Consider the following 57,671-nt stretch of genomic DNA (forward strand, 5'->3'; position numbering starts at 1 on the left):
TCCTAGCCTATCTTTTTTTCTCTCTTTCGTCTACTCTCCTCACAGGCTATGCTTTTCAGCCTCCTTGTCGCCCCCTCAGCGCTTGGGACTCAAACCCGTGATGCGGCGCATTTATGTACCAGAAGGTTGTACACCCGTTGCTCGTGTGAATTGGAAATTTGAATGGTTATGGGTATATGGTTTTGTCGAACCTCAGAGAGGGGAAACTGATTGGCTGCTATGGTTCATCACTTCTCCCACTTGCAAACGGGAGCCATTCATAAAATCGCTTCCCAATTGCGCCCGTTTTCCAGCTAATTGTACTTGATGCAAAACTAAGAACCCTTGTCCAGTTTTCACCACTGGGCCGAATCCTTTGGCAAGAAAAACAACTTCTCCCACTTGGGCATCACCCAAGTTCATATGTTGTAAATTTTGCTCCAATGCTATCAACTCTTCAGGCAATTCTAATCCTTGATCCATCATCAAGGGAGAGGTTTCCATCACCTTCAACAGGCGATCGCGAAATTGAGTAATGCAAGACGGAAAAAATGCCCGTACTTGGTTATGTAACTCTAGGGCACTGCGTTGCCAATCTAACTCATAATCCGGTTTACTAATCAAAGGTGCATAGGTGGCTAAATCATTATCCTGGGCAATGGGGGTAACCTGCTGTTGATCAAGTTTTAACAAAGTGTCAATTAATAAATCTGCACCCATCTGAGCTAACCGCTCGGCTAAAGTATGGGCATTGTCTCCTAAATGAATGGGGGTCACTGACTTAAGCAACATATCTCCGGTGTCCATTCCCTTATCCATAAGCATGGTGGTAATACCGGTTTCCCTTTCCCCATGGTAGAGACACCATTGGATGGGGGCGGCTCCCCGATATTGAGGTAAAATTGAGCCATGGACGTTCACGCATCCGAGTCTAGGCATTTTCAGAATCTTGAGGGAAAGAATTTGACCGTAGGCAACCACCACAAACACATCAGCCTGCATTTGCTCTAATTCCTGTAATGTCAAAGAGTCTTTCTTAATTCGTTCAGGTTGCCACACGGGTAAATTCTCCCTTAGAGCAATGGTTTTCACAGCAGAGGGGATGGCTTTGCTCCCTCGACCTCGACGTTTATCTGGTTGGGTGACAATGCCCAGAACTTTGAATTGTGGATCGGATAATAATCGCTCTAGGGTGGGGACAGCAAAGGCAGGTGTGCCAAAAAAAATAACTCTCATGGGTTACGGTTCTGTATGATGTTGGAGAAACGGTTAAGGATTGGACAATGGTTACGTTATTGTTTTAAGTTACCGGAGGATATCGTTCACAACCCATGTTCTAGACTTTAAATTCTATATCCATCCTCGATCGCTCAAGTCTGACTCACGCTTTCAGTTTAAACTCTATGGCTTATTGTCGTCGGTATTTCCGGTTCTATTCCCATATTCTGCAACGGGAAATGGAGGTCTTGCATTTTGGGGACTCTGGCTATCCCATGTTATTGTTTCCTTCAAGCAATGGACGCTTTTTCGATCCAGAAGACCGGGGTTTAATAGCGGCTCTGGGGCGGCATTTGGATATGGGCTGGACTCAGGTGTTTTGTTTGGATACCTTGGACTGGGAAACGCTGTTAGCTCCAGGATTAACAATTCAGGAACGTCGTCAGCGCTGGTTATTGTTGGAGAAGCATTGGTGTAAGGAGTTTATACCCTATGCTTGTGATGAAGCCCAGAATGATTTTTTAGTGGCTGCTGGCTGTTCTTTAGGCGCAACCCATGCGTTAAATTTGGCTTTGCGCTATCCAAATATTGTCCGCCGCTGTATTTCTATGTCGGGAACCTATGATTTAACCAAGCTACCTGGGATTGCACAGTTAAATTCCGAGGAAACCACTAAGGAGTTGCATTTTATTAATCCAGTCGCCTACATGGCTCATATGAATCGCGATCGCTGGTTAGAGTTAGGAGGAGCCAATACTGACCTGAAACTGCTCACGGCTCAACATGACCACTGTCTCTCCGATTATCTGCGCTTGTGTGATACTTTTAATCGCAATGGCATTCCCCATCATTTAGAAATTTGGGATGGGGGCCATGATTGGTCCATTTGGCAAGCACAACTAGCCGCGTTTGCCTAACCCAATTCCACAGAAGTTCTTCTAGACTAAACATCGAGCACATAAGGAGTTGCTGATTCGCACTTTTAGCCTACTCCCTTTGCTCCTCCGGATCTATCGCTAATCATCGCCTCCTTAACCTAAACTGAAGAATAGATAGGGGCAAACAGTCGTTCGCCCCTATCTATTCGTCGATCCTTGAGGATGGCTATCGGTGAAATTAGGCGATCGCCGCCATTTTTACCTCACTATTGGCCAACAATTCTTGCAGTTCATCAGAATCAACCGTTTCTCGTTCCACTAGCATTTGTGCCAATTGGTCGAGGACAGCGCGATTATTGACTAACACTGCCTTAGCGCGGCGATAGGCTTGGTCTACCAGATTCCGCACCTCATCATCAATAGCGGCTGCCGTTTCTTCCGAGAAATCCCGCTCGGCTGCAATATCGCGACCCAGGAACATATTGCCTTGCTGACGACCTAATGCGACCGGTCCGAGGCGATCGCTCATCCCGAAACGAGTCACCATTTGCCGAGCCACCCGTGCCACCTGTTGCAAGTCATTCGATGCACCAGTAGTCACTTCTTCATCACCAAAGACGATCTCTTCAGCCAAACGACCGCCCAGAGCAACCGCCATCTGGTTTTGCAGATAAGAACGGCTGTATAATCCGGAATCCATGCGCTCTTCACTCGGTGTGAACCAAGTCAAACCCCCAGCACGGCCGCGAGGAATAATGCTAATTTTCTGTACGGGATCGTAATCTGGCATCAGAGCGCCCACCAAAGCATGGCCGGCTTCATGATAAGCAACCAATTCCTTGCGTTTCTCGCTCATCACCCGGTCTTTCTTCTCGGGGCCAGCCAGAACGCGGTCAATGGCATCATTGACTTCATCCATGGAAATCTCAGTTAAATTGCGACGAGCCGCTAAAATGGCTCCCTCATTCAAGAGATTGGAGAGGTCTGCACCCGTAAATCCAGGAGTCCGACGGGCAATTTTTTCCAGATCCACATCAGGAGATAGGGTTTTGCCCCGGGAGTGAACATTAAGAATTTCTAAGCGTCCAGCATAGTCGGGACGGTCTACGACCACCTGACGGTCAAAGCGACCGGGACGCATCAAGGCAGCATCGAGAACATCGGGACGGTTAGTTGCCGCAATAATGATAATTCCCGTATTGCCTTCAAACCCGTCCATTTCGGTCAACAATTGGTTCAGGGTTTGTTCGCGCTCGTCATTACCGCCACCGAGACCTGCACCCCGTTGACGACCAACGGCATCAATTTCATCGATAAAGACGATACAGGGAGCATTGGCTTTCGCTTGTTCAAACAAGTCGCGGACGCGAGAAGCACCCACCCCGACAAACATTTCGACAAACTCAGAACCCGAGATGGAGAAAAAGGGAACTCCTGCTTCACCGGCAACTGCTTTCGCCAGTAGGGTTTTACCCGTTCCAGGAGGGCCAACTAAGAGGACACCTTTGGGGATTTTAGCGCCCACTGCCGTGAAGCGATCGGCGTTTTTCAAGAAGTCTACAACTTCCGTTAACTCTAATTTGGCTTGTTCAATCCCGGCCACATCTCCGAAGGTGACTTGGGTTTGGGGCTCCATTTGCACCCTAGCCTTCGATTTGCCAAAGTTCATCGCCTGAGAGCCAGGGCCATTTTGGGCCCGTCTGAGGAGGAAAAAGACCCCTACCACCAGCAAAATCGGGATAAACAGACTACTTAAGGCCCGCACCCAAGCCCCATCATCACTGGGAGGTAAAACTGAGATATCAACATTATTGTTCGTGAGAATGTTGAGTAGATCTGGATCGTTGGGAAGGTTAACCAGAATCTTATCGCCATTTTCTGCGGTCACTAGCGCTCTAGTACGGTCAGCACTGAGGTTGACCCGCTCTACCCGTTGGCTCTCAACTTCATCAATCAGTTGACTGTAGGGCCAGGTTTGGGTGGGTTGAGGTTGTTGGTCAAACAACGCTGTTCCCAAGGCAATGACGACGATCGCCAATAAAGCATATAGTCCTGCATTTCTCCACCGTTTGTTCACGCCTATTCGATCCTCCTGTTGTGTTTTAGGGTATTTAGGACGGTTCTTGTTTATGATTATTAATCTTATATTAACGAATATTACGAAACTGTGAGCGATCTGCTCAACAATCAGGAGCGGCGATCGGTCTGTATCTCTTGTTCCATCAAGGATGGCAGATATGAGAAGTTTTAGTTTAGGGGCGATCGAGCCTAGGGAGCGATCAGTTAACAGTGTGGAAAACCCTACCTGAGATCTGAAGGCGAAGAGGTATCAAGCCATACTTTTAAACCCATAGAACTCTAGTGATAAAATATCCTAAAGTTTCTGATAACTTAAAAACTATGCTCTCCTTATCCGGTTATAAAACCCTAAACTTCATTTACGAAAGCAGTAACTCGGAAGTCTATCGGGCAATCAAAGAAACTAATCAGGAATCGGTTATTCTCAAACTCCTCAAAGAAGACTATCCCACTCGCTCAGAACTGACCCGCTACAAACAAGAATATCAGCTTACCCATTCCTTAGACCGAAAAGGAATCATTAAAGCCTATGACCTTAAGTTGATGTCCAAAAACGCCGAAGATAGATATCAGAGTGCTTGGGGATTAAAAACCGACCTAGAAACGTGTTTAACCCAACTGGAAACCCAGGGAGAAATTGACTCGTTTCCTCTGGGAGCCGAAGACCTATCTGATAAATTTCAAATTCCCCAAAAACTCTACGGAAGGCAAAAAGAAATTGAGCAGCTCTTAAACATCTTTGAACAAGTCGATAGAAACAATCAAATGATGCTAGTGGCTGGCTACTCAGGTATTGGAAAATCAGCCCTAGTCCAAGAAATAGATAAACCTATCACCCAAAGAAAAGGCTACTTCATTTCTGGAAAATTTGACCAATTTCAGCGTAATGTTCCCTATTCAGCGATCGTATCAGCCTTCAAAGAATTTGTGCAACAACTACTAACTGAAAGTCCAGAAAACTTAGAAAAATGGAAAACTAAATTATTGCAAGCTCTCGGTGTTAATGGACAAATCATTATTGAAGTCATACCAGAAATTGAATTAATTATTGGCCCCCAACCCCCCATAGATAAATTAGAACCAACGGAATCTCAAAATCGGTTTAACTTAGTTTTTCAACACTTTATTCACTGCTGTTGTAGTCCGGAGCATCCCCTAGTTATCTTTCTGGACGATCTCCAATGGACAGATAGAGCAACTTTAAAGTTAATCAAACTGATCGTGATGGATAAAAACCTAAAAAACTTATTATTGATTGGAGCTTATCGAGACAATGAAGTAAATGTGAAGCATCCTTTTATTACCTTGATTGATAAGCTCAAAAATAATCAAATTTGTATTCATGAGTTGACCTTGAAAAATCTAGTTATAAATGACGTTAGACATCTGATCGAAGACACCGTGATACAAGACAATAAGAAGGTTCAAGAATTGTCCAAAATGATCTTTAATAAAACACGAGGTAACCCATTCTTTGTTAATCAGTTTTTAAGCAATTTATATTCTGAAAATCTGATTGAGTTTAATTATAAAAACCAAGTATGGGAATGGGATTTATACAAAATAAAGTCTCAAAATATCACAGATAATGTGGTTGAGTTGATGATTGGTAAGTTAAGAAAATTGCCCTTGAATACCCAGGAAGTTTTAAAGCTGGCAGCATGTATTGGTGCTAATTTTGATTTAACTACCTTATCTCTTGTCTCAGGAAATAATTCACCTGAAGTATTCAATTGCATAATTCCTGCAATTCAATCAGGGTTAGTTTTGTCTTTATCGGAGTTAGATCCAGAACTTTTGATTCAAGACTACCGGTTTGTACATGACCGAGTACAACAAGCTGCTTATGCTTTAATTCCTGAAGAAGACAAGCCATCAATTCATCTGAAGATTGGACAACTCTTGCTCAAGAGTAGCTCTGAAGAAGAGCAATCAGAAAACATATTTGATATTGTCGGTCATTTGAATATTGGTTTTGATAGACTCACTAATGATGAAGAAAAAAATAAAATTACTCAGTTAAATCTTGAGGCAGGTAAAAAGGCCAAATCATCAGCCGCATATATGGGTTCATTAGAATACCTGAAAGCTGGAATGGATCAATTGAGTAATGACAGTTAGGAAAAGTATTATAAGTTAACCTTTGAATTACATAAAGAGCGTTGTGAAGTTGAACACTTGAATTACAATTTTTATGAATCTGAAAGATGGACTGAAATTACATTACAAAAAGCTCAATCAACGTTAGATAAATGTGAAATTTATCGGCTTCTATACTTGCAAAACACTCTATCCAATAAGTATGAAGAAGCCATTACTAATTCAACGGCTGGTTTGGAATTATTGGGAATTGATTTTCCTAGTACAACAGAAGATATAACTGAACTACAAGCTTATCTTGAGGGTGAAATAAAAAAACTTAAAACTCATTTAGGATATCGCAAAATTTCTGAACTAGAACAGGCTGAAGAATGTACGGATTCAGAAAAAGAAATGGCAATGAAATTGCTGCGCTCTACCACATCGGCGATGTTTTTAACTAACCCAACTATGTGGTGAATTGTTAGTATAAAGTTGACTCAAATGTCCTTGAAGTATGGATTGGTCATTGACTCAATTTTTGGTTTTTCTGCCTATGCCATGTTTTTGGCAAATATACAAGAAGAGTATGCCCTTGCTTATGAATTTGGAACCTTAGCGATTAATCTGACTGAGCGATTTAATCATGGGGGAGTAAAATGTCAAGTTCTTCATGTATTTGCTACTTATGTTAATGGATGGAATAAACACTTGAAATATGCCGATCTCCTCAATGAGGAAGGGTTTGAATTAGCCTTAGAATATGGCGATATCAACTATGTTGGATATACGATAATGGTGGGTTGCTATAACTTGTTTCATCAAGGTAAACCGCTTGAAGAGATGGCAGAGAAAATCGAAAAATATCTCTTGTATACAGAGCAGAGTAGTAATCAATTGGCAACTGATTTGTTATGGGCAGCTCATTTGGTGATTCTGAACTTAAGAGGTTTAACTTCAGATATTGATTCATTTGATGACGGAGAAAAAAACGACGAAATTCATCTAAATAATTGGATGGAATGTCAGAGTTTTATGGTGCTTTGTTATTATTACATTATCAAATCTCAAGCCTGTTATCTCTATCATAAACTGGATGAAGCCCTCGATTGTTTGTCAGAAGCGGAAAAATTACTCCCTTTCATCTCGATTAGTATTCCAGTTGCCCAACACAATTTCTATTCGTCTTTAACTCTCTTGCGTTTGTACCCTGATTCCGATCTGGAAAACCAAAAACAATCCATGGAAAAAGTACGAAAAAACCAAGTGAGGATGAAAAAGTGGGCAGATAATTGCCCCGAAAACTTTTTCCATAAATATTTATTGGTAGAAGCTGAGGTAGCTAAGGTGCTAGGAAATACCCTAGAAGCGATAGATTTATATGATCGTGCGATTGAAGCAGCCCATGAAAATAATTATGTTCAGGAAGAAAGTTTAGCCCATGAACTGGCGGCTGAGTTTTACTTCCAATTCAAGAAGCCGAAATTTGCACAGATTTATATACAACAGGCTTATTATGGATATCGTGTTTGGGGAGCAACAGCTAAAACCAAGCAATTGGAGCAACTCTATCCTGATTTCTTAAGTCTATTGTCTGATACACAAAAGAGTGGTGTTTCTATTACTAGAAGTGCTACTACTACCCCCTCTGGTGTGGCTTTAGATCTCTCGACTGTGATCAAAGCTAATCAAGCGATTTCTGGTGAAATTGTCTTAGAAAAGCTATTGATGGCTCTCATGAATATCATTATGCAAAATGCAGGAGCGCAGAGTGGCTATTTGTTGATTGCAGATCAAGAAGAATTGATCATTGAAGCATCCCAAACTCTAGATTCTGATCAAATTCAGGTCTTACAAGCACTTCCCGTACAAGAAAATGCTCAAATAGCTCAGAGTCTAATTAATTATGTCCGTCGTACTCAAGAGAGTGTAGTACTTAATGATGCGGCAAATCAGGGTAACTTTATCAATGATCCTTACATTCAAGACTATCAACCTAAATCTATACTTTGTGTTCCTCTGATTCATCAAGGAACGTTAGTCAGTATTGTCTATCTGGAAAATAATTTGACGATAGGTGCGTTTACAGCGAATCGAGTGGAGATGATTAAACTGTTGTCGGGACAAGCGGCGATCGCCTTAGAAAATGCGTATCTCTACCAAAACTTGGAAAAAAAAGTACAACAACGCACCGCAGAACTCGCCTTAGCCAATCAGGAAATCGGCATCTTAAACGAGAAACTCAAGGCAGAGAATATACGGTTAAGTTCAGAGTTAGATGTAGCCAAAAAACTCCAGCAGATGGTACTACCGAAAGCAGAAGAGTTAGACGATATTGCTGATTTGGAAATTGCCGGATATATGGAACCCGCAGATGAAGTAGGAGGAGATTATTATGATGTTCTCAAGCAAGGAGATCGCCTAAAAATTGGTATTGGCGATGTGACGGGACATGGGTTAGAAAGTGGGGTATTGATGCTGATGGCTCAAACAGCAATTCGCACGTTGCAGAAGATGGATGAAACCGATCCGGTGCGGTTTTTAGATATCCTCAATCAGACCCTGTATGACAATTTGCAACGAATGAAGTCTGATAAAAATATGACCCTATCGATTTTGGATTATCACCAGGGATGGGTGCAACTGAGTGGTCAACATGAGGAGGCGATCGTGGTTCGCTGTGATGGAAAAATTGAGTTAATTGATACAATAAATTTGGGATTCCCCATTGGTTTAGATGACCAGATTGCAGATTTTATTAGCCAACAGGATATTCATTTAAATGCTGAAGATGTGATGGTATTGTATACGGATGGGATTACAGAAGCGGAGAATATGGAGAAGTATCAATATGGATTAGAGCGTTTATGTAATCTACTGATACAACATCGGCAAAAATCAGCCCATGAGATTCGGGAACGGGTGGTTGAGGATGTACGCGGGTTTATTGGCGAGCATAAGGTGTTTGATGATATTACTGTGGTGGTTTTGAAGCAACGATGAAGAAATCCGAACATCTGGCTCTCCAGTTAGTCTCCTGATCTACTAAACAAGTTATAATTTTTAGCGGTTGTAGGGTAGGTAGAAGAATACGCCCTATTATTTCAAATGTGGTGCGCTATCCTGTCGCCCCTGCCTAGCTTAGATACATGGATAACCCAATATCTCCGATCAAAATCATGGAAACAACCATTTCTCCCCAAGATGCTCGCAAGTTAGCCATTTCTTTTTTAGCTCAAGAAGGACTCAATCGAGAGTTTGTGGAAAATGCTTCCTTGAAACCGGATGATGCCGAGATATTAGTGCAGTTCTTGCCTGAGCAGTATCGGGGAAAAATCTTAGAGGTGGGCACATTTGTCGGTGTATCTTCTGTTGTATTAGGTCTATGTTTTCCTGACTCTGAGATTATCTGCGTCGATCCAGGTTTACCGACGGGTTTAATGAATGGGTTATGTGTGCGAAAGTTTGAGATCCCAGATTACCCAGAAACGATGTTATCGTTTGTCAAAGCAGCCCTTGTCCATGTGGGTGTTCGCGATCGCTTTAAGATTTATCAAGGATTTTTCTCGTGCTGTTTCCCCGACCCTGGCGATCGCCAAAAGGTTATTGATTATGGTGTTAATCTAGACGATTATGCCACAATTGGCCCAGAAGTTTGTGAAACCCATGGCCCCTTTAATGCGGTTTTCCTAGATGCCGATCACCACACTGAAGCGGTACTGAGCGATCTACTGCTCTTATCTTCGTATGTAGCAACCGATGGGGTAATTATTCTTCATGATATGGGGGAGGATTTTTGGGGACAACAAGTTAGGGAAGGGGTTGCTAGATTCTTAAACGTACATCCGGAGTTTAGCTTAGAGCAACGAGGCGATTTAGGTAAACTTCAGTGCTCTTGAATAATATGAAAACAACACACTACTGTATTGATGGGGTGGTTTTGAAGCAACGATGAAGAAATTTGAACATCCGATCGCGCTGGAAAGTTTTGCCTTGATCGATCGCGAGATTGGCCCCCATACTTTAAATGTTCAGGAATATGCGATCGCCCGTCGTGTCATTCACACCACTGCCGATTTTGAATTCAAAGACTTACTTAACTTTAGTCCCACAGCCATTCAATCCGGTATCGATGCCCTTCGCCAACAGTATCCCATTATTACCGATGTCTCGATGGTGAGTAGAGGAATTCACGGTTTAGTCACTCAAACGTTTAATAATCCTCTCTGGGTTGCAGTCGAAGCAGCACCTGAAGCGGAACCGGGAAAAACCCGCACAGAAACGGGAATGCTTCATTTTGCGCGTCAGTTTCCAAATGGCATTTTTGTAATTGGAAACGCACCTACGGCTCTATTAGCCCTATGTGAGGAGATCGAACAGGGTAGGGTGCAACCGGCTCTAGTCATCGGCGCTCCTGTGGGATTTGTGTCTGTGGTAGAAGCGAAATCTCGTTTAGCACAATTGGCAGTTCCCCAAATTGTGGTAAATGGGCGTAAGGGCGGATCGCCAGTGGCGGCAGCTATTGTTAATGCTTTGATCCATCTGGCGTAGGGAAACAGATGAATCAGATTAATGTTGTGGGTATTGGCTTAGAGGGCGCATCTGGACTGTCGGTAGTGGTGCAAGAAATCATCGATCGCGCAACGGTATTGGTGGGTAGCGATCGCCACTTGGCTTATTTTCCCCAACACCTAGCCCAGCGCCTCACCTTAAACGACATCTCCCAAACCCTACACCACGTTAAAGAGCGCCTCAGCTCAGAAACTATCGTCATCCTGGTTTCCGGTGACCCTCTGTTTTTTGGTCTTGGACGACTGCTGCTCACCTATTTTCCACCAGAGCAATTATGCTTTCATCCCCATCTCAGTTCCGTTCAACTTGCCTTTAGTCGGGTGAAAGTCCCTTGGCAAGGAGCGACAATCATTAGTATCCATGGTCGAGAGTTCGATCAATTGGTGAGGGCGCTGCAAAAAGGCGCTTCTCCCATCGCCGTATTGACCGATCCGCTCCATAGTCCAGGAGCGATCGCCCATCTATTGTTAAATGTAGATAACCCCACCTCTTATGACTTCTGGGTATGTGAAAACCTGGGAGGAACCGATGAGCGCATCCAACACTTATCCCCTCAAGAAGCCCTGATGCGGACGTTTGCGCCCCTGAATATTACGATCTTGGTGGAGAAACCCCAAGATAGCTCTATTGATTTAAATACCTTACCCGCCCTTGGCATACCCGATCGCCAATTCTACAGTTTCGGAGATCGACCTGGCTTAATCACCAAGCGGGAAATTCGTCTTCTGATCCTGGGAGAACTCGGTCTACACCCCAAGCAAGTCATCTGGGATATTGGCGCTGGAACCGGTTCCGTCTCTGTGGAAATCGGACGTTTAGTCCCCACAGCCCAAATTTATGCCATTGAAAAAACGGCAGCCGGAATTCAACTGATTCAAAATAATGCTCGGCGCTTTGCCCTCTCGAATGTCGTCTCTATTCAAGGCAAAGCACCCGACATTTTACGCCAAATTCCTGCCCCTCACCGGGTGTTTATTGGCGGTACTGGAGATTCTTTAGAAGGAATTTTAGCCTGTTGTTTAGCCACCTTGTTACCTGGGGGTAAAATAGTCATGGCCCTAGCAACATTAGAGCATCTACAAGAGGCGATCGCCTGGATCGATCGCCACCAATTGACCTATCGGGTGCTACAAGTCCAGGTCTCCCGCTCACTTCCCGTAGGCCGATTTACCCGTTTTGCTCCTCTCAATCCTGCCATCCTCCTGACGATTGAACCTTTTGATTCAACCGCCAAAATGGCCCATTAATCCCAGAATTAAGCCCGTTATCCCCAAAATCAAAATCCCCACCAGGCCACTTAAGGGTTCTCCGTTTATACCCGTTACCCATTCGGGCCAGGGGCGATCGGATTTTGGCTTTAAAATTTGGGTTGTATCTAGACTGATTAATCCCCAGATCCAACCCCCATGAAGTCCCCAAGCTAACCCCAAACTTCCTCCATCGACCCAACGGGCCAGCACTAAAACTAGGCCCATCAAGGCCAGTCCAGGGACTTGGATTAAACTGCCCTTAAAATCCCAAATTAGATGGGAAAGGGCAAAGATTAAACTCGAAAGGATAGCCGCCCACACCAGCCCCATATCCCTTTGCAGTTCGGTCAGCAAAAATCCCCGAAATACGGTTTCTTCTATGACACCGATCCATAAACTTAGGGCTAAAATTGAGCCGAGTGTGGGCAGGAAAGAGGCAGCGATCGCTTCGGGTTGCCATGCCAAGCTTCCCCAAGCTACCTGCAAGCCATAGGCGATAAATAATGTCAGGATGCTCAGAGCCAGACCTGCCATTAGCGAAACGAAAACTGACCGATCTAGCCCTAAACCATAGTCAGAAATCGGCTGCTTCTCTATCCAAACTATTGCCCCTAACAACAAGGGAACCAAAAGGTATAGGGGCATCAGTAAGGACAGTTTTTGTTGGGGATCTAAGGGATGGGGAGGATGCCATTTCAGATGACGAGCAATAGGAATGGCGATCGGTAACCACAATATTACCCACAGAGCAAAAAAAGCAAAACTCTTAAGAATTCCTGAACTGGGGTGAAGATGGGATGACCACCTAGAAACAAATAGAGAAAACATAACTCCCGATCCAGACGTAGATGCTCGCACACTTACAGAGGTTTGGACTGTCGCGGACATGAAACGCCCTGTACTGAGGTCCGTTATCAAAGGCTCAAACCCTGAGTAAAAGAAGCTTTTGCCTTTTGCCTATTTCCTTTTACCTAGCGCAAAGCCCTATACTCTTTCGTCTGGATTTTGGCTAGGGTTAATCCGGCTCAGAGCCATTTTTATCATCATTATCATCCACTTGAATTAAGTGAATGTGTTTGTAGCCCAATTTAATCTCAAATTCATCTCCTTTCTTCAGCCCCATGGCTTCCGTATAAGTAGAACCAATCACAATTTGGCCATTTTTATGAACACTGACGCGGTAAGTTGGCTCGCGTCCCCGGCCATCTTTAGATTTCCCCGGATCGAGATCGATGCCTCTGGCGGCTAATACGGCATCATAGAATGCCCCTAAATTAACCCGGATATCATCCCCTTTTTTTGCAGAGTTATAGTACCCACAATATTTGGCCCTTTCTCTACGGGATAGGTGGGAGAGTTCACTGACTTTTTGAAGCAACGCTTTCCCGGTATAGGGTGCTTCTGGAAGTGGTAAATCCTTTTCGCTCATTTGGATACCTTAATTTTCGGTGGACTTGAACAAAACAGACCCAATTTCAGAGCTATAACTGTACCCCCCTGAAGAAACTTGCTTCAGAGTTGGTTTGCCTGACTCTTGGGTTGGTCTGGGTCAGGTTTTTTCTGACAGACTTAACAAGTATATTACACAATTATAGTGAATTTTTGAAGTTTTTTTTATTTTTTTTCATCGTTTTGGGAAAGAAGCCGTTTACTCTTTCTTGAACCTTTTAGGATCATCCCCCCTATCCCCATTGGGCAAGGAGGAAAAAAGCTCGGTTCAATTATGAGAAGATCGAGGAAAACCTGAGTAGGATTAAACGGGTTCAAGCCATATCTAGACCAGTCGATCGCCAAGGTATCCCAATCAAGACCAGGAAGAACGGTAGAATGATAAGGTCATCCCTTGACCTGCTCAAGCAAACCTCTAAAGTCATGGAAGTTGTTTTTCAGATTATTCGCCAAGAGCAAAAGAGCGCCCCAACAGTTCAGCGCTATACCTTAGATGTCGATCCGAGTGAAACTATCTTAAGTTGTCTCAACCGCATTAAATGGGAATTTGATGGCACTCTCGCCTTCCGCAAAAATTGCCGAAATACAATTTGTGGCAGTTGTGGAATGCGAATTAATGGCCGTTCGGCACTCGCGTGTAAAGAAAATGTGGCGGGTGAACTCAGCGCCACCGATCAAGGTGATTCTCTCCCCACCATTACCATTGCTCCCTTGGGGAATTTCCCCGTCATTAAGGATTTAGTGGTCGATATGCAATCATTCTGGGACAACTTAGAAAAGGTCGATCCCTATGTGAGTACTGCCTCAAGATTGGTTCCAGAACGGGAGTTTCTGCAAGCACCTGAAGAGCGATCGCAATTGGATAAAACGGGTAACTGTATTCTCTGTGGCGCTTGCTATTCTGAATGTAATGCGGTGGAAGTCAATCCGGATTTTGTTGGTCCCCATGCTCTAGCTAAAGCCTATCGTATGGTTGCCGATACCCGTGATAGTCAAACCTCAGAGCGATTAGATCAGTATAATGATGCAACCGGTGGCGTTTGGGCCTGCACTCGCTGCCTCTATTGTGATACGGTTTGTCCCATGGAGGTCAATCCTCTAGAGCAAATTAGTAAAATTAAAGGGGAAATTCTCGATCGCCAGACAGCCGAATCTAGTCGCCCGATCCGCCATCGTAAGGTTCTTGTGGATATGGTTAAAGAAGGCGGTTGGGTCGATGAGCGGCAATTTGCACTTAAAGTAGTGGGTAATGCCTTCCGAGATCTTAAAGGCCTGTTGAGTCTTACACCTGTTGGCTTACGATTGTTGGCACGGGGCAAGTTCCCCTTTACGTTTGAACCTTCAGAAGGCACGTCCGAAGTGCGATCGCTCATTGAAGCCGTTCAAAACCTAGAATCCTCAACAGATTAACCCCTTTTGGAGACCCCTTATGACTTCTGACGAAATGCCTGAATCACCCCCAGAATTAACTCCTGAAACCCCAGAATCACCTCCTGAAACCCCTCCAGAACCTGCCACCCCAGAGCCTAACCCCTCCGAACCCTCTTTTGGCTGGACAACCTACGCCGAACAACTCAACGGCCGATTTGCCATGATCGGCATTATTCTCCTGCTCATTTTAGAATTTTTCAGTCAGCAAACATTCTTTGAATGGATTGGCTGGCAGTAAGGTAGAGGGATAGGGTGACTAGAAACCGGGTTTCTTCGAGAATCTCGGATAGGATTGCCAAACTTGCTAGAAACCCGGTTTCTCCCCATTCCCCATTCCCTACTCAATCCTCTCTCCCAAACGGTTATAGACAAAAATATCCCATTGCCCCTTAGCATTGGCTTCAAAGACGATTCGAGAACCATCAGCATTTAACATTGGATGTTGTACTTGAGTATTTAAACCACGGGTAATATTCCGTAATTGCCGCAGAGATCGGTCATACAGATAAATATCAGTTTCCCCCTGACGGTTACCCGCAAAGGCGATATAGCGACCATCTACGGAGACATCGGGATGGGAGGCAATCATATCTAACGCATTGAGACCGGGCAAATCGATTAAACGGCGTTCAACTAAATCATACAGATAAATATCTTGACTGAAGCCGCGATCGGAAGCAAAAACCAGATAACGACCGGCTACATGGGGGTCAGATTCACTATAGGCACTATTGAGACTTTTCCCATTGGGATCGTAGGGTTCTGCCAGTACTTGAGGATAGCTACACCCCATCAAGTTAACCAAAACCACCAGCATAGAGAGCCAAAGAATAGTAGCTCTTTTCTGACACTTGGATCGATTATCCATTCCCCATTACCTATTACCGATTACCAGGGCGTAGCACTATACTGGGCCATCCGGAATATCTAATTCAATATTCGGGCCGCGATCGATTACTTCAATATCCCATTGCCCTCGACGATCAGTTTCAAAAACTACATAACGGCCATCGGGGCTAATGCTGGGATTGCGGACCCAACCCGGATATGCCAAGGTGAGCGCTTCTTGTCTTTTCGTCACTCGATCGTAAAGAATAATTTCCGGTTTGCCGCGAATACTACTTAGGTAGACAATGTAGCGGGCATTGTAGCTAATACTGGGAGATTCAATGATGGCGTTGGGTTGATTCAGACGAGGGAGTTGGATAAATTGACGTTGGCTCAGATGATACAGATAAATTTGCTGACGGCGATCGCGATTGGAGACAAACGCCACATATTGACCACTGCCACTCACTGCTGGTTGTTCTTCCCGATAGCGACTATTAATCGCCTGGGGGCCGAGGGGAACCTCTACCGGGTTGCATCCCCCCAGAACAACGGCCCAGACTCCCATACTGATCAGAATGACCTGGCTTAACCGAGAGCCACCAGCCATGGTTGGTTCACTCCCTAATAATCAAAATTCCCCGGTTCATCATTGGGGCGATCGCTTTTCAAGTCATCCAGCGGCTCAAAATCCACATAATCTTCCCTTGGTGGTTCTGGTGGCCGGCGATCGCGATAGGTGGCATTATCACTCTCTGGAGGACGAGGGCGACGGGTTTCAGACGGGGGACGGGAATCTCGCGACTCTGGAGGACGACCATAGGAGCGCTCATCATCCATATCCATGGGGCCATAGGGGTCTTCATACCCAACGGACCGATAACTTGACGTTTCCCAATCCTCAGAACCTCTGCTCGTTGTTCCCGAAGGACGGCGAGAGGGTCTACGTCCTGAGCTAGAAGATGCCGCTGAAGGGCGGGAACTGCTCCGCCGACGACTTGAAGAAGAGCGTCGAGGATAGTCCTCCTCATAGCGATCTCCTTGACTATAGCGGTCTTCCTTCGTACCAATCATCCGCTGAGGACGCGGATCTTCATCCGGTTCCAACCGATCTAACCGAGGATCGTAACCCTCATATCCATCATAAGTATAAGCCCGGCTCACCGGTCGATCCTCATCCACAATCGGCGTATTTTGCTTGGCCCGCGAAGTTGCCAAGCCCCTTAAGCGAATACTTTCCACCGCAAAAAAAATCGCCGATCCGGTCAACAGAAACTGACCAAACGTTAAAATGGGATCGAGTCGCCATCCTTGAAAAAACAGAATCCCACCACTGAGAACTGCCACCGCCATGAAAAAAATATCATGATCCCGTGCCAGTTCTGGGCGAACAGACCGAAGAAAATACAACCCAGCGCCGGCCCCAAACAGGACAACGCCCAACATTGCCCCTGGGTTGAGTCCAATATTGACCATGACTTGCCTACTCCACGAAACTGACCGTAATCCTGTATTTTTAAAAATTTTACCGCAAACCCTTGAGACTCAGTTATGTCACCAAATTCAAGGATCTGCGGTTTAAAATCAGCTCTAATCCCTTAAGAGCGCTGGATTTTGTCCCGTTGACTAATAAAGATTAAAGCAACGGTTGCCGGAATGACTACAATTGTGCCACCCCAGACTAGGCTCCACAAAAAATTGGCTAAAGAAGGAGTCATAGATCCTCACGCAAGATTACTAAAAGATTTACTTTTGGTTTAATTCTAACAGAGTCTAGCGTTGTATAGCGCTTCGCGCTAGGGAGTTGGCAGCAAGCTGTCCTTGTGTCTCCCGATCCGCGCGTCTGCCCTGCTCTCCTGGCGGTTGCTGTACAATGAGTGAGACGTAGCATGATAAGGGATATAAGGAAATCCGATGACCACCCTGAGCCTGATCAGTTTAATTTTAGGAATCACTCTGGCAATCATGACCTTTTTGTTCATTTTCCGGATTGTCCTCACTTGGTATCCTCAAATCAATCTCAACAGTTTTCCCTTTAATATCGTTGCTTGGCCCACCGAACCCTTTTTAAGTCCCTTACGCAAAGTTGTCCCTCCCCTAGGGGGTGTCGATATTACGCCCATTATCTGGGTAGGCATCTGCTCTCTGATCCGAGAATTGCTTATCGGTCAACAGGGACTGTTAAAAATGATGCTTTAATCGCTGCTTGTATTAGGCTTGAGCTTATTGTCTCGTGACCCTGCTAAAATCGGGCATTATATCTCCTTCGTTGTGGCACTGTAGCGCTCTGGGTATTTTACTCCTAACGCACTACCGTGAAATTTATTATATGGCATAGTTAGAATATTCCCTTATTCTCTATGCCCTAAATATATGAGTGCACAAACAACCCTTTGGGAACAATACCTCAAACCCATTATCATGCTCTTTTTGGATAAAGATGCCCTGATAAAGCTCCGTAATCAAATCAACTGGGAAGAAGAAAGCGATCGCCTCTCGAACCCCAACCTGACCTATCCCACCTACTACAGTAGCCAGAATTTCCACGGAATCCAAAATGGCTATTTAAGTATCGATGCCGCCATTACCTACGATCCCATTACCCAATATGCAGTCTTTCCCCAAGAACAGTGGGTGAGAGAACAGTTAATCGATGCGATTGGTGGTTATCCTCGTCGCATCCTGGATCTTGGCTGTGGGACGGGATCGTCTACTCTGCTACTCAAACAAGAATATCCCCAAGCCGAGGTTATTGGGTTAGACCTTTCTCCCTATATGCTAGTCATGGCAGAACACAAAGCCAAGGAAGCCAATCTAGATATTCACTGGCACCATGGACTGGCAGAACAAACTCCCTGGGAAGGTGAACATTTTGACTTGGTAACTGCCACACTCCTCTTCCACGAAACGCCTCCCGCCATTACCAAAGCCATTTTACAAGAAGCCTTTCGCCTGCTCACTCCAGGGGGACAATGTATCATCCTAGATGGCAGTCAAACCAGTCTCAGACAAGCTGAATGGATTACTAATATCTTTGAAGAGCCGTATATGAAAGCCTTTGCTGCTGGCGATCTCGAACAGTGGATACAACAAGCACGCTTTGAAAAGGTAAGTGCAGAGCCGATTTTCTGGCTCAATCAAGTCACTAAGGCGATGAAGCCCTTACCACAGAAACTGGAGAATTCTGTCCAAGTGGAGCATAATTTAAGCAGTGTATTGTCACCGGCATTTTAAGACAAAATGAGTCTTCAGGCTGTCCTCTTTGATTTTAATGGGGTCATCATTAACGATGAACCCATCCACCAGGAACTGATTAATGAGATTCTCCTCTCACAAAATCTGCCTCCGAATCCCAGTGATTACAATGAATGCTGTTTAGGACGAACCGATCTCGCGGGTTTGTTGGAGTTACTCCAACGCAGGGGACGAGCCGTCAATGAGCGATCGCTGGCTCCCCTGATTGCTCAGAAAGCCCAAAGATACCAGCAAAAACTTGAAGCGCTCCACAAACTCCCGATTTATCCGGGAGTTGAAGACCTGATATATAAGGTACGGGTAGCTCGGTTACGCTTAGGATTGGTCACAGGAGCATTACGTTCAGAAGTTGAATGGATTCTCAAACAAGCTAACCTATTCTCCTATTTTGAGGTTATTGTTGCTGGGGATGAAGTGCAACAGAGTAAACCCCATCCCGAAGGCTATTTACGTGCGGTAGAGCGCTTTAATGAACTCGATCCAACCCTGCACCTCTCTCCCCAATGCTGCCTGGTGATTGAAGATACTCCGGCAGGGATTTTAGCAGCTAAAAATGCCGGAATGCAAGTCGTTGGAGTCGCGAATACCTATCCCTTTCACATGATTCAACGGCAAGCTAATTGGACAGTAGACTACCTTCATGAGCTAGAGCTAGACCGTGTACAAGCGTGTTTTGAGCCGTCAGCTCTTCCCTTCCCCAATGCACAATGATAGACTAGAGACTATCTGGGGAATTAGCTCAGTTGGTAGAGCGCTGCGATCGCACCGCAGAGGTCAGGGATTCGAGTTCCCTATTCTCCATTAGGCAATAGGCAATAGGCAAGTTGCTCTCAGCCCCTTGTCCAGCCAATCATCGTAGTGGATTGTTTCATCTAATTTGAGGCATTAGATTTCATTTGTAGTGAGGGATTGATCCCTCTCCAGCTAGGCTTTTAACCACTCTTCGTGCTTACTACAAACAAAGCCCTATTTTAGGTGAAACAGTAGCGCAGAGTGTAGGTTGGGTTTCACGATAGTGAAACCCAACCTACACTCTACTTAACCTCATTACCGCGCGAAGCGCTATCATGCCAAAAAATCGTAGGGAGGAATCGGATCGCTCAGGTTCAAATCCCAATCTGGGCAAAGTTCTTGCCAGGTGAAGAGGTGTTCTTCTAAGAGCGATCGCCCATCTTTCTGTGCTAACCAAAACAGTTGCCATTTATCCTCTTGGGGTTCGGGAATAACAGCCTCTGGATATAATGCTAGCACTTGTTCTGTCAGCGTTTCCCATTGTAAATTTTGCTGGTTCTGATACTCTTGCTGCTGCTGATATCGTTGTTTCTTCGCTAGAAAATAGGCTTTTCCCTTTTGTCCCTTGTCTAAAAGCGGAAGCTCTAGAGGCTTGGGAAATGCCTTTAAAATATATTCCCCTTTTCCGTCTAAGGTATTGAGGGTTTTTAGATACTGGTCTTGATGGGTGGTAAGATGCTCTTCCAGGGCGGCGCGATCGCGAAAACAATGGTAAAACTTCAGAGGTAAAATCGTGGTTTTGGCAAATAAATCACAGACCACAACCCCATAATGAAGATAAGCTTGTTCTAGAAGGCGATCGTCTTGCACCAGCGCTTCCATTTTAGTTGGCGATAGTTGTGGCTCAGTAATCGCAGCTAACGTCCCAGTCGCAACCACCTCCAAATCTCCAACCAATCCTGGAGGCAGTTCTAGAGGTGTTTCTGGCGTTTTAATTAAAGCGTAAGTATACATGATTGTCCATAACCCATCCCCGCGATCATACCCTTGCCAGGAACCTCACTAACGATACACCGTCTAATTGCACCAACCTGTAACAGGGTTTAATTTTTAATTCCCTCCACACTTGGCCCGGAAAAAGAGACAGGTTACCGTAGAACAGAGCAAAGTCCTTACCAAGACCTTCGCCAATTGTTAAGCTCAGTGAAACCCAACCTACGGGACAAGGGCGAAGGGATTGCTTAACCCACAACGATATTATTATGTCTAAATTAGTTGAACGGATTAATCTCACTGCCCATGCTCAGTTAGAAAAATCTCTCGGTTATACAGGCGATCGCCGTTGGGTTGCCTGGCACTGGGATAGCGATATTGGGCAACTGATGTATAGTGATGGGGATGATGTCGGAGCGGGTCAGGCGATCGCCTGGCAAGTCTTTCTCCAACATGCCGAAGTCGATCCCATCGTTGAACCCTACCATCTCGAACAAGAAGAAAATTGGCTGCTGCTTGACCGCACCTCCCGCCAGTTTTATGTCGGTGAAGGTCAAGCGATTCAAAGCTTACTCGATAACCCAGAAAGCTTACGCCTACTCGCCCAGCTTGATGGTAATACTAACTCCATTCAAGATACCGCAGATACGGTCAAACAAACGTTCAATCAGTGGAGTCAATCAGACGCAGGACGTTTATTAAAAACAGTTCTGCCTGTAGGTGTGGGAATGGTACTGATCGCTGGACTTGGATTGGCCGCTTGGACGTGGCTTAAACCGAGACTGCAAGAACAACTGAGCCAAACGGTTACCCGCACCACCTTTGCTCCAGGTTATAGCTGTGGTATTGGAGGAACCGGTGATTTTTCGGGCTATGTAGCTCATGAAGTTGGCGATAATGCTCCGCATCGCTGGCGCGATCACGAATTACACTTAATTAGTATCTATGAAGCTCATTGGGATCATAGTGGAGCTTATCATCCTACCGGACAAGTGGATATCCAGGTTGAAAGACGCGATCGGCCCATCACCCTAGCCCTCTCTGCTTATGAACCCGTACAATGGCATCTCAGCACTGCTCCTGGGGTGAAAATCGAGAAAATTATCATTAATGGCTATTACGATCAAACCATTGTTGGTGCAGAAGGCATTCCCATCGAAGAATACAGTTATCACCAAACTGGAAATATGTTGGGCATGATTCACTACAATTGGGGTGAAGCTTCCGCCACTGCCAATAGTCAATCCTTAGTCGCTCAATTACAAAACCGGACTCAAATTCCCCTCACTTCTTTCCAAGGCTGTTACCGCGGAACCAGCTTTGAACTGAAATAAATATCCCTCTTTGGTCATCCCCTTCTTCGCTTTGGGAGAAGGGAAATCACCCTACATACTTGGTGGTAGAACATGTACTAAAAGCTAACATAGTATTACTATCAACAACTAAATAGACTTTAAGGGGTGGGATTAGGACAAATAGAATGAACTGCATTAATTTCTGCAATAATTTCTTGAGATATTTGAATTTCGATGGTATTAATATTTTCTTGCAATTGCTCCAGGCTAGAACATCCAATAATGGTACTGGTTACAAACCAACGCGAACGAACAAAGGCTAGAGCCATTTGCAAGGGAGTTAAGGCAAACTTTTGAGCGATCTTAACGTAAGCAGATACAGCTTTTTCAAAATTTGGCTTCTGATATCTTTGATCAAATCCAGGAAATAATTTTAATCTTGATTTTGGGGGAATTGTCTGCATATATTTTCCAGTCAGATGACCAAAAGCCAACGGGCTATACGCGAATAATCCCAGTTTATGAAAGCGACAACTTTCCGATAAATGTATTTCAAAAATACGATTAGTTAAATTATAGGCATTTTGAATAGCAACAACTTTCGGCAACTTCAATTCTTTGGCAACACGACAAAATTCACAAACTCCCCAAGGGGTTTCATTGGATAATCCCACATAACGAATTTTACCAGCTTTTACTAAATCGCTGAATACTTCTAGCTGTTCCGCAATCGGAACCGTTTCTCGTTCATGGGAAGGGTTATAATGGATTTCCCCAAATACTGGGACATAGCGATCGGGCCAATGAATATAGCATAAATCAATATAATCTGTTTGTAAGCGGCGGAGACTTTCATTAATAGCTTGTTCAATATTAGTACGATCGACCCGGCGATTTTTGCCACGAATCCAGGGAAATCGCGGCCCAGCTCCTGCGACTTTAGAAGCAATAATTAATTGATCTCTAGGTTGGTTAACTAACCACTGACCAATCGCACTCTCACTGTTCCCCTGAGTTTCAGCATTACCCGGCAGTGGATAGAGTTCAGCCGTATCAATAAAATTAATTCCTTGAGAAACAGCATAATTTAATTGCTGATGAGCTTCCTGTATGGTGGTTTGACTCGCAAAGGTCATCGTTCCCAAGCACAATTCAGATACAGATAAATTGCTATGACCTAATGGATGATACTTCATTAATTTAATCCCGATTGACTAATAAAGTTTACCACCAGACAAGTACAGGTAATAGGACTCAAGGGGTGATAAGAAGGCTAAAGAGGAAATATGTTAGGCATGATTCTGTAGGGGCGAAAAATTTTTCGTCCTTACAATCATCTCAATCCCCATCTCTCCCCATCCCCATTTCTTTATGCCGATCGCCGCAATTGACTTTCTTGCAGGTGATGCATATGGTTAAATAAATCCCAACAATACTGTTCCGGCAATCCACAAGTAACTGCACCGCGCATTACTACATTAAAATACCAATCATTTGGCGCTAATTCTTTTGGCAATTTATCTACCACCACATAGGTACGCACATCTTTATAAAGCTTATCTTGACAATAAACTTCTACTGTTTCATGGCGATATCCATTGCGGGGAATTTCTTCGCGAATATCGAGTAACTCACTAAAGCGCAAAGGCAATCGATAAAGTACCCCTTCCACTGATTTGTCCGTATCCGGAACCACATCGAGAGCGCCACAATTACGTTTTAAGGAACGACGATAAAACCCAAGTCGATATCCGCGCAACGTAGCTTGACCAATAACATAGGGATAGGTTGGTTCTCCCAGGGTGCGCTGAAGATCTACAGGACACATGCATGACCCATAGGCAAAGTAGTCAAAATACTCGACTTCTGAGTTCTCGGATGGGATTGAATGGACTAAATGGAGTTTATCACTTGCTGAAAATCTAAAATGTTTGCCTTGAACAGTCATTGTTGTTTACAGTTTATATAACCTAAATATTGCTAGGGAGTATAGCAAAGGAGATTATATAGAGCAATACCATAAAGTATCTTGAGGTACGCATTCACATTAGGAAATCATTAATTTCTCTAAGGCAACTTGCAGCTCCTGTGTTAAGCCGGAAACGGCTTGGCGGCGGCTATTTCTGTACTCTGTCCATCGGTCATCAACCCATAGGGGTTCCCCCACAGTTAAAGTTGTTTCTAACCTCCCTAAATTGGGGTGACCATCAACTTTTCCTGTTTTAATCCAGGTAATCACTTTCCACAAAATTAATAACGTTTCGGCAAATCGTTCAGCAGTCGGTTTTTCTCGCACATATTTGCCGGTCACCGCACAAACGCGCTCCACCATTCGCATATGGCCCATGCGTAAACTGGCTTCTTCGGCGACCCAATTACCTAACCCACATTCAACCGCTGACAAACTGTCAATGTCTGAGCGATAAATACGCTCCCAACCCGCTTGTTCTAAGCGCCGACACCGATCGATAAATGATCCTTTTGGTTGGGTTTTGAAGTAACGTTCAGAGACCTGAAGGGCATTTTCGAGGAGTCGGTTTAGGCGTTGTGAAAGGTTTTGATTGGGATCTTCTAAGTCTGGTAATTCTTCAAATTTGACATCATAAAATTGGCGGTAAAAGGATTCCATTAAGGAGAGTAAACTTTGACCAACTCTCAGCAGTCTAGGGTAACGGGATTCGGTTACATCATCTGGGAAATTGCTGGTAAAGGGGGGTAAGCCTAAATCTTGTTCGAGTTCATTTAAAAGCCGATCCAATTGTTCCCATGGCGGTTGGGTGAAAGAGTAACGAATGCCAATGGGAAGAATGGCTACTTTTTCGGGACGATTGGCTTTTTGTAAATCTTCTACACACCAAAATCCGAGTTGGGCAACTCCCGGTTCTAAGGGGCTGATGAGTTCACTGTGGTCGTTAACGCCTCCTTCTGGAGCTAAGGTGAGGGGAAAACGACCATCGAAGAGTAAGGAGCGGGCACATTTTAAGCCTTCGCGGTCGAGTTTTCCACGCTGGATGGATGTCCCTCCAAGTTGGGAAAAGAGGGTACTGACGAATTTGCCGGCCCAAATGGGAATGCCGCGATCGTACATGAAGTGAGTATGAACGGGGTATGTTAGGGGTATTTTATGCTGTTTGGCGGCTTGGGGTACGGCTCTCCAGAGTAAATGGGCCATGGAATAGGGGTCGTAGGTACTGGGATGGCGAAAGGCTAGGATGAGACGGATCTGCTGTTGCTGAAATTGATGATAGAGCTGGGCTAAGGTAACGGTTTTCTGGGTGTTAATTTGACTGATTTTACATTGGGTGCGTAACCACAAGGGCAGAATGAGTTGTACTCCTTTGAGGATGAGAGGGTTGAATTGCGGGGGGATATGTTCTAGAGGAGGTTGGATGCGATCGGTGATGGATTCAGACATGGTGCTGGAATAGGGTAAGCTTAAGGTTTCTGAAGTGCAAAGAGCAGGAGTTGGCAATTGTAGTAGCGATCGCATAATCCTAAATTGGTCATTCCTAACCGTTGGGTAACGGCAACAGAACGATGGTTTTCGGGATGGATCGTGGCATAGAGAGTAGCCAGATTGAGGATATTAAAGCTATAGTTAACGATGATTTTAGCTGCTTCTGTGGCATAGACCTTGCCCCAACAGGTTCGGCGTAATTGCCAAATCATGGCCGGATCACTATAGCTCTCAAAGGCTTCTAGGGCATCCCGATCCGGATTCCAGTTGTCCATAAAGAGGCGATCGGACTCTAAACATTGGTTAATCATATTGTCCTTATGAAACGAAACCTTACTACTGACCCCAATAGGTTATCCAGAAAATCAGGAATAACGCCTAACTCTAATGTAGACTAACCTTGAGTGCCCGTAAATTTGTATCATGCTGCTATTGGTTTGCGAATCACTTGATACCCGGTTGATAGTATCTCTTATGATAAACTAACTTAAACTTAAAACTCACTCCCACTCCAGTTCCTCTAACCTAACTCACCTGATTTTATGTCCTATTCAGAACGCCTTCTAGAAAAAGGAAATACCCTCACTCGTGTTGCTCATAAATCCCGCTTTCAAGCTGTTCTTAATGCGCTGGAAAATCAAAAGTATCCCTGTGCCCTAGATTACGGATGTGGCGATGGATGGTTGCTGCGATCGGCCTATGAGCAAGGATTCATTCAATCAGGTTTTGGCATTGATATTTCTGCCGATATGCTCACCGCTTCTCAAGAAACTTTAAGGGATATTCCTGGATTCAAATTAGGGCTACCCTCAGAAACCAATAGCCTCATTCTTCCTCAAAGTCTAGATCTGGTGTTCTGCACTGAAACCTTAGAGCATGTCCCCGATCCTTCGGCTATTCTCAACACGATTTTACCCCTGTGTAAACCCAACGCCAAAATCGTAATTTCAGTTCCTATTGAAGTTGGACCTTCCTTATTTGTTAAACAAACGGGACGCTATCTGGCGAACCTAAAAGGTGGGTATGGGTATGAGCGATACACGCCCCAGGAACTCTTTTCGGCTGCTATTCTTTGGGATTGCAAAAGCTTCCCCTCATCCCATGCCCAAAAATCCTCCTATCGCGCCCACAAAGGGTTTGATTATCGGGACTTAGAATCCTTGCTTAAAAATAGACTTACCCTTGAAAAGAAAATGTTTTCCCCCTTTCCTATTTTCGGTAACTTATTTAACAGTACTGTGATTTGGATCTGCCAAAAATAAGCGATAAAATCGATTGATGTAGAAGACTGAATCAATCTGATCATAAATTTTGCTTTTTATGAAAAATTTCCACCTCTTAAACTCCAAAAAATCCTATCGAATTCCTCTAGCCATTTTAGCTATTTTCCTCATAACTGAAACGATTCTTAGGCTGGGTTTAGGCTTAGGAAAACCAGCTCTCGTGCAAGCTGATAGTCAAACAGGATACCGTTTTCAACCCAATCAGCACTTATGGCGGTTTGGTAAAACTATTATTTATAATCAATATTCTCAACGATCCGATCCGATCAATCTGGAAACACCCCCAGAAACCCTAAGAATTTTGATGGTTGGTGATTCTGTTTTAAATGGTGGTAATCCTATCGATCAATCAGAAATTATTTCTGAACAGCTTAAAGAGAAACTAGAGACATCTGGATATTCCCTGGAAGTTCTTAATGCTTCCTCTGGGTCTTGGGGATTGGGGAATCAATGGGGATATTTGCAAAAATTTGGTCTTTTTGACAGTGATTTGGTGATTTTACAAATTGGAGTCCATGATTTAGTTCAACCCACGAGTACCAGTGATACGGTCGGTTCAATTTACTTTCCGGATCACCCTCCTCCGTTGGCGATTTCAGAGGCTTGGAGTCGGTATGCTTGGCCCAGAATCACCGGTTATATCCCCTTAAATACACCCAGTTCAGAAATTCCTAAATTACAACTTCAACCCCAAGAACAGTTTGCTGAAAATATGAAGTTTTTTCAGGAAATGGTTCGGTTTATTCGCGCACAAAATATTCCTGTTATGGTGCTATTTACTCCCAACCGCTTTGATCTACTCCCCACACCTAAAACTCCACCTTACCAGCAAGAATTTTTTTCTCTTTTAAACTCACAAAGTATTCCTGTCATTGATGTCTATGAAGCTTGGTCTACCTTAACGCCATCAGCCATTAATAGCCTGTTTCGGGATAGCGTACATCTCAATGAACAAGGTAACCAAGCTGTTGCAACTCTCATTTGCCAACATCTACAACTTGGCAATCAGTTGCCATCCTGTATTAAATAAATTATCCTAAATCGAGCGCTTTTAACTGGAATTGGGAAAAGACAGTGTGAAGTCTACCATAGCCCACACAAAGCAACCCAAGCAAAGAGATTTAAACCTTATCCTTGTTGAGGAGGATTCTAAATTGTATCGCTCTTTTACTCAGAATCTAAGCGTAATCAATACGAGCCAAAATGGTAAAAAGGCATCCTATTCAACAAGGTTGTCCATATTAACTCAGTATTATCCCCCGGATTATGCAGCTACGGGTCAACTGATTGAAGAACTAGCTCATCAACTGGGTCGCCAGGGAATGAAAGTTCATATTTTTACTGGACAGCCAGGATATGCCTTTGGTCAAGAGGACGCACCGACGTTAGAAGAAGATGAGCATTTATCCGTTCGGCGATCACGTACTACGCGAATTTTATCACAACGCATCCGAGGAAAAGCGATCAATGGGATTATTTTCTGTCTACGGGCTGGACTCCACTTACTAAAAACAGCCAGTCGCGGAGATATCTTATTAGTAACGACTGCCCCACCCTTCTTACCTCTATTAGGATATTTAGCTAACCTCTGTTTTGGTGTTCCCTATGTTTGCCTCATTTATGATCTCTATCCAGATGTAGCTGTAGAACTCAAAGTAGTTTCCAGAACCCATAAATTAGTCCGTCTTTGGAATCAGGTCAATCGTTTAGTTTGGCGCAGAGCTAAATCAGTGATTGTTCTCAGTCCAAGCATGAAAAACCGAGTGCTTGCACAATGTCCAGATATTGCCGAGCGTGTAGCTGTGATTCACAGTTGGGCAGACCCCCATCATATTGCCCCTATCCCTAAAGAAGAAAATTGGTTTGCCCATCAACATAATCTAGTCAAAAAGTTCTGTGTTCTCTACTCAGGAAATATGGGACGCTGCCATGATATAGATACCATTATTTCTACAGCGCAACACCTCAAAGATGAACCCATCCAATTTGTATTTATTGGCAATGGTGCTAAATATCAAGCCTGTCAGGAGCAAGCCAGGATTTTGGGCTTAAATCAGATTACTTTCTTACCCTATCAAGATAAAGAATGCTTACCCTACTCTCTGACTGCCTGTGACCTATCTTTAGTTAGCATTAGTCCAGGTATGGAAGGCTTAGTGGCTCCCAGTAAACTCTATGGAATTCTAGCTGCTGGCCGCCCAGTAGCTGCGATTTGTGAACCCCATTCCTATCTGCGTCAAATGTTATCAGAAGTCAATTTTGGACAAGCATTTGACAATGGAGATTCTCAAGGATTGGCCCAGTTCATTCGAGAACTAGCGGCTAATCGGGAAAGAGCTGAGTTTATGGGTTGTCAAGGTCGTCGTTATCTCGAAACTCACTTTACCCCAGAACGCATTGCCCAACAATATGGAGAGGTTTTAACGGTTAATCCAGAATGGCAACTGAAACTCAATAGGGGAAAGCTCGTGAAATTCAAAGAGTTTTAGGTTTCTCTCTAAAACCCAACCTTCCCAAACATCAACCTACAAGTTTATTGAGGGTTGATGTCTTGTTGATCTCAATTAATCTTAAATTACTTGGTCTTCGTTGGGCATATAGTTGCGATAATAGTAATCTACACCCGAACCAAACCCTTTAACCCCATTAGCGATAATGCCAAGCACCGATACATAGGACATTTTCAGGTTATCTAAGACTTGGTTGAGTTCAGAACGTCCTGTTTTTCCTAGGGCAACGACTAACAGAATGCCATCTGAACGCTTGGCGAGAAGACTACCATCCGCTAACCCGAAGCTAGGAGGAGTATCATAAATAACTAAATCATATTCCGTTTGGAATTGTTCGATCAGATGCTGCATTTTGCGAGAAGACAATAGCTTGATCGGATCGGGGGGGACTTGACCTGATGTGAGTATATAAAAATGATCTTCAACGGCATGAATAACATCACGGGGGTCAATTTCACTGGTAATAATATTGCTTAAGCCCCTCAAATTGGGTAGCCCTAAGCGGGTATGGAGAATAGGATGACGTAAGTCTGCATCAACGAGCAGTACCCGTTGACCCATGGCAGCGGCTGACCGAGCTAAATTGACCGATACGGTGGATTTCCCTTCCATGGGTAAACAGGAGCTAATGACTAGGGAACGAATAGGAGTATCCGAACTGAGAAAGCGAATATTGGTGTATAAGGAACGGAAGGACTCTAAGAAGGGAGACGAGTTATAGTAAGTGCCCTTAGAGCCTAAACTGAGATTAAGAGGACGTTTTGGCGCTTGCTCTGGAGTAGGTTCATGGTCGGAACCGGCCGCAACTTTAGCTCTCATGCTTTCTGGGGCACTAATGGGTTTCAAGCCCCGTTTAAAGGGAATAATCCCCAATAGGGGTAAACCAGTCAAATCTTTGAGGTCATTGGTGGAGTGGAAGGCATTATCGAGTTGTTCAGCCAGTAAGGCCGCACCTAATCCCATTAAGGTTCCAGCGAACAGGCCTAAGACTAAATTGCGGGGAACATTGGGGGAGATGGGCGCTCCAGGTTGGAAGGGTTCAGAAAGAACTTCCCAAGATACAGATTTTTGGGCTGCCTCTAATTGTAGGGTTTGTCGAGTTTCGAGTAGTCGGGCTAGGCTTTGGGTCGCGACTTCTAGTTTCAGTTGAATATCAGTATATTCTCTGGCCAAACCGGGAATAATTGAAAATTCTTCTTTGAGTCGATTTTCAACTTGTACTAAGGCAGACAAGCGAACTTGTAGCACCTGAATTTGATTGGTTGTGTCTACCAATTGTGTACTCAAGCCGACGGAAATAGGAGTCAATTGCCCGCCATTGCTGGGGATCGGTTGATCGCCCACGACCTGTTGAGCTTCTCGATCAATTAGGGGTAACAGATTTTGTCGTTGCTCTAAGAGGGCTTTAATATTGGGACTATCCGGTTGAAAACGAACAGATTCTTCGGCAATTTCGGTTTCTATTTCTAGCAGTTGATTGAGCAGTTGTTGGTATCGAGAGGATTCACTAAGGGCTGCTCCTGCTAAGGCTTGTTCTGGAGACGCTCCTAATTGTCTTTGCAAGACGACATAGAGAGATTGGAGTTCTGCGAGTTGGGCTTGTGCTTCTTTTTGCTGCTTGTTAATGTCGGTGAGTAAGCGAGAGATGTCATTCCCTCTAAATTCTGGGTCAATAACGCTATGTTGTTCTCGGAAGGCTTCTAATTCTGCTTGGTATGAGTTAACTTGTTCTCGGATGACTGGCAGTTGTTCTTCTACAAATTGCACGACTCGTTGGATACTCAATTGGCGCAGTTGGATACCATACAGGGAATATCCTTGGAGTAAGGTATCTAAAACATCTTTTATTTTTTGGGGATCAGAGCCTTGGAAGGAGATATTTAAAATCTTGGTGTATCGATCCTGGTCACCGATCGCCTGTTGAATCGTCAAATTACTGACCAATTCCCCATAGGTCATATCAGGATAGGTTTGTTGCATATCTCGCACCAGGGGTTCGAGAAGAGTTGGAGATCGCAACACTTCAATTTGAGTTGCATAATCAAAGCTCGGCCCCAACCCTAACCGTAATAATTCCTTAGAGTTATCATCTTCTGAAATTGGTTCAACCAACATACGGAAATTCGATTGATAAACCGGGGTACGGGTAAGTGTCCAGCCCCAGATGCCTCCGGTGACGGCGATCGCCACTCCAACCAGCGCCAGCCAACGTCTACGAGCAATGACCAACAACTGTTTCGGATCAAATTCCTCCGTCTCCGATGCCTGGGGAAGAGCAGGAATGGCAACTGGATAAGGCTTATATCCGTTGTGACCATTGCCATTATGGCCATTACCATTGTGGCCATTGCCGTTTTGATTAGATTTAGGGGGAGTACCAGCTTGCATGGATTCAAAACCTCTCAATTGACAGCAGTGTAACAGTAAAACTGATGGCTGAGGAGCATGATTTTATCAATTAAAACAAATCATTAAATAAACGATTCACCGTTCTGGGAATCGAAAAGATGTTACCTACGGTTCCTAAGATACTAAAGACTGGACTTACGGCATTGCCCAATTCAGCTACACGGGATGGGGATACAATAATTGTATCGTTATTACGCAAAGCTGGATTATTCCCTTCGTCTAGCGCTCGGCTAAAGTCAATGGAGACTTCTCGCTTGGTGACCGTCCCATTGGGATTCAGGCGGATTAATTCCACTGAACGTTCTCTGGCATTGTTATTAAATCCTCCTGCCGCTAATAAAGCCTGGGCTAAGGGGGTATTCGGGAGTACTTCTACTCTACCCGGTCTGATGACTTCTCCAACAATATTAATGTTAATCACTTCTGGGGAAAAGCTGGTTGAAGCTAGTTCCGTAGCTTCATCTGGACTCAGTTCAGTGGCCGTGCCAATGACAATGGTATCCCCTTCTTGGAGGGGCATATCCTGGCGCAAATCGCCTTCTTGAAGGAGTTTCCACAAATCCACATCAACAATTTGCTCTTTTCCTGATTTGGTTAACCGGCGCACTTGAATATTGCGAATATCAGCTTGTTCTGTGATGCCGCCGGCTGATTGAATAGCCGCAGTCACAGTAACATCGTTCTCTTCTGAGTTATTGTTGATGGTATAGGGGCCCGGTCGATTTACTTCACCGACGACTGCAATTTTTAAGGGGCCTGAGTCTGCACCTGCAAAGCTGGCATTCGCTAAAATACTACTTTCTTGTAAATCTACATCTGTGGCAGTCGGAATAAAGAGACTATCGCCATCTCTTAATAAGAGGTCTTGACTTAGATCGGCAGTTTGTAATAACCTCCATAAGTCTACTGTAATGATCTGATCGCTGTCTTGTTGACTGGAACGAGAGCGACGGATTTGAATCCTGCGGATATCCGCTGCTTGGGTAATTCCTCCAGCTAAATCAATTACACGAGTGACGGTTGGTAAAGCAACTTCTTCATTTCCATTTAAGGACATGGAGTATACGCCAGGACTATAGACTTCTCCAGCTATGCCCACTTTCACAGGACGTACACTGATTAAGCTGAGGGTAACAATGGGGTTCCGCAGATAGCGAGACATAACGGTCGCTATTTTATCCGATGCTTGAGGAAAGGTTAGCCCCTGAACTTGCACTGCACCTACAACGGGTAAATTGAGGGAGCCATCGGATAAAATCAAAAATTCGCCGCTATATTCAGGAACGTTAAAGATATCAACTTTTAGCCGATCGCCTGCTCCGAGGGTATAGCCTTCATCTACGGGTAAGGAAGTGGGGACGGGGGCAACTGGACTTTGAGCTAAAACAAGGGTGGGGAAGCTACCCCAGGTCAGACAACCGGCCAAGGCGATCGCCCCAGAAGATCGTATCCATGTTACCCATATGTTTTTTCTCTGCTTTGTTTTTAACGGACTTAATCGTTTTGGTTCTTGAGCGATCGCCTTTGCCATTATCAATTTAGCCATATATGCTTTTTTTAAAATTCAACTCTATACTATTGGAGATATAGTTTAACACTCAACACCTTCTGGTGGTTGACGATTACTACATCACCTTTAGCAACTGAAATTCCGGAGGTTTCTTACCTCGCCTTGATTATACTAATGATCTGAATCGTTCCTGATTATCGTGATTTCATTCTGGAAGAAATTAACTCAAAAGTCCCCAGGGCAATCTTCAAACCGTAAAGATCGATTTTGTTGCCATTGGGTTTTACCTCGGAAATTGGCGATCGGCCCCCTGCCAATCCATAAAAACCATTATGCCCGTCTACAGGAAGAACAGATTGAAACCATTCTCTCCCTCTGTCCAGAGGCAGAAGGGGCAATCCAACCTGAATTTAAGAGCCAATTTCAGTGTCTGTGCTATCCTCTGCCCGATAGTCACTATCAAGAACCATTGAAACCTGAAGACTTAGCCGAAGCGGTTAAGCTGGTTCACCAAACCCTAGAGGAAGGAAAATCTCTTTATATCCATTGCTTTGCAGGTATAGAGCGATCGCCTACGGTCTGTCTTGCTTATCTGTGTCGCCACCAAGGTCTTGAACTCTGGGAAAGCCTACGATTCCTCAAGGAAGTCCATCGCCGTAGCGCGCCCACCGAGACTGAACTTCAGGCAATCCAAGCCTATCTCAAGTCTCCATTATCGCCTGAATTAAAGTAGGTTAAACCACACAGTCTTCCGGGTTTTCAACGTAATCAAACAGCACCTTATTCATATAATTATCTGCCCATTCGCGGCCAAATGCCTTTTCTAAGACTCGGCGAGTCTTATCATTTTGTTGTTGTTGGGTACAGTAATAGCGTTGACCGGCCAAAATTGTCTTCTGTTCTCCGGCTGAAACTGGTTGCGCGGCTGCGGCTTGGGCACAATGAATTTTCATAAACGCCTCTACCCGTTCGACAAAATGAACTTCTTCCGCTTCATTTTCTGGGCGAATAAACAAACAAAACTCGGAAAAAATATCCGCCCAAGGGGGGAGTTGGCGATATTGGGCAAATTCTGGTTTAGGTAAAGATTGCAGCGCTCGATAATAGGACTCTGGCAAGGTGCGGTTAGGATTCACTGGAGACAAATCGGCGATCGCTGCACTAATCTGTCCCTTACCCGCCACTAGATCGCAACCAAACATGGGCAAATTATAATTCGGTCGCGGAAACATCACACAATGGAGAATATCCAAACCCTTGCCGAGCTTTGCCAACTCCAGATGAATCTTCCGAAACTGAGGCGTTTGATAACATTTATTTTCAATTGTTAGCTTCTCCCCCTCTAGTCGTCCCTCCACATAACCTAACTCTCCAGGCAAATCATAGGGTTCCAGGTCTAGATAAGTTTTCCAAACCTGCTCTAGAGTATCGGCTAACTGCCGAATTAGGGGATGTTGTTGCTCTCTCAATACCACTCGTGACATAACCAGACCTTCACCCATTCAAGACATCAGCAAGGGACTTCCAAAGGATGCTAACCTTTAAACATATCAGTATACCAGGTTGCTTGATCTCGCCAAAACCCTCTCCCTAGGGTAGGCAGCAGCAACCCTTCACTCTATAGCTCAGGAAACCCCTATGTTTGGTCTCGGATTACCAGAAATTGGCATTATTGCTGTGGTTGCTCTGCTCATTTTTGGGCCTAAAAAAATCCCCGAAATGGGTAGAGCTATGGGCAAAACCATTCGTGGATTTAAAGCAGAAATGAACAGTGAGTCAGAATCAGAGGTTGACTTCACTTCAGAAGCAAACCCTTCGGACTCACCCAAATCCTAATTTCTAGACGGAAGGCGGCTCTCAATTAAGCGAATTGCCCGTGAAACCGTTTCGGGCAAAATGACAACTAAGCTCTCCTTGGGAGCCGAGTCTAAAGCTGTATTAATGGCATCAGTTTCATTGAGAATCACCTCATACTGACACTGGCGATCGCACTTTTCAATCCCCTTAGTAATTAACTCAGCCGCATCTCCGCGAGGCCGACCGCGAGTATCATCATCCTCTTTGACAATAATGCGGTCAAAAATATCCACCGACAGCTCCCCAAGGGTAATAAAATCCTCATCCCTGCGGTCTCCAGGGCCGCCAACCACGCCTATGCGCTCTCCCGGCCAGTTTTTCACAAATTGCCCTAACGCTTTATAACTGTGGGGATTATGGGCATAATCGATCAAAGCACTATAATCACCAAGCTCGAATAAATTCATCCGTCCTGGGGTTTGGCTTGATGAAGCCTCAAACGTCTCTAACGCTGCTCGAATATTCTCAAGACTCACTCCGTGGACAAATGCTGCTAAACTTGCTGCTAAAGCATTCGCAATCATGAATGGAGCCATCCCCTTCATCGTCATCGGAATGTCTACCGCTTTACTAATCCTCATTTTCCATTCCCCTTTGAGGATCAGTAAATCACCCTTGTCATAAATTGCCGCCATACCCCCTTGAGCCGTATGCCGTTTAACTACCTGGTTATCCGATTCCATGGAAAAATAGGCAATATTGCATTTTAAGCGTTCTACCATGGCACAAACCCGGGGATCGTCGGCATTGAGAACAGCGTAGCCGTCGGGTTTAACTGTTTCAGCTACCACTGCTTTCACTTGAGCCATTTGTTCAATGGTGTTAATATCTCCCAGTCCTAAATGGTCAGCCGCCACATTTAAGACTACGCCCACATCCGAGCGCTCAAAGGCCAGTCCACTACGCAAAATACCACCACGAGCTGTTTCTAGCACCGCAATTTCTACCGTCGGGTCTTTTAGAATTAGTTCGGCACTTTGCGGCCCCGTATTATCCCCTGGTTCTGCTAAATAATCTCCAATGTACGTGCCATCTGTAGTCGTATATCCGACCACTTTGCCCGTTTGTTTCATGATATGGGCTGTGAGGCGAGTGGTTGTTGTTTTGCCATTAGTCCCCGTTAGCGCAAAAATAGGCACGCGCGATGGCGTGCCCGAAGGAAACAGCATATCCATCACTGGTGCAGCAATATTCCGGGGAAGCCCATAACTCGGAGCTGCGTGCATCCTAAAGCCAGGAGCTGCATTAACTTCTACAATCACACCATCCGTTTCTCGCAAAGGGCGGCTAATATCAGAAGTCACGATATCAATTCCGGCAATATCCAAGCCAATAGTTTTCACCACCCGTTCAGCTAACCAAATATTTTCGGGATGCATTTCATCGGTGCGGTCAATAGCAATCCCCCCCGTACTCAGGTTAGCCGTTGCCCGAAGCATACACCTTTCATCTTTTTTGGGCACACTATCGAGGGTATAGCCTTGCCGATCTAGCAAGTTCATACTATTTCGGTCTATTTCAATTCGAGTCAGAACATTGTCATGCCCTTGTCCTCGCCTAGGGTCACGGTTCGTTTCTTCAATTAACTCAGCAATGGTAGATTTTCCATCCCCAACCACATGGGCTGGCACTCGTTCAGCAACCGCGATCACTTTACCATTGATCACAAGAACTCGATGATCATTGCCTTCATAATAGCGTTCTACAATGACCCGACGGGTTTTAGATGCAGCACTGGCATCATCGTAGGCTAATTCTGCTTCCTCAAACGATTTGACATTGATGGTAATTCCGCGACCATGATTACCATCGAGGGGTTTAATAACGAGGGGATAGCCACCGACTTCATCAATAGCATCTTCGAGTTCATCAAGGTATTCAATTACAGTCCCTCTAGGAACAGGAATGCCGGAATCCCGGAGAATTTTTTTAGTTCCTTCTTTGTCACAGGCCAGTTCTACACCCAGGATGCCAGTTCTATTGCTGAGGGTGGCTTGAATTCGCTTTTGGTATACCCCATAGCCCAATTGGATCATGAATCGGGCACTCAGTTGCATCCAAGGGATATCACGGGCTGTGGCTTCTTTGACTAAAACATCAGTAGAGGGACCCAGAGCTGCATCTGCCCAAAGTTCTCGTAAGTCTTGTAAATCTTGTTCTAATTCCGAGAGGGGATAACTGCCCGTCTCGACAATGCTTTGGCACAGTCGGACAGCCGCTCTTCCTGCATATCGACCCGCTTTTTCATCCAAGTATGCAAAGACGACTTGATACACACCTGAATCAGCAGTTTCACGAGTTCGACCAAAGCCAACGCTCATTCCGGCCAGGGTTTGCAGTTCTAGGGCAACATGCTCAACAATATGGCCCATGTATGTGCCTTCTTGAACTCTTTGTAGGAATCCTCCCCGATATCCTGGGGCACAATAGTGTTCAACTAAACTGGGTAAAGCTTGGGTGAGACCTTCATAGAAACCGGGAATTGTATTCGAGGGTCTTTCGGCTAGATCTTCTAAGTCTAGGCGTAGGATCGCCAATTTGGTTCGGCGAATACTCCAGTAATTTGGGCCACGTAAGGTTAGGGTTCTGAGGATTTTCATGGGGCAGATGGATCGCGCAATGCTAGGGATGCTAAGGAAGGCAAGCTGCTATGGCAGATAGGTTGATACAGGTTGTTAGTTAACGATTTTGACATCCTGATTCCACCCTCTGGTAAGCATGAAGGGTAAAGTGGATGAGAAACTGTTCACATTGGACAGTTCTTGGGATTTAACTTGACATTGGTCAGTTTCCGGTTTGGCCGGGATCGATAATGATTTCTCTTGAGTGCATATTGTAGTGTCCTCCATGGCAAAGGATATGAACCTTGAGGTTGCAGATACTTAGGGGATCGGTTGCACCAACGATGTGTTCATTGTTGAAGAGGAGATTTCCAGGATCGACGATGGTGACGGTGCCTTTGCCAATGACAGATAAGAGTCCATCCCCTTCAACGATCGCGCAGGTATCTTCGTCTATACCGATGCCGATACGGTCTGAGTAAGCAGATATGGCACTGATTAGTCGAGCCATACGATTACGGTTATGGAAATGCTGATCGACAAGCAGTTCGGGCACGATCGCCAATCCCGTCGTTACATCAACCAGGGAACGATTGGGGGATTCACCACTGCCGCCACCAGCAATCATATATTCTCCCATAACAGCGGCCCCAGCGCTCGTTCCAGCCAGGGTAATTTGACCGGCTTGGGCCTTTTTACGCACAGTTTCCATCACTGGAGTATCGGCCAGAAGTCCACATAACCGCAGTTGATCCCCTCCAGTCATGAAGACTCCGGTACACTCTTCGAGGAACGTTTGCCATTGGGAGGCGCTGGCACTTTCCCGGTCTCGAATGTCAAAGACCATGATATCTTTAGCACCCATATCTGTAAAAATGGTGCGGTAGCGATCGCCCACCAATAAGGGTTCGCGAGAGGCTGAAGGGATTATCCCGAGTTTAGCCTCTTTCCCCCCAGAGCGTTTAAAAAAGGTTTGCAGAATTTCTCGACCATGAATTTTGTCTTCTGCACCGCCAATGATCATAATTGAGGTTTTGGTCGATCGAGGCGTGTGTGGCGATTGGGGTTGGGATTGAAACTTTAACATGGAACTGACTTTACACATCATGGTGACTTATGGGGGTTAGAAGAGAAGTTTTAAAAAAGGATTCTCTTCTGAAGCGGTCAACAAGGGACTAGTAAGGGGTTGAGCAATTCAACCCTGAAGACCTTCAACCTCTGGGATTTCGGGTATCTTCTATGCTATAGCTTAATGGCCAATACATAATCTAATCACAGGGAAATCCGCTCTCTGTGATGCTAGTTCAGTTGAATAGGAGTCACTCTTGCGATTCGATCTCATTACACTGTTTCCTGATTTTTTCTCGTCCCCCCTGAGTTCAGGATTGTTGGGCAAGGCTCTTGCCAAAAACATTGCTCAGGTTTATTTGACCAACCCCCGCGATTTTACCACTGATAAGCACCATAAGGTAGATGATGAACCTTATGGGGGGGGTGTGGGCATGGTGATTAAGCCGGAACCTATTTTTGCAGCGGTGGAATCTTTACCGCTGGGGAATCATCGTGAGGTGCTGTTGATGACTCCCCAGGGAGAGCCTCTAGAACAGGGATTGTTTAAAACTTGGGCGAGGGAGTATGACCAGTTGGCGATTATTTGCGGCCATTATGAGGGGGTAGATGAGCGGGTGTTAAGTTTGGTGACTCGTGAGGTGTCTTTGGGGGATTTTGTGCTAACGGGGGGTGAGATTCCGGCCTTGGCGATCGTCAATGGGGTAATTCGGCTGTTACCAGGAACAGTGGGAAAGGAGGAGTCTTTAAAGGCGGAGAGTTTTGAGGAGGGATTGTTGGATTATCCTCACTATACCCGACCGGCTGAGTTTCGCGGCCAGAGAGTTCCTGATGTCCTGCTCTCAGGGGATCATGGCCGAATTGCCCAATGGCGCTACGAGCAGCAGATCAAACGAACGAAGGAGCGACGACCCGATTTGTATGAAGCGTGGTTGGAACAATGATTGCTTGTTACAATGAAAGTTTTTGGAATAGATCGGCCACGGGTAAGGTAAAGCCAGGAATCACCTCTTCACCGTCTAAAGCGTCAACCGATTTCAGCAGGCGATCGGGTTCTTGGGCAGAGCGATAAACCAAGACATAATGTTCGCTAGGGTGAATAATCCAGGCTAGGCGAGTACCATTCTCAAAATACTCCACCAGTTTGTCGTGTATTTCTTCAACAGTGTTGCCAGGAGATAGGACTTCAACGACCAGATCGGGCGCACCCTCTAAAAATCCAGAGGGGAGTTCGGTCATTCCTTGCAAACGCTCTTTAGCAAAGAAGGAAATATCAGGAGAGCGCCTATTCCCATTTTTCATTTTGAAGGCAGTGCTGGAGTCAAACAAAGCTCCTAGTTTCTGGGTATTGACTACTGCAAAAAGAGCAGAGCTTAGAATAATGGCAATATTGCCATGTAATGCCCCTGAATTGCCCATGTCGATCAATTCTCCATTTACGATTTCATAGCAGTGTCCGTCCTTGGGCAGTGCCATGAATTCCTCATCTGTCCAAACTTTTTTTTCTGTTATTACTTCAGTTGCAGTCAGCACAAGTGAACTCCTTACAATTACTGTCGATCGCGACGACGTTCAAACTCAGCAAAAATAATGACTACCCTCGATTATGCCAGATTGAAGACATCTTCGTAGATCTGGACCATGGTGAGGGTTAGTCCTACTGATTCTAAGGTTAATACACTTTCTGCGTCTAAGATTTGGACTGTCCAGTTGCCAGGAGCGTCTTGGCGATAGACTTCAACTTGGATTCGATCTTGGGAGACAAGAACGTATTCTTTGAGGCTTTCTAGTTTTTGATAGTTCGTCAGTTTTTCTCGCCGGTCAAGGCTTTCTGTGCTTTGGGAAAGGACTTCAACGATCAGGTTGGGCTGAGTTTTGAAGTATTGATGATTGTCTGTCTGATTGGAGGGTAGGCAGAGATCGCATCTTCTGGTTATCTGGGTATGATTCGATTCCTCTACTGTAGCGTTTCCAGACGGGAGGGAGAAAAACCGGCGATCGCTCTCTTTTATGTAATTCTGATAAGGGTTCTAATTGATCCTCTAGAATGGGTTTTAAGTCTCCTAATGTAATTGGCCTCTCCAATAGACAAACTGGGGTAAGCGAGGATTGGCCAATAACAAATCCGATTCTAGACCTACATTAATCATTCACTTCAGCAACTCTGGCCTGGGTTAACAACTTTAGAGTATCGAGCCGCTCAATTGATGAGGTTGAATCAGTGACAGGAAGGTTAAGACCGGATAAATAACAGGTGCAGACCGTTAAGGCAGAGCAGATATATTAAATAGAGCATCAAGATAAACCCGTGCTGCCTTCCGATAGCTAGATTGATGGCTCTCTGGAGTCTGACCATTTCCATTTTGCAGCAAAAATAGGGACAAGGCCGCAGAAAATACCCGCTCTTGATCCCAATCGGGATGATTTTCTAAATAGCATTGGATGGATTCGTGGAGGTCTTCAGGTATTTCTGCCAGAATACTCACAGTTGTAGTATGCATATGCAGCCCTCTAGGGTTGGGTTGAGTGGATGTTGGCATGATGCCTTGCGACTCTATTGTGTGCTACGAATGGGGGGTCTTGTCAATGTTGCGAAATATTAAAAAAGCCAATCATTTTTTGTTACATAAACGATAGAATAAGGGTTTGAAGCTAGTTTTTGTTACATAACTTTATTTTTCTGGAATAGAGAATCGAGACCGTCACCCCTGGAGGAAAATCCCCAAGTCAAGCCTAGTGATACGGTGAGATAGGAGTTCTGTCAGATTAAGGTTGTGTAAAATTCTGGAGAAGTTGTGGAAAAGACCAGGGAAACTTGTGGAAATGTTGTGGAAGTTGTGGGGAAAAGAGGGGGAAATGATAAGAATTACAAATTTTGGGATGGGGGAGAATGGGGAGATGGGGGGGATAGGAGGACACGGAGACATGGTGATTGGTGTGTAGCACGAATAAATGAATTTGATATGAGTTTACGTCTAATGGGAATGAAAATATGAATCCATCAGACGTAATGGTTCATGATTAATGGTTAATTATTCATTGTTCTTAGGCGGCTGATACGCTCTCTTTTGGCCAGGTGTGGCCGAGAGCTGTAAAGACTTGGCGCTGTTCAAAGAGGAGAACAAGATCGGGGTTAATTTTGCCGTTGTCGGCTTCTTCATGGAGAATTTTCATGACGATATCAATGGGAAGGCGGCGTTTATAGGGGCGATCTGCGGCAGTGAGCGCGTCATAGATATCGGCAACGCTCATCATTTGGGTTTGCATGGGGATATCTTGTTGATGGAGTCCTTGGGGATATCCGCTGCCATCAAGTTTTTCATGGTGTCCGTAGGCGATCGCCGGAATATCTTGTAAACCTTTTGTCCAGGGAATGCGCTTGAGAAATTCGTAGGAATGGGTGACATGGGCCTCGATCGCCAACCGTTCTTGAGTCGTTAAATTGCCTCGAACCACCAGTAACTGAGCGATTTCGTCGGGTTTGAGTAAGGGTTTTTGTTGACCATCCACATCTCGATAGGTGAATTGGGCAATCTTTTCTAATTGCTGCTTGAACGTCTGATAATGAGTCTTGAGTTCTTTGGTTTCAATGGCTAAGGGACGCTTGAGGTCTTCAATTAGGGCTAAAGATTCTTTTAAGTAGGCGATCGCCTGATTTAATTCCTGGTCTAATTGCCCCAAACGATCGCAATGGGGACAATCCTCTTCCGTATCTTCTGAATGGTGATGACTGGGATGTTCAACTAAATACTTAAACTTGTTTTGATAGCACTCCATTTCTAACGTCCGTTGAGCCAAGGAAAACCGATGGCGAATCACTTCTAACTGTTCGGGATAAAGCTTTTCTCGCTTCCCTAAAATGGTTTCCGGAACCAAGACTTTACCAAAATCATGTAGCAAAGAGGCATAGCGAATTTCTTGAAGTTGCCGGTCATTAAACCAAATTAAATGGAGGGGGCCGGAGTGAATATCATTCACTTCTTGGGCTAGTCTAACGGTTAATTCTGCTACCCGTTCCGAATGTCCAGAAGTGGTCGGATCGCGGGCTTCGATAACTTGTACAGAGGCTTTCACGAAACCCTCAAATAGAGTTTCAATACTTTGTTGTAGGTGATTTCGTTCAATGGAAATAGCCGCTTGGGAAGCGAGCGATCGCACAATTTGCTCTTGAAACTGGCTAAACGGTAAAGTATTCTCTAGAGCATTAGTGGCAGTAATGTGCAGCTCTGGTTGGTGTTTGCGATTAATTAACTGTAAGACTCCAATGACTGTCCCTTCATTATTTTGCATCGGCAGCACCAAAACCGAACAAGTCCGATAAGCAAAATCATGGTCAAAGCTGCGATCGAGTTGATAAGGAACGGAGGAGGGGAGTTGGTACGCATCGACAATATTTAAGGTATCCCCAGTCAGAGCTACATAACCGGCTAAACTTTTCGGAGTTAAGGGAATAGCAAATTCCTGAAACAGACGGGTCGAGATCGAATCATTTTGGGCGGTCTTAAAAATCAACTCTTGGGCATCTTCTTTGTGGTTGACTAAATAGACACTTCCGGCATCACTAGAAGTGATTTCCCGACTTTTGGACAAAATCAGATCTAATAACTGTTGTAAATCGTGACTCCCTGATAGAGCGGTACCAATAGCGAGGAGTTCTTCGACTAAGTTGGCTCGTTTAGTTGCTTCGTCTGCATCTTTTTGTACAACTAAACAGGCTAATTCGGGATGCTGTTCATCCATGATCTTAAGTCCTCATTGGCTTTTGCTGAACTGATGCACCCGATAGAACTTTGGAGAGTTGATAGGTATACCTGTCTTCTATCCACGTCTGTCTTGGTTCAGAGGTAATGCGAAATACCCAAGTAAGAATACTATAGTGGTTTTTCTAGTATATCTTGAAATTAGTTTAAACAAGTATATGTAGGGGCAAAAAAAAATTCGCCCCTACAAAAATATCTCACTGTTATTTAGATTGACTATATTACTTGAACTCTAGCTTGCTCTCTATTGAGAAGATTACGGAAGATGATTAACAAGGGGGATAATTCCCCTTGTTAACTAAAGTTTCCCTGATTAAATAATGTCAGTTTTGGTTAAGGGCATTTTGCGGCTAATTTGACCCAAGAACCGAGATTACAGCAAAAGAGAGTCTAAACGTTTCCGGTTATTCAAAACTGACGTGAAGTAAAGTTTTATTAACCCCTGACGATCGCGGGATTAATCGCCTAACTGAGGACAGGTTTTTGCGCTCCACTTACACTGATAGACATAGGGTTTTTGCCAATCGAGGGGAAGTTCTAGCAAGTCACGGGAACCGGTGAATCCTTGACCAAAAAACAATAAGACGGCGACACAGTTCAGGATAATGTGGGCCATGCGCCATTTATGGGAGCGATCGCGGTAAATATCTTGTACGATCGCTAAAGAGAAAATCATTAATAGGGCCGCAGTAATACCATAATAATAGTGAGAAATATACCATTCATAGCCCCGTCGAAACACACCATCTTGACAACCTAGAACGACTAGACCCATACCTGCACCGGTTGCAAATACACCTCGCCATAATTTAGAGCCACGTTTACTAACGCGGAAGAGGTAAACTAGGGAAGTAATAGTAGCAGCAAATAACAGGGCGACTAAAATAGCTTCAGCGGTACTAGAGCGGGGTTTATCAATAAACAAGACATAAGCCAGGGCAACTAAGCTGATGCCAACTACAGAACCCGTAAGCCATTGGCCAATTCTGACATGATCTGGGCCAACGATAGTCGGAATTTTACTTTTATCCCCTGCTGCTATTTGTAATCGTCGTTGGCGAGTTTGCCAGGCGAAGTGAACCACAATACCAATGAGGGGATAAACAAGGGCTACAGCTAGGGTAGGATGTATTATAGCGAGTATATCTTTGGTGTCCATAGATTTTCAGTGAGGTTAATGGATACTTTCTAGCCTATTCGAGATGGAGCGATCGCAGATTAATTCTTACTGAGTGATTCTTGAGATAATCCTTACCTCAGATTCAAGCGAGATCTTGACCCATGGGTTACAACCATACAAAGGAAAACTTTCAGGGAAAAAGGTGACCCATTACCGATTACCAGCGCGTGGTGCTTATGGATATCAACAACCTTTTAAATCAACTGGCAAACCAGGAACAAGAATTACAAGAGCAGGAATTTCTCGCACCTTGTGTAGCGGGAGGAAGGGTGAAAACGGCGATCGCCTCTATCGCGTATTGTTTTCAACCGCAACCGGCGGACTTTGAAGGCTGGGGCATTTTCAAACCTCTCGATACGCGGACAGCTCAATGGGTGGATGAGCCAACTTTGCCGCAAATTAGCGAGTATTTAAATTTGCTCAAACCCCTAAGATTTTGGCTCAGTTATCGCCTGAAAGGACAAACTTGGTTAGCTTATCCGGTAAATGGGGATGAAGCGAGAAAACGCTATGGCATTACTCAACCGACTCCGGTTCATTTGGTTACTGAGGGCGGGGCATTTGAAACGATTATCGCCCGTGGAGATGGATCTACCTGGTGGTTTGAGAGTGTGGATCGCCGTGCCGATCCGCAAATTACGGATACGCTGAAGCAGCACTTAAAACAGTTAACTGACCCCGAAACGCTTCACTTTTCGGGCATGACTCCAGAAGCCAAAATTACTTATGAATTGGTAGCTGGACAACAGGAAGAATTTGGTACGGAAAAACGCGATCGCCGTCGCTTAAATCAAGCGCTGAAACAAGGGGGAGGATCGCTACAAGAATTTGCCGATCGAGGGGATTATTGGCACGTAGAATGGACAACGGCGGATGGAGAACACCATGTTTCTGCGATTAGTAAAGGGGATTTAACCGTGATGAGTTCGGGGATTTGTCTGAGTGGGCGCGATCGCGACTTTGATTTACAATCCCTGGTAGGCGTGATGGAAAATCGAGATTAATTATGGTGGCAGAACGAGCATAATGAAGGAAGCCGGGAATTGTAATTGATCTGATGGGAGAGGAAATATGGAGCCTCTTGGTTTGATTATGGCAGCGTTAGTAGCGGGTGCGGCTAAAGCTGCTGGTGATGCTGCACCGGATGCGTATCAAGGACTGAAGGCGTTGATTAAGCGAAAGTTTGGTGGGGAACCGAAGGCGGAAATGGTGTTAGAAGAACATGAGAGTGACCCGGAAACTTACGAAGGGCCTTTGAAGAAAAAGTTACTCGAAGCAGGAGCAGATCAGGATCAGGCAATTATCGCGGCTGCTCAGAAACTGCTCGATGAGATGGAGTCGAAAGAGTCAATCCCTGGGAGCTTTCAGACGACATTTGAAGCGGAGGTGAAAGGGGCGCAAGTTGGACATGGTAACCAGCAAACCAATACGTTTAGTTAAATTAATGTTTGATGTGCTGGGGATGGGGCGGGTTTACAGGATTGATGGTAGGTTTCCCAGAGCTGGGTAAAACCCGCCCCTTGTATCTTAAGAGAGGAGGCGATCAGGCCAAGGAGGAGATCGCGCTGGGTCAGAGATCGTTAAACAGCAAGCTCCATCGATGTAGATCAGGAGGGAAATAAAGAACAGACAACAGAACAACCTCAGGTAGTCATAGGAGAGGAAAAGTACAGAAATACTCAAATGATCATGCCCTAATATCATTTCTCTTTAAGTTTGGAACTAAGGATTCATGATTAAGCATCGACTGTGCGTCCCTTTTGCGGGAAAATCCCTGCCGGACGGACTTGCAGGAAGGCAATAATGAACGCAAATACCATCACCTTTGCCATGCTAGTCGTGGCAAAAAAGGTAAAGAAATCCGCAATGGGTTGAATAGGAGTGGCAATTAAGGCGAGGGTGCCGGAACCGATGAGATAGTTTAAGGTACCAATGGATAAGGCTGCCACTAAGCTACCCACCAATTTACCCACACCTCCGACGACAACCACCATAAAGGCATCAACAATATAATTTTGTCCTGTATTGGGGCCGACAGAACCGAGTAAGCTAATGGCACATCCAGCCACCCCTGCTAACCCAGAACCGAGGGCAAATGTGAGCGCATCAACTTGATGGGTGGGAATGCCTAAGCAGGCGCTCATCGTGCGGTTTTGGGTAACGGCTCGAATGCGTAATCCCCAGGGCGATCGCTGTAAAAATACATAAATTCCGACCACACAGATTGCAGTTAAGGCGATGATAAATAAGCGAGCGTAGGGGAGTTGGAAGTTGAGGATGGGAATCCCCCCACGTAACCAAGAGGGAGCAGTTACATCGACGTTTTGCGCTCCAAACCAGGGTTGAGTGACGGCTAATTTAAAGATATTACCTAGGATAATCCCTGTGGTAAGCGCAATTCCGGCAGATAGAGGTAAGAGGATCGAGAGTGCCCATTTACGCATCTGCTCAAAATTCGGGCGACGGGATACCACCCACCAACCACCAAAAAACAGCAGGCAAAATACCCCTAACCCAATCACCATTTGCCAACTCACACTCCGGACAAACTGTTGTAGAATTAGGCTCACCCCCCAAGTGGCTAACAGGGTTTCTAATGGGCGGCCATACAAAAACCGGATCACCCCTCGCTCTAGAATAATTCCCATGATTGCGGCGACAACAAAGGCGGCCGGTAGAGCAAAAAAGATATAAACTTCAAAGAATTGATCGCCCATGGCCTTAAAACCATTTTGCACCACAAATGTGGTATAAGCTCCTAGCATCATCAACTCGCCGTGAGCCATATTAATGACACCCATTAAGCCGAAAATAATCGCTAGACCGAGGGCAGCCATGAGCAAAACAGAGCCAATGCTAATGCCGTTAAAAATTCCTTCGAGTAACAGTTGCACGATTTTCTCCAAATTAATAATAATATTTATACCATTTCTGTCTGATGTTGCGTTTTAACAAGTGGGAAAGAGCAACTTGCTTCTCAAAAATCGATTAGTAGCACTCTTAAAAAGAAATAGTATTACAAAAATTTGTAGGGGCGAAAAATTTTTCGCCCCTACAGATACCTAACAATTATTCATCATTAATTGTTAATTCTAAATCTTGAACTTGCCTCCTTTGGCTTTATCTGACCAGTCACAGGCAAAGCCTTTGGTTTCGGCTACAAACTGGTTCCAAGGGAGGGGAGAAACCGCAGCATCGGTAGCGTTGACAATTTCAAACAGACCATCGTCACGCACTTCTCCGATCCGTACCCACTTGGACAAATGATGGCTATTATTCATCATCACCGGTCCTTCTGGAGCCTCAAATGTTTGACCATAAGCGGCTTCACGGACAGCATCTAAATTATCAGCCGTTCCGGCTGCCTCTACAGCCTGTTTCCAGATATGGACACCAATATAAGCGGCTTCCATGGGGTCATTGGTAACGCGCTCTGCTCCATATTTGGCCTTGAAGTCAGCGACAAATTTCTCATTGGCTGGATTTTCGACAGTCATGAAGTAATTCCAAGCGGCGTATTGACCCTTGAGATATTCGACCCCGATCGCCTTCACTTCTTCTTCAGCGATACTGACCGACATTACCGGATACTTATCTGGAGTTAGCCCAGCGCCTTGCATCTGCTTAAAGAAGGCGACATTACTATCCCCGTTCAGAGTATTGTAAATCACTCCACCATCGGGCAAAGCTTGGCGAATTTTCGTAATAATGGGGGTCACTTCCGTATTCCCCAAGGGCAAATAATCTTCTCCTACGGTAGTTCCACCTTTGGCAGCCAGTTGCTCTTTAATAATTGTATTGGCGGTGCGGGGGAATACATAATCAGAGCCGACTAAGAAAAATTCTGTACCTTTCTCTGCTAATAACCAGTCTACTGAAGGCTCAATTTGTTGATTCGGAGCGGCTCCTGTGTAGAAAATATTTTTTGAGCATTCCTGGCCTTCATACTGCACAGGATACCAAAGCATATGGTCTTTTTCTTCAAAAACGGGTAAAACGGCCTTGCGACTGGCGGAAGTCCAACAGCCAAAAATCGCTACCACTTGGTCTTGATCGATCAACTTTCTGGCTTTTTCAGCGAAAGTGGGCCAGTCAGAAGCGCCATCTTCGACGATCGCCTCGATCTGTTTTCCGAGGACTCCACCCATTTCATTGATATGGTCGATCGCCAATTGGGTCGATTCCACCACACTTTTTTCACTAATCGCCATGGTTCCACTCAGGGAATGCAAAATACCGACTTTAATCGTATTGCTTGCTGCTGGAGTAGTGCTATTACTTTGCTCTACTGGCGAAGTTTCAGATGTCTCATTGGCTGTATCTGTTGGACCCCCACAAGCTTTGAGTAAAATACTCGTGCCTAGAGCAGCAGAACCATAGACGAGAAACTTTCGCCGACCAATACGATGTGCCATACCGTTACACTCCTGTTGCCTGAGTTAAGGAAACGTTAAGTAATTTGCCAGAAAAACTATTTTAATCCAGTTGGATCGTTTTTTTGTAACCTAAACTACAGAACGTTTCCCCAACTTGAGGGGACGGTTATTCCAGCTCAACCGTTTCCACGGTTGTTCCCTTGTGATCGAGCATGAGCGATAAAGCATCGACATGGATACCGTGAGTTTTCCAGCTTTCTACCATTGCTGTACCCACCTCAGTCCCTCGATCTGCATTGACAAAAGCAATCAACGTCGGCCCTGCACCACTAATGGCAACGCCCAGAGCACCAGCTTCTATAGCTGCTTGTTTGACCTCATCATAGCCAGGAATTAGGGTTTTACGATAGGGTTGATGAATGCGGTCTTCCATGCCCCTTTTCAACCATTCTGGGTTACCGGTTTCCAGCCCTCGCACCAATAGTCCGATATGACTGATATTAAATACGGCATCTTGGCGATCGTATCCACTGGGCAAGATCCGGCGTGCGTCTGCGGTGGATAACTCAAAGTTGGGAATGGCAACCACTGGAATAATGGTCTCGTGCCAAGGAATATCGCAGATTAACCAACCGCCTTCGTCTTTTGTGGCTAAATGACAGCCCCCTAAGAGGGCGGGCACCACATTATCTGGAAATCCTTCTATGGCGATCGCCAATTCCATCAGTTCGGTTTGGCTTAAGGGACTCTCTGCCAAATGATTAGCGGCTACCAATCCAGCCACAATTGCCGTTGCTGAACTGCCTAACCCCCGCGTCAGAGGGATTTCCATATCAATCTCAATCTTCACCCCTGGGGTCTTTTTTCCCAGGCGATCGTACAACCGCTTAAAGGATTTATACGCTAAGTTATCAGCATCTGTGGTCAGGTGAACCACATCAATTCCCTTCAGGTCAATGTCTAGGGAACCTTCATCAGGGAGGAGCGAAAAGCAAAATTCATTATACAATGTTAGCGCTGCTCCCATACAATCAAAGCCAGGGCCCAAGTTAGCTGCGCTTGCCGGAGTCCTGACCCTCACTGCCTCCACCATATGTAATTACTCCTGTTGTAACAATCAATCAATCCATCCTCCATTAAAGCAAAGGAATGGAGGGATGGGGAGCATGGACGGATCGGAAGGAGGATAGTTGTTCGTATTTCATGTTCAATGGCGTTATGTTGATGATTAGCCTGAGTGTATCGGGAATAATTTGGGTGATTTTACTCTGTTTTTGGGGTAACTTTTGGTGGGCCAATCAACGGCTAGAGGTATCGGTCAACGCTGGGGATGAGCCGCAGGCGAGTTATCCCAAAGTGGGTGTAATCGTCCCAGCGCGGAATGAAAGTGAGGTGATGAGTCGGAGTGTGCGATCGCTCGCCGATCAAGATTATCCCGGCCCCTACTCTATTCTGGTTATCGATGACCAAAGTACTGATGATACCAGAATCCAAGCTCAATCCTTTGATGGCGTGACGGTCATTTCTTCAGAATCTTTACCCTCTGGATGGACTGGGAAGCTCTGGGCCATGGAACAAGGCGTTAAATACTACCAATGCCAATCTTCTCCTCCGGATTATTATCTGTTCACCGACGCTGATATTGAACATTCTCCGGAACACTTAAGCCAATTGGTATACAAAGCCCAACAGGAGGATCTAGAGCTAGTCTCAGTGATGGTTAAATTACACTGTGAAAGTGTTTGGGAACATCTCTTGATTCCGGCTTTTGTCTTCTTTTTCCAAAAACTCTATCCGTTTCCTTGGGTGAATAATCCCCGTAAATCCACGGCAGCAGCAGCAGGGGGTTGTATTTTAATTACGCCAGATGTCCTAACCCGAATTGGCGGATTGGAGCGTCTACGAGATGCTCTGATTGATGATTGTACTTTGGCTCAAGCGGTGAAGTCTACTGGCTCCGGGCGCATCTGGTTAGGCTTAAGTGAAACAACGTACAGTTTGCGCGCTTACAGCACGTTACAACCGATCTGGGATATGGTTGCTCGAACAGCTTTTACCCAACTCAATTATTCTCCCTGGTTATTGCTGGGAACGCTTTTGGGGATGGTGCTGGTCTATATTTTGCCCGTGATAGCTTGTGTGTGGGGATGGATTGCTGGTGTGCCCATTCTGACGGCGATCGGGGGGCTGACTTGGGCATTAATGGCGATCGCCTATACCCCCACGGCTAAACTCTATCACCAATTTCCCTTAGCCGGTTTCGCCCTACCTCTTATCGCTTCGCTCTATACTCTCATGACTCTAGACTCAGCTCTACGTCACTGGCAAGGTCGCGGTGGCGGTTGGAAAGGACGAGTGTATCAATCATAGCGCTGCGCGCTAGGGAATAGGGAATTAGGTTCTAAGGCTTCAAGCTATACCTCATAGAAGAGAGAAACGCTATATATATTCAGAAATTTGAATACTCTCACATATAACTTCTATACCAACACCACCTTCAATGTAAAGGTGAAGCAACTCACGATCCGGATAGTAAGCGACCTCTGTTGGATCGAGAGATTCTCTGAATCCGTAGTTTAATTTATCTAATTGATTTTGACCACCATCTGTAAGCTTGTTAACATAAATATCGCAAACGTAATAGCAGCCATCATTATCATCTAGTTGTCTGGAAAATACGATATGAATCACGTTTAAGCATCGTAATAAGATCTCTTGAGATGCATCATGTGTGAATTCAAGCTCTAAAATCGTTCCTTCGCTCTTTAATGAAATATCAAGAATTTGTGACTTTCTTAGATAATCTCTGATTTCTTCATGATTTTGTAAATCTCTAAATATTCTTGGCATAAAATACTAACTTTATCTAATCAATTGAATTCTAGAGGAATCTATTTATTTCCAATCCATTCTATCGCTTTTTCAACTAACTCTGGATCTTCAGAATCGAACCATTGGATCTGAGGATTGGATCGAAACCAGGTGCGCTGACGTTTGGCAAATTGCCGAGTATGGACAATGGTTAATTCCTGAGCAGTTTCTAAGTCAATTTCTCCGGCTAAATACTGCTTGATTTCCCGATAGCCTAATGTATCGAGTAAGGGTAAGTCTGAGCCATACTTCTCACAGAGGGTTTTGACTTCTTCGACTAAGCCATGCTCGATCATTTTAGCGGTGCGTTGGGCAATTCTGTCTTGCAACTGTTCTCCTTCAAAACAGTCTAAGCCAATTTGCACGATGGGATAGCTGGGTGGGTTTTCTCCCTGTTGCTGGGAAATGGGAATGCCGGTGACATAGTAAACTTCTAGGGCGCGCAGGGTACGCACTCGATCGTTGGGATGGATTTTTTGGGTGGCTTGGGGATCGACTTGTTGCAGCATGGCATAACAGTGGGGTTGGGAAAGTGCTTGAAGTTGTGATCGCAATTCTGGCTGAGGTGCAACCCTCGGAATCTTCATTCCAGCGATAATGGAGCGAATATATAAGCCTGTTCCACCAACTAATAGGGGAATTTTACCTTGCTGCTGAAACTGCTCAATGAGGCTTTGTGCTTGCTCTTGATACTCGGCAACCGTAAACACCTCTTGTGGATTACAGATATTAATTAGATAATGGGGAACCTGCTCGAGTTCGCCAGCAGACGGTTTGGCTGTACCAATATCGAACTCGCGGTAAATTTGGCGCGAGTCAGCCCCCAGAATGACCGTCTGTAAGTGCTTCGCTAAGGCGATCGCCAATTTCGATTTTCCCGTAGCCGTCGGCCCGCAAATCACAATCAGTCCTGGTTTCACTGGGTGCATCCCCCTCATAAAGTTCTTATTAAACTGCCTTAGTGCAGTCTATAACCCTTTTGTGCTAAAATTTTGGAGTATTTTGTCGTTTACTAGCTTATCGGGTCGTTGATAGCCCGTACACCAGGAGATAACTTCACATGACCAGTAGTTATAGCGCCGAACAGATTCAAGTTCTTGAAGGATTGGAACCCGTTCGGAAACGACCCGGAATGTATATCGGTTCAACCGGCCCTAGAGGACTCCATCATCTAGTGTACGAGGTTGTGGACAACTCTATCGATGAGGCTCTAGCCGGGTATTGCACCCATATCGAAGTTGACCTCAATGCCGATGGTTCCGTATCGGTCGCTGATGATGGGCGAGGAATTCCCACCGATATCCATCCTCGCACAGGGAAGTCCGCTTTGGAAACCGTAATGACGGTATTGCACGCAGGTGGTAAGTTTGGCGGCGGCGGATATAAGGTGTCTGGAGGGTTACATGGGGTTGGGGTTTCCGTTGTCAATGCCCTTTCCGAATGGGTAGAAGTGACCGTTTATCGAGAAAAAGTCCGTCATACCCAACGCTACGAACGGGGGGTTCCGGTAACGGAGTTAGTGCCGACTAAACAGAAGGAAGCGCGTAGCGGCACGTCGGTTCAGTTCCGCCCAGATGAGCAGATTTTTACCACGGGGATTGAGTTTGAATACGATACTGTCTCCCGTCGGTTACGAGAGTTAGCCTATCTGAATGCGGGGGTGAAGATCACGTTTTCTGACCATCGCTTGGACGAGCCAAAGGTGGAGAGCTACAAGTACGATGGCGGTATTCAAGAATATGTGGCGTATATTAATCGGGAAAAAAACCCTCTGCACGAAGAAATCATTTATATGAATGCAGAGAAGAATGATGTGCAGGTGGAGGTGGCGCTTCAGTGGTGTACGGATGCCTATTCGGATAATTTGTTGGGATTTGCCAATAATATTCGCACCATTGATGGGGGAACCCATTTGGAAGGGTTGAAGACGGTGCTGACGCGGACGATGAATGCGATCGCCCGTAAACGAAATAAGCTTAAGGAAAATAATGCTAATCTAGCGGGGGAAAATATCCGCGAAGGCTTAACGGGTGTGATTTCGGTGAAGGTTCCTGACCCAGAATTTGAAGGACAGACGAAAACCAAGCTGGGAAACACGGAAGTACGGGGAATTGTGGATTCTCTGGTGGGCGAGTATTTGAATGAGTTTCTGGAGTTTCGCCCAGCCGTAGGGGATGCGATTCTAGAAAAGGCGATTCAGGCCTTTAATGCAGCAGAAGCGGCTCGCCGAGCCAGGGAATTGGTACGCCGGAAGTCGGTGTTGGAAAGTTCGACATTGCCAGGTAAATTGGCAGATTGTAGTACCAGAGATCCGGCAGAATCAGAGATTTTCTTGGTTGAGGGAGATAGTGCGGGCGGTTCGGCAAAACAAGGACGCGATCGCCGATTTCAAGCAATTTTGCCCTTGCGCGGTAAAATCTTGAATATCGAGAAAACCGATGATGCCAAGATCTACAAAAATAATGAAATCCAATCTTTGATTACGGCATTGGGTTTAGGGATTAAGGGAGAAGACTTTAATGCCGAACAGTTGCGCTACCATCGGGTGGTGATTATGACTGATGCTGATGTGGACGGGGCCCATATTCGCACCCTGCTGTTAACCTTTTTCTATCGCTATCAACGGGATTTGGTCGATCAAGGCTATATCTATATTGCCTGTCCGCCGTTGTATAAGTTAGAGCGCGGTAAGCGGCATTACTATTGTTATAGCGATCGCGAATTGCAAGAGCAGATTCGCCAATTCCCTGACAACGCCAATTACAATATCCAACGGTTTAAAGGGTTGGGTGAAATGATGCCTCAGCAGTTGTGGGATACGACGATGAACCCGGAAACCCGGATGATGAAACGGGTAGAAATTGAGGATGCAGCCGAGGCAGACCGTATTTTCACGGTATTAATGGGCGATCGGGTGGCTCCCCGTCGAGAGTTTATCGAAACCTACGGGCCCAAATTAAATCTGGCTGATTTGGATATTTAAACCTCGGTCTTCCTCCGTGCCCTTCGACTCCGCTCAGGGCACGGGTGGGTAATGTCATTTCCTTAGAATTTTGTCGGGGACATCAATCAATTCAATCAAGTTATTGGAGACACAACCTGCCTGAAAAAATGCCTGTCGGATCGAGGCAGGTAGAGCGTTAAAGCTCTGAGGCTGTAGTAACTCGATATGAAGAGTTTCGCACTCCCAATTTTCTTCTTCCTCAAATATATAGGGTTGAGATATATGGAGTAAGATACCTTTCCAAAAATTCCACTTCAGATGACCGAATGAGCGAAGCGCTCCCGTTTCCTGTTCAATGACTGAAAGATCTATTTTCTCCAAATCAATGGAGAAACCACCATGACAAGAAGTGGTGTAGGTAAAAAGGTAGTCCAGCATAAAGCTGGCTATAGTGGGTGACCACTGACCTGCTTCAAAACAACAAGGATTGGGTGATTCATAATCAAGATAATAGAGATAAACTGGAGGATCTTCAAGGTCAAAATCGGAATACTTAACTGCCCAGCTCATATCTTGTTCAGCTTGACACAGAATTTGATAAGATTCACAATCTCTCATCCTTTTAACTTCAAGAGAGTCCCGGAATGTAAACCCTTTCGGTTCAAGTTGCCAGGAAGCTTGGGCAAATCCTAGCCAATTTTGCAAAGCGATCGGTACTTTTCTCTGAAGTTCGCTCTCAATCTTTTTAATGGTTTCATCTACTCGATCGCGTTGGAAATCAAGGCAGAACATTTCTGAGATTAGGCGATCGATCTTAAACCATTGGGTTACGGAATCATCAAGGTCTGATGGGTAGGGATCGGTTTGTGGCATTTTCTGATTAGAAATATGGAGGAGAAATGAATTCAACTGTTCTTAAAGAAACTTGGTGGCTTGCCTATACAGAGTTTCCAGATTTAGTTTGGGCACGTATCCAAGTATATGAAGATGGAACGGCTGAAATTCTATCTCCGACAGGACATAGATACAAGTATAAAAGTGAAGAGGAAGCAGACTTAGAATTATCCCAAGATGAGTATCAACGTTTGCATTCTCTTGATGAAGAGGATGAGGAAGAATTAGGAATTCCCCTATCCTCAATTCAAATTCCCTCTGGTGAGAGTGACAATGAGATAATACAAAAAATGTATGTTAAGCGATCGCGTCTTTGACCAAGGAATACGAATTGCAGACAACAATAGAATAAGGGCTTCAGCTTATCCAAAACTCAGGTTAATTACTACTGATGAGCAAGGTAGACGATGCATTGCGGCCAAACTCCTCTGGAGCATATTGTAAATGAGCTTCAGCTCCCGGCCAGAGATAGGAACCGGGAGTAACCGATCGCACTAAATAATGAACCTCATAGATCCCAGGGGTGAGGCGATCGCCGTAAGCCACCACTCGGTCTTTATACACCTGTTGGTAATCAATTTCCCAGCTATCGGCATCTGCTTGCACCGCTCGGTTGGCAGTCTGAAACTCTGTATTCACCGCCTCAAAGCCGGCTGGGAGAGGATCTGTAATCACCACATGATCCACAGGACGATCCGTAATAATTTCTAAGCCCACGTCAAACACTTGACCAGCGTTTACCTCAAAGGGTCGCTCTAAATCGTACAGTCCCGTCGTTCGCAACACCTCGTCCTCATTCGCTCGCCGTACTTGACGCACCACCCGCAGACCATTTAAGCGTCCGGGTTGCTCCCCGGTTAAGCGATAGCCATAGGACACTAAGTAATGCAGGTTTCCATCGCCAGATTTTTCTAACACCAGATTGCTATTTCCCTTGGGCAACTGGGCCATGGGGACGCTCAAATTCCAGGTGGAATTCTGATAGCCTTGAAACTGAGTCTGGCCCAAATTTTCACCAGCAAAGGTGACTCCAACACCAAAATTGGGGGGTGTGCTTTCGGTTTGCGCGTAAGCAACTAAAGCATCAAGGGCCTGGGCATTATTATAGGTACTGCCCCAAGTGCCATTACGACGCAAAGAGAGCAAACTGGTCAACAAGCGTCCCGTTTCTGCGGGGGAAGTATCTTGAGCAATGAATAAACGCAAGGCTTCCGCTTGAGCTGCCGTGGCAGAAGATAACCATTGATAGCGTTCCGGCAAATTCACCGTTGCACTGCGTCCCGTCTGATAGATGGACTCGCGAATTTCATTAAACAGGCTTTGGCTTTCTGTCCTCCATCCAGGGAAATTGGACAAATAGCGAGCTAACTTAATCTGCGTCACCGAATCGAATTCACTCCGGACGCTGTAGATGTCCGAGAGAAACTCATTTCGCACATCACCCCACGCAGCTAAGGCGATTAGGGTTTCTAGGCGTAGGGTACTTTTACAGAGGGCAGAGGTACAGAAATCCTCATTTTCGGGGTCGGCTAACAGGTCTCGCAGATAGGACTTGAGTGGGTCAACTTGGATACTATCTGGGGAAAATCCTGCGTTGGATGCTGCCGCGATCGCCTCTGCCACGTAGGGCGTAAGATAAGGGTTAGACTGGCGAACCCCTGGATAGCTACTAAATCCGCCATCTTCTCGTTGCAGACTAGCAAGTTGATTGAGAGCTTCACTGGTTTTTTGGGGGAGATTAAAGGCGTTTGCCGCTTGCCCATATTGACGGCTTAAGCGTTGTAAACTCGCTGCAATAAGCAATTGACTCGCCATAGGTTCAGCAAACGGGAGGGGGTTGTCGGCAAACACCTGTTGAGCCGGGGCGAGAATTTGGGGCATCAAGGTACTGGCGAGGTTAATATCTAATCCTCCTGTATCTATTGCTGTATCGGGGGCCACATTCACCGGTAG

Annotated in this window: 54 protein-coding genes, 1 tRNA gene and 1 pseudogene (1 of these 56 running past the window's edge); 26 read left to right on the top strand and 30 right to left on the bottom strand. The window is 45.2% G+C overall.

All coding sequences use genetic code 11. The features are described from left to right. Positions 1 to 79: 79 nt before the first annotated feature. Positions 80 to 229, top strand: a pseudogene (locus J7529_RS10950) (IS630 family transposase); the annotation flags it as partial. Here J7529_RS10950 and fmt read toward each other — a convergent pair. Then, positions 193 to 1,215 carry a methionyl-tRNA formyltransferase gene (gene fmt, locus J7529_RS10955; protein WP_318728991.1) on the bottom strand — a complete coding sequence of 341 codons (1,023 nt, stop codon included), beginning with the start codon at positions 1,213 to 1,215 and terminating at the stop codon, positions 193 to 195. The pseudogene J7529_RS10950 and the gene fmt overlap by 37 nt on opposite strands. 167 nt (positions 1,216 to 1,382) lie before the next feature. Between fmt and J7529_RS10960 the strand changes: the two genes are divergently transcribed. Beyond that, positions 1,383 to 2,114 (top strand): alpha/beta hydrolase-fold protein, encoded by a 732-nt coding sequence (locus tag J7529_RS10960; RefSeq protein ID WP_318728992.1) that lies wholly within the window; start codon positions 1,383 to 1,385, stop codon positions 2,112 to 2,114. A 199-nt stretch (positions 2,115 to 2,313) separates the two neighbouring features. Here the strand turns inward: J7529_RS10960 and ftsH3 are convergent, their stop codons facing one another. Further along, a complete protein-coding gene (gene ftsH3, locus J7529_RS10965) occupies positions 2,314 to 4,152 on the bottom strand; it encodes an ATP-dependent zinc metalloprotease FtsH3 (RefSeq protein ID WP_271940406.1) in 1,839 nt (612 codons plus the stop codon). A gap of 323 nt (positions 4,153 to 4,475) precedes the next feature. Here ftsH3 and J7529_RS10970 point away from each other — a divergent pair, with 323 nt between their 5' ends. From J7529_RS10970 to cbiE, 6 genes are all read left to right on the top strand, one after another. After that, positions 4,476 to 6,275 (top strand): ATP-binding protein, encoded by a 1,800-nt coding sequence (locus J7529_RS10970; protein WP_318728993.1) that lies wholly within the window; start codon positions 4,476 to 4,478, stop codon positions 6,273 to 6,275. Positions 6,276 to 6,332: 57 nt separating this feature from the next. Beyond that, complete coding sequence (locus J7529_RS10975) at positions 6,333 to 6,713, top strand: hypothetical protein (RefSeq protein WP_318728994.1); 381 nt, start codon at positions 6,333 to 6,335, stop codon at positions 6,711 to 6,713. A 24-nt stretch (positions 6,714 to 6,737) separates the two neighbouring features. Further along, positions 6,738 to 9,236, top strand: a complete 2,499-nt coding sequence (locus tag J7529_RS10980) for a SpoIIE family protein phosphatase (protein WP_318728995.1) — start codon at positions 6,738 to 6,740, stop codon at positions 9,234 to 9,236. A 176-nt stretch (positions 9,237 to 9,412) separates the two neighbouring features. Beyond that, on the top strand, positions 9,413 to 10,132 hold the full coding sequence (locus J7529_RS10985; RefSeq protein WP_318728996.1) for a class I SAM-dependent methyltransferase: 720 nt from the start codon (positions 9,413 to 9,415) through the stop codon (positions 10,130 to 10,132). 52 nt (positions 10,133 to 10,184) lie between these two features. Further along, positions 10,185 to 10,784, top strand: a complete 600-nt coding sequence (locus tag J7529_RS10990) for a cobalt-precorrin-8X methylmutase (RefSeq protein WP_318728997.1) — start codon at positions 10,185 to 10,187, stop codon at positions 10,782 to 10,784. A gap of 8 nt (positions 10,785 to 10,792) precedes the next feature. Further along, a complete protein-coding gene (cbiE, locus tag J7529_RS10995; RefSeq protein WP_318728998.1) occupies positions 10,793 to 12,052 on the top strand; it encodes a precorrin-6y C5,15-methyltransferase (decarboxylating) subunit CbiE in 1,260 nt (419 codons plus the stop codon). On the opposite strand, the gene J7529_RS11000 is transcribed toward cbiE, so the two are convergent. Both J7529_RS11000 and J7529_RS11005 read right to left on the bottom strand, forming a co-directional pair. Next, positions 12,029 to 12,943 carry a CPBP family intramembrane glutamic endopeptidase gene (locus tag J7529_RS11000; RefSeq protein ID WP_318728999.1) on the bottom strand — a complete coding sequence of 305 codons (915 nt, stop codon included), beginning with the start codon at positions 12,941 to 12,943 and terminating at the stop codon, positions 12,029 to 12,031. The genes cbiE and J7529_RS11000 overlap by 24 nt on opposite strands. A 127-nt stretch (positions 12,944 to 13,070) precedes the next feature. Then, entirely contained in the window at positions 13,071 to 13,484 is a 414-nt protein-coding gene (locus J7529_RS11005; protein WP_271940399.1) for an AbrB family transcriptional regulator, read from the bottom strand. A gap of 443 nt (positions 13,485 to 13,927) precedes the next feature. On the opposite strand from J7529_RS11005, the gene J7529_RS11010 reads away from it, so the two are divergent. Both J7529_RS11010 and J7529_RS11015 read left to right on the top strand, forming a co-directional pair. Beyond that, positions 13,928 to 14,914 carry a succinate dehydrogenase/fumarate reductase iron-sulfur subunit gene (locus J7529_RS11010; protein WP_271940421.1) on the top strand — a complete coding sequence of 329 codons (987 nt, stop codon included), beginning with the start codon at positions 13,928 to 13,930 and terminating at the stop codon, positions 14,912 to 14,914. Between the two features lie 19 nt (positions 14,915 to 14,933). Beyond that, a complete protein-coding gene (locus J7529_RS11015; RefSeq protein ID WP_318729036.1) occupies positions 14,934 to 15,173 on the top strand; it encodes a hypothetical protein in 240 nt (79 codons plus the stop codon). A 99-nt stretch (positions 15,174 to 15,272) separates the two neighbouring features. On the opposite strand, the gene J7529_RS11020 is transcribed toward J7529_RS11015, so the two are convergent. The 4 genes from J7529_RS11020 to psbX all read right to left on the bottom strand — a co-directional run bounded on the left by J7529_RS11020 (position 15,273) and on the right by psbX (position 17,481). Next, the gene (locus tag J7529_RS11020; protein WP_318729000.1) at positions 15,273 to 15,803 is read right to left on the bottom strand and encodes a Tol biopolymer transporter periplasmic protein; all 531 of its coding nucleotides are present in this window, start codon (positions 15,801 to 15,803) and stop codon (positions 15,273 to 15,275) included. Positions 15,804 to 15,839: 36 nt separating this feature from the next. Continuing rightward, positions 15,840 to 16,373: a biopolymer transporter Tol gene (locus tag J7529_RS11025; RefSeq protein ID WP_318729001.1), complete on the bottom strand. Its 534-nt coding sequence runs from the start codon at positions 16,371 to 16,373 to the stop codon at positions 15,840 to 15,842. 14 nt (positions 16,374 to 16,387) lie between these two features. Further along, positions 16,388 to 17,239, bottom strand: a complete 852-nt coding sequence (locus tag J7529_RS11030; RefSeq protein ID WP_318729002.1) for a Ycf66 family protein — start codon at positions 17,237 to 17,239, stop codon at positions 16,388 to 16,390. 122 nt (positions 17,240 to 17,361) lie between these two features. Beyond that, positions 17,362 to 17,481 (bottom strand): photosystem II reaction center X protein, encoded by a 120-nt coding sequence (gene psbX / locus J7529_RS11035; RefSeq protein WP_271940394.1) that lies wholly within the window; start codon positions 17,479 to 17,481, stop codon positions 17,362 to 17,364. A 196-nt stretch (positions 17,482 to 17,677) separates the two neighbouring features. Between psbX and J7529_RS11040 the strand changes: the two genes are divergently transcribed. The 4 genes from J7529_RS11040 to J7529_RS11055 all read left to right on the top strand — a co-directional run bounded on the left by J7529_RS11040 (position 17,678) and on the right by J7529_RS11055 (position 19,819). Beyond that, positions 17,678 to 17,962 (top strand): YggT family protein, encoded by a 285-nt coding sequence (locus tag J7529_RS11040; protein ID WP_271940393.1) that lies wholly within the window; start codon positions 17,678 to 17,680, stop codon positions 17,960 to 17,962. 174 nt (positions 17,963 to 18,136) lie between these two features. After that, positions 18,137 to 18,997: a class I SAM-dependent methyltransferase gene (locus J7529_RS11045; RefSeq protein ID WP_318729003.1), complete on the top strand. Its 861-nt coding sequence runs from the start codon at positions 18,137 to 18,139 to the stop codon at positions 18,995 to 18,997. 6 nt (positions 18,998 to 19,003) lie between these two features. Further along, the gene (locus J7529_RS11050) at positions 19,004 to 19,729 is read left to right on the top strand and encodes an HAD family hydrolase (protein WP_271940391.1); all 726 of its coding nucleotides are present in this window, start codon (positions 19,004 to 19,006) and stop codon (positions 19,727 to 19,729) included. A 17-nt stretch (positions 19,730 to 19,746) separates the two neighbouring features. Next, positions 19,747 to 19,819: transfer RNA gene (locus J7529_RS11055), tRNA-Ala, on the top strand. A 264-nt stretch (positions 19,820 to 20,083) separates the two neighbouring features. On the opposite strand, the gene J7529_RS11060 is transcribed toward J7529_RS11055, so the two are convergent. Next, positions 20,084 to 20,764, bottom strand: coding sequence for a GvpL/GvpF family gas vesicle protein (locus J7529_RS11060; RefSeq protein WP_318729004.1), 681 nt, complete (start codon positions 20,762 to 20,764; stop codon positions 20,084 to 20,086). A gap of 248 nt (positions 20,765 to 21,012) precedes the next feature. On the opposite strand from J7529_RS11060, the gene J7529_RS11065 reads away from it, so the two are divergent. Then, positions 21,013 to 22,077, top strand: a complete 1,065-nt coding sequence (locus J7529_RS11065) for a hypothetical protein (RefSeq protein ID WP_318729005.1) — start codon at positions 21,013 to 21,015, stop codon at positions 22,075 to 22,077. 119 nt (positions 22,078 to 22,196) lie between these two features. Here J7529_RS11065 and J7529_RS11070 read toward each other — a convergent pair whose 3' ends face one another. The 4 genes from J7529_RS11070 to J7529_RS11085 all read right to left on the bottom strand — a co-directional run bounded on the left by J7529_RS11070 (position 22,197) and on the right by J7529_RS11085 (position 25,806). Next, positions 22,197 to 23,234 (bottom strand): aldo/keto reductase, encoded by a 1,038-nt coding sequence (locus J7529_RS11070; RefSeq protein ID WP_318729006.1) that lies wholly within the window; start codon positions 23,232 to 23,234, stop codon positions 22,197 to 22,199. A 173-nt stretch (positions 23,235 to 23,407) separates the two neighbouring features. Beyond that, complete coding sequence (locus J7529_RS11075) at positions 23,408 to 23,986, bottom strand: gamma-glutamylcyclotransferase (RefSeq protein ID WP_318729007.1); 579 nt, start codon at positions 23,984 to 23,986, stop codon at positions 23,408 to 23,410. A gap of 99 nt (positions 23,987 to 24,085) precedes the next feature. Next, on the bottom strand, positions 24,086 to 25,453 hold the full coding sequence (locus J7529_RS11080) for a hypothetical protein (protein WP_318729008.1): 1,368 nt from the start codon (positions 25,451 to 25,453) through the stop codon (positions 24,086 to 24,088). 20 nt (positions 25,454 to 25,473) lie between these two features. Further along, positions 25,474 to 25,806 carry a GNAT family N-acetyltransferase gene (locus tag J7529_RS11085; protein WP_271940386.1) on the bottom strand — a complete coding sequence of 111 codons (333 nt, stop codon included), beginning with the start codon at positions 25,804 to 25,806 and terminating at the stop codon, positions 25,474 to 25,476. A gap of 231 nt (positions 25,807 to 26,037) precedes the next feature. Here J7529_RS11085 and J7529_RS11090 point away from each other — a divergent pair, with 231 nt between their 5' ends. The 3 genes from J7529_RS11090 to J7529_RS11100 all read left to right on the top strand — a co-directional run bounded on the left by J7529_RS11090 (position 26,038) and on the right by J7529_RS11100 (position 29,267). Beyond that, positions 26,038 to 26,757 carry a class I SAM-dependent methyltransferase gene (locus J7529_RS11090; RefSeq protein ID WP_318729009.1) on the top strand — a complete coding sequence of 240 codons (720 nt, stop codon included), beginning with the start codon at positions 26,038 to 26,040 and terminating at the stop codon, positions 26,755 to 26,757. A gap of 58 nt (positions 26,758 to 26,815) precedes the next feature. After that, a complete protein-coding gene (locus tag J7529_RS11095) occupies positions 26,816 to 27,808 on the top strand; it encodes an SGNH/GDSL hydrolase family protein (RefSeq protein WP_318729010.1) in 993 nt (330 codons plus the stop codon). A gap of 202 nt (positions 27,809 to 28,010) precedes the next feature. Beyond that, on the top strand, positions 28,011 to 29,267 hold the full coding sequence (locus J7529_RS11100; protein WP_318729011.1) for a glycosyltransferase family 4 protein: 1,257 nt from the start codon (positions 28,011 to 28,013) through the stop codon (positions 29,265 to 29,267). An 81-nt stretch (positions 29,268 to 29,348) separates the two neighbouring features. Here J7529_RS11100 and J7529_RS11105 read toward each other — a convergent pair whose 3' ends face one another. Together J7529_RS11105 and J7529_RS11110 are read right to left on the bottom strand one after the other, a co-directional pair. Beyond that, the gene (locus tag J7529_RS11105; protein WP_318729012.1) at positions 29,349 to 31,676 is read right to left on the bottom strand and encodes a polysaccharide biosynthesis tyrosine autokinase; all 2,328 of its coding nucleotides are present in this window, start codon (positions 31,674 to 31,676) and stop codon (positions 29,349 to 29,351) included. 70 nt (positions 31,677 to 31,746) lie between these two features. Beyond that, the gene (locus J7529_RS11110; protein WP_318729013.1) at positions 31,747 to 33,243 is read right to left on the bottom strand and encodes an SLBB domain-containing protein; all 1,497 of its coding nucleotides are present in this window, start codon (positions 33,241 to 33,243) and stop codon (positions 31,747 to 31,749) included. Positions 33,244 to 33,406: 163 nt separating this feature from the next. On the opposite strand from J7529_RS11110, the gene J7529_RS11115 reads away from it, so the two are divergent. After that, positions 33,407 to 33,940 (top strand): dual specificity protein phosphatase family protein, encoded by a 534-nt coding sequence (locus J7529_RS11115; RefSeq protein ID WP_271940381.1) that lies wholly within the window; start codon positions 33,407 to 33,409, stop codon positions 33,938 to 33,940. 1 nt (position 33,941) lies between these two features. Here the strand turns inward: J7529_RS11115 and J7529_RS11120 are convergent, their stop codons facing one another. Then, positions 33,942 to 34,691 (bottom strand): phycocyanobilin:ferredoxin oxidoreductase, encoded by a 750-nt coding sequence (locus tag J7529_RS11120; RefSeq protein WP_271940380.1) that lies wholly within the window; start codon positions 34,689 to 34,691, stop codon positions 33,942 to 33,944. Positions 34,692 to 34,845: 154 nt separating this feature from the next. Here J7529_RS11120 and tatA point away from each other — a divergent pair, with 154 nt between their 5' ends. Beyond that, a complete protein-coding gene (gene tatA, locus J7529_RS11125) occupies positions 34,846 to 35,043 on the top strand; it encodes a twin-arginine translocase TatA/TatE family subunit (RefSeq protein WP_271940379.1) in 198 nt (65 codons plus the stop codon). Here the strand turns inward: tatA and cphA are convergent. Then, a complete protein-coding gene (gene cphA, locus J7529_RS11130) occupies positions 35,040 to 37,664 on the bottom strand; it encodes a cyanophycin synthetase (RefSeq protein WP_318729014.1) in 2,625 nt (874 codons plus the stop codon). The two genes, tatA and cphA, sit on opposite strands and share 4 nt — an antisense overlap. 184 nt (positions 37,665 to 37,848) lie before the next feature. Continuing rightward, on the bottom strand, positions 37,849 to 38,730 hold the full coding sequence (locus J7529_RS11135; protein ID WP_413038867.1) for a cyanophycinase: 882 nt from the start codon (positions 38,728 to 38,730) through the stop codon (positions 37,849 to 37,851). Positions 38,731 to 38,950: 220 nt separating this feature from the next. On the opposite strand from J7529_RS11135, the gene trmD reads away from it, so the two are divergent. After that, complete coding sequence (trmD, locus tag J7529_RS11140) at positions 38,951 to 39,637, top strand: tRNA (guanosine(37)-N1)-methyltransferase TrmD (protein ID WP_318729016.1); 687 nt, start codon at positions 38,951 to 38,953, stop codon at positions 39,635 to 39,637. Between the two features lie 7 nt (positions 39,638 to 39,644). Here the strand turns inward: trmD and J7529_RS11145 are convergent, their stop codons facing one another. The 5 genes from J7529_RS11145 to J7529_RS11160 form a co-directional block, all read right to left on the bottom strand. Then, complete coding sequence (locus J7529_RS11145; protein ID WP_413038868.1) at positions 39,645 to 40,169, bottom strand: Uma2 family endonuclease; 525 nt, start codon at positions 40,167 to 40,169, stop codon at positions 39,645 to 39,647. Positions 40,170 to 40,297: 128 nt separating this feature from the next. Then, the gene (locus tag J7529_RS24685; protein WP_413038869.1) at positions 40,298 to 40,705 is read right to left on the bottom strand and encodes a Uma2 family endonuclease; all 408 of its coding nucleotides are present in this window, start codon (positions 40,703 to 40,705) and stop codon (positions 40,298 to 40,300) included. 252 nt (positions 40,706 to 40,957) lie between these two features. After that, complete coding sequence (locus J7529_RS11150) at positions 40,958 to 41,194, bottom strand: DUF2811 domain-containing protein (RefSeq protein ID WP_271940372.1); 237 nt, start codon at positions 41,192 to 41,194, stop codon at positions 40,958 to 40,960. Between the two features lie 544 nt (positions 41,195 to 41,738). After that, complete coding sequence (locus J7529_RS11155; protein ID WP_318729018.1) at positions 41,739 to 43,433, bottom strand: GAF and HD-GYP domain-containing protein; 1,695 nt, start codon at positions 43,431 to 43,433, stop codon at positions 41,739 to 41,741. Between the two features lie 477 nt (positions 43,434 to 43,910). Next, positions 43,911 to 44,612: a DUF4079 domain-containing protein gene (locus J7529_RS11160; protein ID WP_271940370.1), complete on the bottom strand. Its 702-nt coding sequence runs from the start codon at positions 44,610 to 44,612 to the stop codon at positions 43,911 to 43,913. Between the two features lie 197 nt (positions 44,613 to 44,809). On the opposite strand from J7529_RS11160, the gene J7529_RS11165 reads away from it, so the two are divergent. Further along, a complete protein-coding gene (locus J7529_RS11165; protein WP_318729019.1) occupies positions 44,810 to 45,637 on the top strand; it encodes a hypothetical protein in 828 nt (275 codons plus the stop codon). An 88-nt stretch (positions 45,638 to 45,725) separates the two neighbouring features. Beyond that, complete coding sequence (locus tag J7529_RS11170; RefSeq protein WP_318729020.1) at positions 45,726 to 46,073, top strand: hypothetical protein; 348 nt, start codon at positions 45,726 to 45,728, stop codon at positions 46,071 to 46,073. 296 nt (positions 46,074 to 46,369) lie between these two features. Here the strand turns inward: J7529_RS11170 and J7529_RS11175 are convergent, their stop codons facing one another. The 3 genes from J7529_RS11175 to thrB form a co-directional block, all read right to left on the bottom strand. Continuing rightward, positions 46,370 to 47,470 carry an ABC transporter permease subunit gene (locus J7529_RS11175; protein ID WP_390890006.1) on the bottom strand — a complete coding sequence of 367 codons (1,101 nt, stop codon included), beginning with the start codon at positions 47,468 to 47,470 and terminating at the stop codon, positions 46,370 to 46,372. Positions 47,471 to 47,725: 255 nt separating this feature from the next. Beyond that, the gene (gene urtA, locus J7529_RS11180) at positions 47,726 to 49,048 is read right to left on the bottom strand and encodes an urea ABC transporter substrate-binding protein (protein WP_318729021.1); all 1,323 of its coding nucleotides are present in this window, start codon (positions 49,046 to 49,048) and stop codon (positions 47,726 to 47,728) included. Between the two features lie 127 nt (positions 49,049 to 49,175). Then, positions 49,176 to 50,102: a homoserine kinase gene (gene thrB / locus J7529_RS11185; RefSeq protein ID WP_318729022.1), complete on the bottom strand. Its 927-nt coding sequence runs from the start codon at positions 50,100 to 50,102 to the stop codon at positions 49,176 to 49,178. Positions 50,103 to 50,212: 110 nt separating this feature from the next. On the opposite strand from thrB, the gene J7529_RS11190 reads away from it, so the two are divergent. Then, positions 50,213 to 51,379, top strand: coding sequence for a glycosyltransferase (locus J7529_RS11190; protein WP_318729023.1), 1,167 nt, complete (start codon positions 50,213 to 50,215; stop codon positions 51,377 to 51,379). A 69-nt stretch (positions 51,380 to 51,448) separates the two neighbouring features. Here J7529_RS11190 and J7529_RS11195 read toward each other — a convergent pair whose 3' ends face one another. Next, a complete protein-coding gene (locus J7529_RS11195; protein ID WP_318729024.1) occupies positions 51,449 to 51,859 on the bottom strand; it encodes a hypothetical protein in 411 nt (136 codons plus the stop codon). A 41-nt stretch (positions 51,860 to 51,900) separates the two neighbouring features. Further along, entirely contained in the window at positions 51,901 to 52,809 is a 909-nt protein-coding gene (gene miaA / locus J7529_RS11200) for a tRNA (adenosine(37)-N6)-dimethylallyltransferase MiaA (protein WP_413038866.1), read from the bottom strand. Between the two features lie 131 nt (positions 52,810 to 52,940). On the opposite strand from miaA, the gene gyrB reads away from it, so the two are divergent. Further along, positions 52,941 to 54,863, top strand: coding sequence for a DNA topoisomerase (ATP-hydrolyzing) subunit B (gyrB, locus tag J7529_RS11205; protein WP_318729026.1), 1,923 nt, complete (start codon positions 52,941 to 52,943; stop codon positions 54,861 to 54,863). A gap of 54 nt (positions 54,864 to 54,917) precedes the next feature. On the opposite strand, the gene J7529_RS11210 is transcribed toward gyrB, so the two are convergent. After that, the gene (locus J7529_RS11210; RefSeq protein WP_318729027.1) at positions 54,918 to 55,697 is read right to left on the bottom strand and encodes a hypothetical protein; all 780 of its coding nucleotides are present in this window, start codon (positions 55,695 to 55,697) and stop codon (positions 54,918 to 54,920) included. 26 nt (positions 55,698 to 55,723) lie between these two features. Between J7529_RS11210 and J7529_RS11215 the strand changes: the two genes are divergently transcribed. Continuing rightward, positions 55,724 to 56,035 carry a hypothetical protein gene (locus J7529_RS11215; protein WP_318729028.1) on the top strand — a complete coding sequence of 104 codons (312 nt, stop codon included), beginning with the start codon at positions 55,724 to 55,726 and terminating at the stop codon, positions 56,033 to 56,035. A gap of 61 nt (positions 56,036 to 56,096) precedes the next feature. Here the strand turns inward: J7529_RS11215 and J7529_RS11220 are convergent, their stop codons facing one another. Then, positions 56,097 to 57,671, bottom strand: the final stretch of a protein-coding gene (locus J7529_RS11220) for an alpha-2-macroglobulin (protein WP_318729029.1). It continues 4,245 nt past the right edge of the window; 1,575 of the gene's 5,820 nt are visible here — the last part of the coding sequence; its start codon lies off the right edge, out of view; its stop codon occupies positions 56,097 to 56,099.

The sequence above is a fragment of the Roseofilum sp. Guam genome (assembly GCF_017746735.1).
Taxonomy (GTDB): Bacteria; Cyanobacteriota; Cyanobacteriia; order Cyanobacteriales; family Desertifilaceae; genus Roseofilum; species Roseofilum reptotaenium.

Bases quoted from the DNA above. Each gene is read 5' to 3' on its own strand.
- J7529_RS11000 (WP_318728999.1), bottom strand. From the start codon at position 12,943: ATGTCCGCGACAGTCCAAACCTCTGTAAGTGTGCGAGCATCTACGTCT.
- cbiE (WP_318728998.1), top strand. From the start codon at position 10,793: ATGAATCAGATTAATGTTGTGGGTATTGGCTTAGAGGGCGCATCTGGA.
- J7529_RS11165 (WP_318729019.1), top strand. From the start codon at position 44,810: ATGGATATCAACAACCTTTTAAATCAACTGGCAAACCAGGAACAAGAA.
- J7529_RS11135 (WP_413038867.1), bottom strand. From the start codon at position 38,730: ATGTGTAAAGTCAGTTCCATGTTAAAGTTTCAATCCCAACCCCAATCG.
- J7529_RS11145 (WP_413038868.1), bottom strand. From the start codon at position 40,169: ATGGCACTGCCCAAGGACGGACACTGCTATGAAATCGTAAATGGAGAA.
- tatA (WP_271940379.1), top strand. From the start codon at position 34,846: ATGTTTGGTCTCGGATTACCAGAAATTGGCATTATTGCTGTGGTTGCT.
- J7529_RS11045 (WP_318729003.1), top strand. From the start codon at position 18,137: ATGAGTGCACAAACAACCCTTTGGGAACAATACCTCAAACCCATTATC.
- thrB (WP_318729022.1), bottom strand. From the start codon at position 50,102: ATGGTGGAGGCAGTGAGGGTCAGGACTCCGGCAAGCGCAGCTAACTTG.
- J7529_RS11215 (WP_318729028.1), top strand. From the start codon at position 55,724: ATGAATTCAACTGTTCTTAAAGAAACTTGGTGGCTTGCCTATACAGAG.
- J7529_RS11060 (WP_318729004.1), bottom strand. From the start codon at position 20,764: ATGTATACTTACGCTTTAATTAAAACGCCAGAAACACCTCTAGAACTG.
- J7529_RS11005 (WP_271940399.1), bottom strand. From the start codon at position 13,484: ATGAGCGAAAAGGATTTACCACTTCCAGAAGCACCCTATACCGGGAAA.
- gyrB (WP_318729026.1), top strand. From the start codon at position 52,941: ATGACCAGTAGTTATAGCGCCGAACAGATTCAAGTTCTTGAAGGATTG.
- J7529_RS11075 (WP_318729007.1), bottom strand. From the start codon at position 23,986: ATGACTGTTCAAGGCAAACATTTTAGATTTTCAGCAAGTGATAAACTC.
- J7529_RS11105 (WP_318729012.1), bottom strand. From the start codon at position 31,676: ATGCAAGCTGGTACTCCCCCTAAATCTAATCAAAACGGCAATGGCCAC.
- J7529_RS11020 (WP_318729000.1), bottom strand. From the start codon at position 15,803: ATGGATAATCGATCCAAGTGTCAGAAAAGAGCTACTATTCTTTGGCTC.
- J7529_RS11120 (WP_271940380.1), bottom strand. From the start codon at position 34,691: ATGTCACGAGTGGTATTGAGAGAGCAACAACATCCCCTAATTCGGCAG.
- J7529_RS10990 (WP_318728997.1), top strand. From the start codon at position 10,185: ATGAAGAAATTTGAACATCCGATCGCGCTGGAAAGTTTTGCCTTGATC.
- J7529_RS10960 (WP_318728992.1), top strand. From the start codon at position 1,383: ATGGCTTATTGTCGTCGGTATTTCCGGTTCTATTCCCATATTCTGCAA.
- J7529_RS11160 (WP_271940370.1), bottom strand. From the start codon at position 44,612: ATGGACACCAAAGATATACTCGCTATAATACATCCTACCCTAGCTGTA.
- J7529_RS11190 (WP_318729023.1), top strand. From the start codon at position 50,213: ATGTTCAATGGCGTTATGTTGATGATTAGCCTGAGTGTATCGGGAATA.
- urtA (WP_318729021.1), bottom strand. From the start codon at position 49,048: ATGGCACATCGTATTGGTCGGCGAAAGTTTCTCGTCTATGGTTCTGCT.
- J7529_RS11025 (WP_318729001.1), bottom strand. From the start codon at position 16,373: ATGGCTGGTGGCTCTCGGTTAAGCCAGGTCATTCTGATCAGTATGGGA.
- cphA (WP_318729014.1), bottom strand. From the start codon at position 37,664: ATGAAAATCCTCAGAACCCTAACCTTACGTGGCCCAAATTACTGGAGT.
- J7529_RS10970 (WP_318728993.1), top strand. From the start codon at position 4,476: ATGCTCTCCTTATCCGGTTATAAAACCCTAAACTTCATTTACGAAAGC.
- J7529_RS11150 (WP_271940372.1), bottom strand. From the start codon at position 41,194: ATGCATACTACAACTGTGAGTATTCTGGCAGAAATACCTGAAGACCTC.
- J7529_RS11050 (WP_271940391.1), top strand. From the start codon at position 19,004: ATGAGTCTTCAGGCTGTCCTCTTTGATTTTAATGGGGTCATCATTAAC.
- psbX (WP_271940394.1), bottom strand. From the start codon at position 17,481: ATGACTCCTTCTTTAGCCAATTTTTTGTGGAGCCTAGTCTGGGGTGGC.
- J7529_RS11090 (WP_318729009.1), top strand. From the start codon at position 26,038: ATGTCCTATTCAGAACGCCTTCTAGAAAAAGGAAATACCCTCACTCGT.
- J7529_RS11030 (WP_318729002.1), bottom strand. From the start codon at position 17,239: ATGGTCAATATTGGACTCAACCCAGGGGCAATGTTGGGCGTTGTCCTG.
- J7529_RS11110 (WP_318729013.1), bottom strand. From the start codon at position 33,243: ATGGCTAAATTGATAATGGCAAAGGCGATCGCTCAAGAACCAAAACGA.
- J7529_RS11095 (WP_318729010.1), top strand. From the start codon at position 26,816: ATGAAAAATTTCCACCTCTTAAACTCCAAAAAATCCTATCGAATTCCT.
- J7529_RS11015 (WP_318729036.1), top strand. From the start codon at position 14,934: ATGACTTCTGACGAAATGCCTGAATCACCCCCAGAATTAACTCCTGAA.
- J7529_RS11085 (WP_271940386.1), bottom strand. From the start codon at position 25,806: ATGATTAACCAATGTTTAGAGTCCGATCGCCTCTTTATGGACAACTGG.
- J7529_RS11065 (WP_318729005.1), top strand. From the start codon at position 21,013: ATGTCTAAATTAGTTGAACGGATTAATCTCACTGCCCATGCTCAGTTA.
- J7529_RS11210 (WP_318729027.1), bottom strand. From the start codon at position 55,697: ATGCCACAAACCGATCCCTACCCATCAGACCTTGATGATTCCGTAACC.
- J7529_RS11080 (WP_318729008.1), bottom strand. From the start codon at position 25,453: ATGTCTGAATCCATCACCGATCGCATCCAACCTCCTCTAGAACATATC.
- J7529_RS11040 (WP_271940393.1), top strand. From the start codon at position 17,678: ATGACCACCCTGAGCCTGATCAGTTTAATTTTAGGAATCACTCTGGCA.
- miaA (WP_413038866.1), bottom strand. From the start codon at position 52,809: ATGCACCCAGTGAAACCAGGACTGATTGTGATTTGCGGGCCGACGGCT.
- J7529_RS10980 (WP_318728995.1), top strand. From the start codon at position 6,738: ATGTCCTTGAAGTATGGATTGGTCATTGACTCAATTTTTGGTTTTTCT.
- J7529_RS11155 (WP_318729018.1), bottom strand. From the start codon at position 43,433: ATGGATGAACAGCATCCCGAATTAGCCTGTTTAGTTGTACAAAAAGAT.
- J7529_RS11195 (WP_318729024.1), bottom strand. From the start codon at position 51,859: ATGCCAAGAATATTTAGAGATTTACAAAATCATGAAGAAATCAGAGAT.
- J7529_RS10985 (WP_318728996.1), top strand. From the start codon at position 9,413: ATGGAAACAACCATTTCTCCCCAAGATGCTCGCAAGTTAGCCATTTCT.
- J7529_RS11170 (WP_318729020.1), top strand. From the start codon at position 45,726: ATGGCAGCGTTAGTAGCGGGTGCGGCTAAAGCTGCTGGTGATGCTGCA.
- J7529_RS11175 (WP_390890006.1), bottom strand. From the start codon at position 47,470: ATGGCTGCCCTCGGTCTAGCGATTATTTTCGGCTTAATGGGTGTCATT.
- J7529_RS11010 (WP_271940421.1), top strand. From the start codon at position 13,928: ATGGAAGTTGTTTTTCAGATTATTCGCCAAGAGCAAAAGAGCGCCCCA.
- fmt (WP_318728991.1), bottom strand. From the start codon at position 1,215: ATGAGAGTTATTTTTTTTGGCACACCTGCCTTTGCTGTCCCCACCCTA.
- J7529_RS11070 (WP_318729006.1), bottom strand. From the start codon at position 23,234: ATGAAGTATCATCCATTAGGTCATAGCAATTTATCTGTATCTGAATTG.